Source organism: Allobosea sp. 05T438 (assembly GCF_056396025.1).
Map to the genome: position 1 here is coordinate 57,539 of NZ_JBFTKQ010000010.1, position 57,671 is coordinate 115,209.

50 protein-coding genes and 1 pseudogene (2 of these 51 running past the window's edge) are annotated in these 57,671 nt (G+C 64.4%); 40 read left to right on the plus strand and 11 right to left on the minus strand.

What is annotated here, in order from left to right; translation table 11 throughout:
* The 4 genes from AC1DIN_RS19305 to AC1DIN_RS19320 form a co-directional block, all read left to right on the plus strand.
* Positions 1 to 661, plus strand: partial view of a LysR family transcriptional regulator gene (locus AC1DIN_RS19305; RefSeq protein ID WP_441471852.1) — the 3' portion only. It extends 293 nt beyond the left edge of the window; 661 of the gene's 954 nt are visible here — the last part of the coding sequence; the start codon falls outside the window, past its left edge; its stop codon occupies positions 659 to 661.
* A 104-nt stretch (positions 662 to 765) separates the two neighbouring features.
* Positions 766 to 1,620 carry a hypothetical protein gene (locus tag AC1DIN_RS19310; protein WP_476810963.1) on the plus strand — a complete coding sequence of 285 codons (855 nt, stop codon included), beginning with the start codon at positions 766 to 768 and terminating at the stop codon, positions 1,618 to 1,620.
* 75 nt (positions 1,621 to 1,695) lie between these two features.
* On the plus strand, positions 1,696 to 3,369 hold the full coding sequence (locus tag AC1DIN_RS19315) for a thiamine pyrophosphate-binding protein (RefSeq protein ID WP_476810964.1): 1,674 nt from the start codon (positions 1,696 to 1,698) through the stop codon (positions 3,367 to 3,369).
* A 183-nt stretch (positions 3,370 to 3,552) separates the two neighbouring features.
* A complete protein-coding gene (locus AC1DIN_RS19320) occupies positions 3,553 to 4,902 on the plus strand; it encodes an amidase (protein ID WP_441471855.1) in 1,350 nt (449 codons plus the stop codon).
* A gap of 398 nt (positions 4,903 to 5,300) precedes the next feature.
* On the opposite strand, the gene AC1DIN_RS19325 is transcribed toward AC1DIN_RS19320, so the two are convergent.
* Positions 5,301 to 6,089: an IclR family transcriptional regulator gene (locus AC1DIN_RS19325; protein ID WP_441471856.1), complete on the minus strand. Its 789-nt coding sequence runs from the start codon at positions 6,087 to 6,089 to the stop codon at positions 5,301 to 5,303.
* 95 nt (positions 6,090 to 6,184) lie between these two features.
* Here AC1DIN_RS19325 and AC1DIN_RS19330 point away from each other — a divergent pair, with 95 nt between their 5' ends.
* The 12 genes from AC1DIN_RS19330 to AC1DIN_RS19385 all read left to right on the plus strand — a co-directional run bounded on the left by AC1DIN_RS19330 (position 6,185) and on the right by AC1DIN_RS19385 (position 20,829).
* Positions 6,185 to 6,946: an SDR family NAD(P)-dependent oxidoreductase gene (locus AC1DIN_RS19330; RefSeq protein ID WP_476810965.1), complete on the plus strand. Its 762-nt coding sequence runs from the start codon at positions 6,185 to 6,187 to the stop codon at positions 6,944 to 6,946.
* A 9-nt stretch (positions 6,947 to 6,955) separates the two neighbouring features.
* Positions 6,956 to 7,900: a polysaccharide deacetylase family protein gene (locus tag AC1DIN_RS19335; RefSeq protein ID WP_476810966.1), complete on the plus strand. Its 945-nt coding sequence runs from the start codon at positions 6,956 to 6,958 to the stop codon at positions 7,898 to 7,900.
* A 3-nt stretch (positions 7,901 to 7,903) separates the two neighbouring features.
* Complete coding sequence (locus AC1DIN_RS19340) at positions 7,904 to 9,949, plus strand: hydantoinase/oxoprolinase family protein (RefSeq protein ID WP_476810967.1); 2,046 nt, start codon at positions 7,904 to 7,906, stop codon at positions 9,947 to 9,949.
* A complete protein-coding gene (locus AC1DIN_RS19345; RefSeq protein ID WP_476810968.1) occupies positions 9,949 to 11,937 on the plus strand; it encodes a hydantoinase B/oxoprolinase family protein in 1,989 nt (662 codons plus the stop codon). Before AC1DIN_RS19340 ends, AC1DIN_RS19345 begins: the two co-directional genes overlap by 1 nt.
* Positions 11,934 to 12,677 (plus strand): SDR family NAD(P)-dependent oxidoreductase, encoded by a 744-nt coding sequence (locus tag AC1DIN_RS19350; RefSeq protein WP_476810969.1) that lies wholly within the window; start codon positions 11,934 to 11,936, stop codon positions 12,675 to 12,677. Before AC1DIN_RS19345 ends, AC1DIN_RS19350 begins: the two co-directional genes overlap by 4 nt.
* Before the next feature lie 23 nt (positions 12,678 to 12,700).
* Positions 12,701 to 14,269, plus strand: a complete 1,569-nt coding sequence (locus tag AC1DIN_RS19355; protein WP_476810970.1) for an ABC transporter substrate-binding protein — start codon at positions 12,701 to 12,703, stop codon at positions 14,267 to 14,269.
* A 34-nt stretch (positions 14,270 to 14,303) separates the two neighbouring features.
* The gene (locus AC1DIN_RS19360) at positions 14,304 to 15,308 is read left to right on the plus strand and encodes an ABC transporter permease (RefSeq protein WP_476810971.1); all 1,005 of its coding nucleotides are present in this window, start codon (positions 14,304 to 14,306) and stop codon (positions 15,306 to 15,308) included.
* Positions 15,308 to 16,147, plus strand: a complete 840-nt coding sequence (locus tag AC1DIN_RS19365) for an ABC transporter permease (RefSeq protein WP_441471864.1) — start codon at positions 15,308 to 15,310, stop codon at positions 16,145 to 16,147. Before AC1DIN_RS19360 ends, AC1DIN_RS19365 begins: the two co-directional genes overlap by 1 nt.
* Before the next feature lie 2 nt (positions 16,148 to 16,149).
* Entirely contained in the window at positions 16,150 to 17,154 is a 1,005-nt protein-coding gene (locus AC1DIN_RS19370) for an ABC transporter ATP-binding protein (protein ID WP_441471865.1), read from the plus strand.
* The gene (locus tag AC1DIN_RS19375) at positions 17,147 to 18,133 is read left to right on the plus strand and encodes an ABC transporter ATP-binding protein (RefSeq protein ID WP_476810972.1); all 987 of its coding nucleotides are present in this window, start codon (positions 17,147 to 17,149) and stop codon (positions 18,131 to 18,133) included. The genes AC1DIN_RS19370 and AC1DIN_RS19375 overlap by 8 nt, the downstream gene beginning before the upstream one ends.
* A gap of 71 nt (positions 18,134 to 18,204) precedes the next feature.
* Positions 18,205 to 19,347, plus strand: coding sequence for an MFS transporter (locus AC1DIN_RS19380; protein WP_476810973.1), 1,143 nt, complete (start codon positions 18,205 to 18,207; stop codon positions 19,345 to 19,347).
* 267 nt (positions 19,348 to 19,614) lie between these two features.
* Positions 19,615 to 20,829: a GGDEF domain-containing protein gene (locus tag AC1DIN_RS19385; protein WP_476810974.1), complete on the plus strand. Its 1,215-nt coding sequence runs from the start codon at positions 19,615 to 19,617 to the stop codon at positions 20,827 to 20,829.
* Positions 20,830 to 20,903: 74 nt separating this feature from the next.
* Here AC1DIN_RS19385 and AC1DIN_RS19390 read toward each other — a convergent pair whose 3' ends face one another.
* Positions 20,904 to 21,137, minus strand: a complete 234-nt coding sequence (locus AC1DIN_RS19390) for a glycine betaine ABC transporter substrate-binding protein (RefSeq protein ID WP_441471869.1) — start codon at positions 21,135 to 21,137, stop codon at positions 20,904 to 20,906.
* Positions 21,138 to 21,328: 191 nt separating this feature from the next.
* Between AC1DIN_RS19390 and AC1DIN_RS19395 the strand changes: the two genes are divergently transcribed.
* From AC1DIN_RS19395 to AC1DIN_RS19410, 4 genes are all read left to right on the plus strand, one after another.
* Positions 21,329 to 22,597, plus strand: a complete 1,269-nt coding sequence (locus AC1DIN_RS19395; protein WP_476810975.1) for a metallophosphoesterase family protein — start codon at positions 21,329 to 21,331, stop codon at positions 22,595 to 22,597.
* A gap of 2 nt (positions 22,598 to 22,599) precedes the next feature.
* Positions 22,600 to 26,100: an ATP-binding protein gene (locus AC1DIN_RS19400; protein ID WP_476810976.1), complete on the plus strand. Its 3,501-nt coding sequence runs from the start codon at positions 22,600 to 22,602 to the stop codon at positions 26,098 to 26,100.
* Positions 26,101 to 26,677: 577 nt separating this feature from the next.
* Positions 26,678 to 27,571: a hypothetical protein gene (locus tag AC1DIN_RS19405; RefSeq protein ID WP_476810977.1), complete on the plus strand. Its 894-nt coding sequence runs from the start codon at positions 26,678 to 26,680 to the stop codon at positions 27,569 to 27,571.
* A 43-nt stretch (positions 27,572 to 27,614) separates the two neighbouring features.
* Positions 27,615 to 29,333 carry a DUF4236 domain-containing protein gene (locus tag AC1DIN_RS19410; protein WP_476810978.1) on the plus strand — a complete coding sequence of 573 codons (1,719 nt, stop codon included), beginning with the start codon at positions 27,615 to 27,617 and terminating at the stop codon, positions 29,331 to 29,333.
* A gap of 101 nt (positions 29,334 to 29,434) precedes the next feature.
* On the opposite strand, the pseudogene AC1DIN_RS19415 reads toward AC1DIN_RS19410, so the two are convergent.
* Positions 29,435 to 29,569 (minus strand): annotated as a pseudogene (locus tag AC1DIN_RS19415) (IS3 family transposase); the annotation flags it as partial.
* Between the two features lie 113 nt (positions 29,570 to 29,682).
* Here AC1DIN_RS19415 and AC1DIN_RS19420 point away from each other — a divergent pair.
* A complete protein-coding gene (locus AC1DIN_RS19420) occupies positions 29,683 to 29,916 on the plus strand; it encodes a type II toxin-antitoxin system Phd/YefM family antitoxin (RefSeq protein ID WP_476810979.1) in 234 nt (77 codons plus the stop codon).
* Positions 29,913 to 30,299 (plus strand): type II toxin-antitoxin system VapC family toxin, encoded by a 387-nt coding sequence (locus tag AC1DIN_RS19425; RefSeq protein ID WP_476810980.1) that lies wholly within the window; start codon positions 29,913 to 29,915, stop codon positions 30,297 to 30,299. Before AC1DIN_RS19420 ends, AC1DIN_RS19425 begins: the two co-directional genes overlap by 4 nt.
* A gap of 513 nt (positions 30,300 to 30,812) precedes the next feature.
* Here the strand turns inward: AC1DIN_RS19425 and AC1DIN_RS19430 are convergent.
* Positions 30,813 to 31,667: a LysR family transcriptional regulator gene (locus tag AC1DIN_RS19430; protein ID WP_476810981.1), complete on the minus strand. Its 855-nt coding sequence runs from the start codon at positions 31,665 to 31,667 to the stop codon at positions 30,813 to 30,815.
* 164 nt (positions 31,668 to 31,831) lie between these two features.
* Here AC1DIN_RS19430 and AC1DIN_RS19435 point away from each other — a divergent pair, with 164 nt between their 5' ends.
* Positions 31,832 to 33,361 carry an MFS transporter gene (locus AC1DIN_RS19435; protein WP_476810982.1) on the plus strand — a complete coding sequence of 510 codons (1,530 nt, stop codon included), beginning with the start codon at positions 31,832 to 31,834 and terminating at the stop codon, positions 33,359 to 33,361.
* Positions 33,362 to 33,526: 165 nt separating this feature from the next.
* Here AC1DIN_RS19435 and AC1DIN_RS19440 read toward each other — a convergent pair whose 3' ends face one another.
* Positions 33,527 to 33,817 (minus strand): ArsR/SmtB family transcription factor, encoded by a 291-nt coding sequence (locus AC1DIN_RS19440; protein ID WP_441471874.1) that lies wholly within the window; start codon positions 33,815 to 33,817, stop codon positions 33,527 to 33,529.
* A gap of 111 nt (positions 33,818 to 33,928) precedes the next feature.
* Between AC1DIN_RS19440 and AC1DIN_RS19445 the strand changes: the two genes are divergently transcribed.
* From AC1DIN_RS19445 to AC1DIN_RS19460, 4 genes are all read left to right on the plus strand, one after another.
* The gene (locus tag AC1DIN_RS19445) at positions 33,929 to 34,285 is read left to right on the plus strand and encodes a putative quinol monooxygenase (RefSeq protein WP_441471875.1); all 357 of its coding nucleotides are present in this window, start codon (positions 33,929 to 33,931) and stop codon (positions 34,283 to 34,285) included.
* 282 nt (positions 34,286 to 34,567) lie between these two features.
* The gene (locus AC1DIN_RS19450) at positions 34,568 to 34,888 is read left to right on the plus strand and encodes a hypothetical protein (RefSeq protein WP_441471876.1); all 321 of its coding nucleotides are present in this window, start codon (positions 34,568 to 34,570) and stop codon (positions 34,886 to 34,888) included.
* Between the two features lie 60 nt (positions 34,889 to 34,948).
* The gene (locus AC1DIN_RS19455; RefSeq protein WP_476810983.1) at positions 34,949 to 35,665 is read left to right on the plus strand and encodes a response regulator; all 717 of its coding nucleotides are present in this window, start codon (positions 34,949 to 34,951) and stop codon (positions 35,663 to 35,665) included.
* Positions 35,662 to 37,005, plus strand: a complete 1,344-nt coding sequence (locus AC1DIN_RS19460) for an ATP-binding protein (protein ID WP_476810984.1) — start codon at positions 35,662 to 35,664, stop codon at positions 37,003 to 37,005. Before AC1DIN_RS19455 ends, AC1DIN_RS19460 begins: the two co-directional genes overlap by 4 nt.
* A 124-nt stretch (positions 37,006 to 37,129) precedes the next feature.
* On the opposite strand, the gene AC1DIN_RS19465 is transcribed toward AC1DIN_RS19460, so the two are convergent.
* Positions 37,130 to 37,420, minus strand: a complete 291-nt coding sequence (locus AC1DIN_RS19465; RefSeq protein WP_441471879.1) for a hypothetical protein — start codon at positions 37,418 to 37,420, stop codon at positions 37,130 to 37,132.
* 378 nt (positions 37,421 to 37,798) lie between these two features.
* Here AC1DIN_RS19465 and AC1DIN_RS19470 point away from each other — a divergent pair, with 378 nt between their 5' ends.
* Complete coding sequence (locus AC1DIN_RS19470; RefSeq protein ID WP_441471880.1) at positions 37,799 to 38,431, plus strand: SGNH/GDSL hydrolase family protein; 633 nt, start codon at positions 37,799 to 37,801, stop codon at positions 38,429 to 38,431.
* Between the two features lie 161 nt (positions 38,432 to 38,592).
* Here AC1DIN_RS19470 and AC1DIN_RS19475 read toward each other — a convergent pair whose 3' ends face one another.
* Positions 38,593 to 39,462: a helix-turn-helix domain-containing protein gene (locus tag AC1DIN_RS19475; RefSeq protein ID WP_476810985.1), complete on the minus strand. Its 870-nt coding sequence runs from the start codon at positions 39,460 to 39,462 to the stop codon at positions 38,593 to 38,595.
* Between the two features lie 181 nt (positions 39,463 to 39,643).
* Here AC1DIN_RS19475 and AC1DIN_RS19480 point away from each other — a divergent pair, with 181 nt between their 5' ends.
* Genes AC1DIN_RS19480 through AC1DIN_RS19490 form a run of 3 tightly spaced genes read left to right on the plus strand, consistent with a single transcriptional unit; the run spans position 39,644 to position 42,972 of the window.
* Positions 39,644 to 41,350, plus strand: a complete 1,707-nt coding sequence (locus AC1DIN_RS19480) for an FAD-dependent oxidoreductase (protein ID WP_476810986.1) — start codon at positions 39,644 to 39,646, stop codon at positions 41,348 to 41,350.
* Complete coding sequence (locus AC1DIN_RS19485; RefSeq protein ID WP_476810987.1) at positions 41,347 to 42,192, plus strand: SDR family NAD(P)-dependent oxidoreductase; 846 nt, start codon at positions 41,347 to 41,349, stop codon at positions 42,190 to 42,192. Before AC1DIN_RS19480 ends, AC1DIN_RS19485 begins: the two co-directional genes overlap by 4 nt.
* Positions 42,193 to 42,204: 12 nt before the next feature.
* A complete protein-coding gene (locus tag AC1DIN_RS19490) occupies positions 42,205 to 42,972 on the plus strand; it encodes an SDR family oxidoreductase (protein ID WP_476810988.1) in 768 nt (255 codons plus the stop codon).
* Positions 42,973 to 42,986: 14 nt separating this feature from the next.
* On the opposite strand, the gene AC1DIN_RS19495 is transcribed toward AC1DIN_RS19490, so the two are convergent.
* From AC1DIN_RS19495 to AC1DIN_RS19510, 4 genes are all read right to left on the minus strand, one after another.
* Complete coding sequence (locus AC1DIN_RS19495) at positions 42,987 to 43,817, minus strand: sugar phosphate isomerase/epimerase family protein (RefSeq protein WP_476810989.1); 831 nt, start codon at positions 43,815 to 43,817, stop codon at positions 42,987 to 42,989.
* 3 nt (positions 43,818 to 43,820) lie between these two features.
* Positions 43,821 to 44,720: an NAD-dependent epimerase/dehydratase family protein gene (locus AC1DIN_RS19500; protein WP_476810990.1), complete on the minus strand. Its 900-nt coding sequence runs from the start codon at positions 44,718 to 44,720 to the stop codon at positions 43,821 to 43,823.
* Between the two features lie 62 nt (positions 44,721 to 44,782).
* Positions 44,783 to 45,640, minus strand: a complete 858-nt coding sequence (locus AC1DIN_RS19505) for an IclR family transcriptional regulator (protein ID WP_199087761.1) — start codon at positions 45,638 to 45,640, stop codon at positions 44,783 to 44,785.
* 4 nt (positions 45,641 to 45,644) lie between these two features.
* Positions 45,645 to 46,691, minus strand: a complete 1,047-nt coding sequence (locus AC1DIN_RS19510) for a Gfo/Idh/MocA family protein (protein ID WP_476810991.1) — start codon at positions 46,689 to 46,691, stop codon at positions 45,645 to 45,647.
* A gap of 195 nt (positions 46,692 to 46,886) precedes the next feature.
* Here AC1DIN_RS19510 and AC1DIN_RS19515 point away from each other — a divergent pair, with 195 nt between their 5' ends.
* The 9 genes from AC1DIN_RS19515 to AC1DIN_RS19555 form a co-directional block, all read left to right on the plus strand.
* Positions 46,887 to 48,158, plus strand: coding sequence for an ABC transporter substrate-binding protein (locus AC1DIN_RS19515; protein WP_441471888.1), 1,272 nt, complete (start codon positions 46,887 to 46,889; stop codon positions 48,156 to 48,158).
* A 93-nt stretch (positions 48,159 to 48,251) separates the two neighbouring features.
* Positions 48,252 to 49,121 carry a branched-chain amino acid ABC transporter permease gene (locus tag AC1DIN_RS19520; protein WP_441471889.1) on the plus strand — a complete coding sequence of 290 codons (870 nt, stop codon included), beginning with the start codon at positions 48,252 to 48,254 and terminating at the stop codon, positions 49,119 to 49,121.
* Complete coding sequence (locus AC1DIN_RS19525) at positions 49,118 to 51,640, plus strand: branched-chain amino acid ABC transporter ATP-binding protein/permease (protein WP_476810992.1); 2,523 nt, start codon at positions 49,118 to 49,120, stop codon at positions 51,638 to 51,640. The genes AC1DIN_RS19520 and AC1DIN_RS19525 overlap by 4 nt, the downstream gene beginning before the upstream one ends.
* A 23-nt stretch (positions 51,641 to 51,663) precedes the next feature.
* Entirely contained in the window at positions 51,664 to 52,470 is an 807-nt protein-coding gene (locus AC1DIN_RS19530) for a shikimate dehydrogenase family protein (RefSeq protein WP_476810993.1), read from the plus strand.
* Positions 52,471 to 52,477: 7 nt separating this feature from the next.
* Positions 52,478 to 54,229, plus strand: a complete 1,752-nt coding sequence (locus AC1DIN_RS19535) for an FAD-dependent oxidoreductase (RefSeq protein WP_476810994.1) — start codon at positions 52,478 to 52,480, stop codon at positions 54,227 to 54,229.
* On the plus strand, positions 54,229 to 55,947 hold the full coding sequence (locus tag AC1DIN_RS19540; protein ID WP_476810995.1) for an FAD-dependent oxidoreductase: 1,719 nt from the start codon (positions 54,229 to 54,231) through the stop codon (positions 55,945 to 55,947). Before AC1DIN_RS19535 ends, AC1DIN_RS19540 begins: the two co-directional genes overlap by 1 nt.
* A gap of 14 nt (positions 55,948 to 55,961) precedes the next feature.
* Entirely contained in the window at positions 55,962 to 56,576 is a 615-nt protein-coding gene (locus tag AC1DIN_RS19545) for an NIPSNAP family protein (RefSeq protein WP_441471894.1), read from the plus strand.
* Positions 56,577 to 56,591: 15 nt separating this feature from the next.
* A complete protein-coding gene (locus AC1DIN_RS19550) occupies positions 56,592 to 57,446 on the plus strand; it encodes a sugar phosphate isomerase/epimerase family protein (RefSeq protein ID WP_476810996.1) in 855 nt (284 codons plus the stop codon).
* Positions 57,443 to 57,671: the 5' end (the start) of an SDR family oxidoreductase gene (locus AC1DIN_RS19555; RefSeq protein WP_476810997.1), read on the plus strand. Its footprint extends 479 nt past the window's final position; the window shows 229 of its 708 coding nt (coding positions 1-229); its start codon is at positions 57,443 to 57,445; its stop codon lies off the right edge, out of view. The genes AC1DIN_RS19550 and AC1DIN_RS19555 overlap by 4 nt, the downstream gene beginning before the upstream one ends.

A 57,671-nucleotide genomic window follows, 5' to 3' on the forward strand; every position in this document is an offset into this window, starting at 1 on the left:
AATCGGGCATCTGCGACTTGGGGCAATCGCGTTTCTATCGCCCGCGCTGATACCGCGTACTCTGAAGCGGTTCACGAGCGAGAAGGTCTCCTTGACCCTCGACATCCACGAAGGAACGACACAGGCGCTCGTCAACCAGCTTCTGCAGCGCGAGCTGGACTGCGTGATCGGGCGATATGTCTCCGAGCATGAACACGCTCTGGACCAGCAGATCCTCTACTATCAGCGCTTCGCGGCGGTGGTGAACGGGAAGCATCCCACGCTGGGCCGCCGCGATCAGGTCGCGCTCTCGGAGACAGCGGGCTTCGGCTGGATCGTGCCTCCATCTCGGACAGCTGCAAGGCAGGCGCTGAGCGCCCTGTTTATGCAATCAGGGCTGACGCCGCCTCGGGTTCAGGTCGAGAGTTCATCCCTGGAAATCATCAAGGCCTTTCTCCTGGACAGCGACCTGATTGGCATTCTGCCGACGGAAATCGCCCGCCATTTCACTGCCGAGGCAGAGCTTCGCGTGTTGCCATTTCCGATCGAATATCAGCCAGCGCCCGTGACTCTGATCCGTCGGCGCGGCGAACAGAGCGCGCCGTCGATAGAACGTTTCAGCCGCACGGTGACTGACGTCGCGGCTCAGCTGGCCAGCGAAACGGAAGATCAGGCGATTTGAAATCGATCCCATTTTGTTATCGATAGATGAGAAAACATCATCGTTGAATTATCATAATCACTGACTCATCCTCGCGGCCGTTGGCACTGGCCGGAGGGAAGCAGTTGTCGAACGTCGCATCAGACGACGCCGCCAGGGAAGAAATCGAGACTGCGCCTTGGCTCTGTCGAGTTGATTCAATCAATTATCTAACAGAGGCGGCCAGGGGCCTCGTTGTTCTGTCCGGGTCTCATGGCGGCCTCTACTCTGCGTTCAAGGGACTGAGTGTTCAGCCTCGAGGCCTGGTGTTGAACGACGCTGGCCGAGGTCTCAACGACGCTGGCATCGCCGCCCTCGCCGAGGGCGATCGGTCCGGGGTCGGAGTCGCGACGGTCAGCCATTCGAGCGCCCGCATCGGCGACGCCAGCGATATGGCGAGAAGGGGCATTATCAGCCATGCCAACCGCATTGCCCGGCGAGCCGGGGTGGTTCCCGATATGGTCAGTATGGAGGCACTGAAGCGACTGGCTCAACTCGGCCAGGGCCAGAGGCCGGTCGACGTCGTCAATGAGCATCGCAGCGAGGTCGTTCTTGCCTCAGGTCTGGAAAGCATCGTCTGTATCGACTCCGCGTCCTTGATTGAGGCGAGGGATCAGGGACGTGTCGTTATCACCGGATCGCATGGTGGTCTGATAGGTGGCGACCGTTCGAAAGCGATCAATGTTGCAGCCCGCTTTGTCGCGTTCAATGACGCGGGCAACGGATGCGACGATGCTGGGACCGGCCGTCTTGATCCCCTCGGCAGCCGAGGCATTGCTGCCGTCACGGTCGACCACGAGAGCGCAGAGATCGGGAATGCCGCGTCCACGCTGACAGCCGGCATCATCTCTCGTGCGAACACTGCTGCGCTCGATCTCGGCTCAGCCATCGGAATGCCGCTCCGGATATTCCTGGAGCGATGGCTCGGTGCATCCCCGTAGCCGACGGGCCGTGTCGGCAACCGGGCCTGATTTTCCAATCCGGCGATCAACTCCTCACACTTCGCGAGCTCTACGATGACCCAGACCGTTGCGACCGATATTGCGCGCACTCTGAAAGAGTGCGGTGTCGAGCACTTCTTCATGCTGACGGGCGGCGATCAGCCGCTCTGGATCGCCCTGCGCGATGCCGGGATCAAGATGATCGTGGCCCGCAGCGAACCTGGCGCAGTCTATATGGCGGATGGGTTCGCGCGCGCGACTGACAAGGTCTCCGTGACGTACGGACAAGCGGGGCCAGGGGCCGCCAATGTCGCGGCGGCACTGGCCGACTCCTTTTGGGCTCAGTCTCCGGTTTTTGCGCTGACGGGCGCCACCGCGACCGGCGCTGTACATGTGAACGAGTATCAGGCGATCGATCAGAACACGATGTTCGGCCCGGTCACGAAGTGGAACGGTGCCGCCGAAGAGCCGGGGCAGGTCGCCTCATTGATGAGGCAGGCGCTGACCGCTGCCGTCTCCCCGACGCGGGGGCCGACGCACCTCGATGTTCCCAAGAACTATTTCGGAATGCCCGGGGCGAGCGAGGGCGTCGAAGGCAAGGGACCCCTGCCGACATTCAACAGGCTGCAGGCCGCCAGCGAGGAAACGGCCAGCGCCCTTGAGGCTCTCAGATCGGCGAAGCGGCCGATGATCCTCGTCGGCGAAGGAGTTCGCCTCGGCGACGCGGGACAAGCCGTCGCGCGCCTCGCGGAAGCGCTAGCCATCCCCGTGGTCGCAACGATGGGGGGCAAGCCCGCCGTCCTGTCCTCATGCAAGCAGTTCTGCGGAATCGTCGGTCGCTACTCGTCGGTCACGGCGAACCGCCTTATGGCGCAGGCCGATTGCGTGCTGGCGCTTGGGACGCGGCTAGGGGGGCTGTCGACCAACGGCTACAGCCTGCCTTCGCGAAAGGCGAATGTGCTCCAGGTCGATCAGGATCTCACGGCGTTTGCCAACCCTTATGCGCCGGCGTTCTGCATTCGCTCTGATATCCGGGCGTTCGTCGACGGACTGCTGAGCGAAGCCCTGAAGAATGCGCCCACCGATGCGAGCGATTGGCTCGCCGATTGCCAGAAGGAGAGCGCGGCCTGGCTGGAGCGATTTACGCGTCACACCGCCCGTGTCGCTTCGCATGAGGTACTCTCGCCAGTGTCTGTCCTCGAGGAACTGTCTCGCTACGGATCCGAGATCACCGTCGTGGCCGATACGGGCTATATGGCCGCCTGGACCGGCGTTCTGTTTCCGACGCTACGCTACAACGCGTTCTTCCGGGCTGTGGGGTCTCTCGGCTGGGCGCTGCCCGCTGCCTTGGGCGTGCAGATGGCACGCAAGGAGAAGGTCGTCTGCATCACTGGAGACGGTGGAGCCGGCTACCATCTCGCGGATATCGAAACGGCCGTCCGCTACAAGATCCCCGCTCTCATCCTGGTGTTCAACAACAACGGTCTGGCGTTCGAATATCACGAGCAAAAATACCGCTGGAACGGGAATGTCGTGGCCGAAGCGAACGACTTCACTGCCTCCGATTTCGCTTTGGCTGCCAAGGCGCTCGGCGCCACAGGGCTGCGGGCGACGAACAGGGACGAACTCAACCGAGCACTTGCTCGCGGCATTGCTGCCGACCATCCTTGCGTGATCGACATTGTCGTTGATCGCGAGGCCTTTCCGCCAGTGACCAATTTCGATGCCGTCCTTGAGAGGGAATTATGAGCGAACGGGCTGGTCGGCCGCGGGACGTCCTCGCGTTGCACTACGGAATTGTTCTTCCCGAGGAGGATGCGGGCCGGCTTGATGAGGCGGTGACCCGCATTGCTCAAAAGCTGCCAGTCCTGTTGCTGCAAAGCGCGCCCAGACAGCCCGGCTTTGATGAGTCGCATGTGAGAGCGCCCAAGAATGGCTGATCTTCTTGACGTCGATCTGTGCACCGCCTCGGAGCTTGTTTCTTCCGGACAGATCCTGCCATCGGAGCTCGTATCGGCGTCGATCGAGAGGATCGAATCCAGTCCGGCCGCTCGGGCTTGCTTCATACGGTTTGACAAGGAAGGGGCAATATCGCGGTCGCGCCTTCTGGACGGCACGCGCGATCGGAAGGGAAGCCTCTACGGAGTGCCATTGGCGCATAAGGATCTCTTCTCGATCCGGTCAGAAAAGGCGTCATTCGCCACCCATTCCCATTTCCATCTGGAGGGTTCGAGCACGGCCGCCGCTCTGGCCGCTCTGGATTCGGCTGGTTCCGTGAATATGGGCTGCCTCCACCTGTCGGAATTTGCCATGGGCCCCGCCGGCTGGAGCGAGCACTACGGTTTCCTGGAGAACCCGCGAGACCCGGACCGGGTGACCGGTGGTTCTTCGAGCGGAAGCGCTGCGGCTGTTGCTCGCGGGTTGGTGTATGGCGCGCTGGGAACGGACACAGGAGGGTCGATTCGGATCCCGGCCGCATTTTGCGGCATCGTCGGGATGAAGCCGTCGGTGGGTCTGGTCCCGTCCCATGGCTGCTTTCCAGTCTCGGGCAGCCTCGACACCATCGGTCCTCTAGCTCGCACCGTGCGCGACTGTGCCCGCATTCTCGATGCAATTGTTCCGGAACGATCGCAGCTGAGCTTCGAGAGGCGGATCGGGGAGGAGAGGGCTATCCGCTTTGGCGTCCTCGATTCGAAATCGTTGACCGTGTCGCCGGACGGGGAAGTCGCGGACGCCTTTGAAAGCGTGATGGCCGCCGCGGGTCGGGTGGGCCTAGACCTTAGGTCGGTGCAGATCGAGGACCTCGCCGACCTCTCTGCTCTCTCCGCCGTCGTCTTCCTTACGGAGGCGGGGGCCGAGCATGCCGCCCGGTTGCACTCCGACCGAGAGAAGATTGGTCCGCAGGTTCGGGATCGATTGCTCCAGGGGCTCACATATCCCGGGAGCCTTTATCTCCTGGCCCGGAAAGCGCGCGAAGAACATCTGGCGAAGTTGAGGCAGGCGGTCTTTTCCGAGGTGGATGTCATTCTTATGCCGACATCGCCATCTCTTCCGCCTCGACGCGACGAGTATGAGAGGTTGTCGGGCACAGGCGCGATCCTCGATTTCAATGCGAGGCTCGGAGCCTATACCCCAGCGTTCAGCTATCTGGGGGTTCCGGCACTCTCGCTGCCGCTTCCCATCGGAGGCCCCGGGTTCGGCCTCCAGATGGTCGCGGATTTCAATCACGACGACATGTTGTTGAAAGCAGCTTCCGCGCTGGAAGCGGTGCTGGCTAGATAAGGCAAATCTCCTTGAGTAACCGTCCGACTAGCGCTTCAGCTCTGACAAGGAGCGCGCTGACGCCTGTGGCGCGTAAGGGCTATTGATAAGCATTTTTCTGATTTTAATTTCTCTTCCTGTTGTGGATCTGATCGTATTAAGAGAAAATCATCTTTGTATTCCGAATTCGAACGCGATGATTTAGATGTATACGCGGCCGAAGTTCGAAGAATCGGCGATTACTGTCCGGCGGTCGATAAATGCTGATCTTATAGGCACTATTGTTTTACAAACGGTTTGGCGCTTTAAGTCTTAAATTATCCTATTAGCTCAACGAGTTAATTGGGTCGCGACTAGAGTGATTTAAAGCGCCTGGGCGGCGATGATCAAGGGCCATTGTCGAAGGCTGATAGATGCGTTCATACCGGGGATGAAACTTCATGATCTGGGGATGCTCTATGGCCCAAACGTCCGCTGATCCGACGCGCGGCATCCTTAAGCAGATCAGCAAGCTCTCGCGCGCGAGCGTGGTATCTTAGTGCTACGACGCCAAGGTTGAGCGCGGCTATGACCTTGCCCTCTCTCCCCCAGATCGGCGCGGCAAGCCCCGTCGATCCCGTTACGTGCTCTTCGTCGCTGACGGCTAAGCCTTCGGCGCGGATCGTGTCGAACATTCCCCTTATCGCGTCGGGATCTGTGACGGTCTTAGGAGTCCTCTGTACGAGATGCGCCCTCGCAAAGTAACCGTCGGTAAGAACGGGATCCCAGTGAGCGAGTAGGAGACGGCCGGTGGCTGAGCAGTAAGAGTCGGAAAGGCCATCCAGTTCGATATCGTAGCGGACGGCCTGCCGGCTCACGCATTTGGCAATGCGTCGGCAATCGCCTCGCTGAGTTAGAACCGCCAGCATGACTGTCTCGCCGCTCTCGTCCCGAAGCTGTTCCATGATCGGGTGCGCCGCAGAAAGGAGGCGGGCTTCGAGCGCGCGAGAAGCCGATTGATGGCGACTAGCATGGACAAGCACATATCGCTCAGTCGCGTCCTGAATTGCGTAACCGCGTGAAACCAGGGTCTGAGCCAGCGCATGAGCGCTGCTCTTCGGAAATCCCAGAGCCGCGACGATTTCCTTCAGCTTCACGGGCTCAGAGCAGCCTGCAAGATACTCCAGCAGGTCCAACACGCGCGCCGCAGACTTGACCTCGGTGTTCATGGACGTGAACCGAATCTCTCTTGGCGAACCATTTTGCCGGCGATAGGCTCTCCCTTAATCAAGAGGAAATCAACCCTCTTGAAAGAGGGTGAGTCATGAATTCGAGCAACGCTGCGCCCGTGGCGATTGTCACGGGCGGCGCGCGAGGTATAGGCCGCGCTTGCGCGCTGTCTCTTGCGAAGTCTGGACTGGACGTTGCGCTCGTCGATCTGTTGCCGGATGAGCTCAAGCGCACGGCTGACGAAATAATATCGCTAGGCCGGCGCGTGTTGACTTTCCAGTCGGACGTCATCTTCAAAGAAGAGGCGAGCCGTATTGTTGCGGAAGTCGTCGCGCAGTGGGGCCGCGTAGACGTCCTCGTGAACAATGCTGGCAAAGGGATGCCGAAGGGTATCTTCGAGATCACTGAAGCCGAGTTCGACCACACTATCGCTCTCAATCTGAAGAGCTGCTTCAACTACATCCAGGCTGCCGCACCGATAATGCAGCGCCAGGGTCGTGGGCGCATCGTCTCGATGTCGTCGCTGAATGCGCATTCTGGCGGTGTGACTGCTGCCGTCAGCCGGTTCGCCTATGCGGCTGCCAAGGCCGGAATCATCGGGATGACCCGCGCTCTCGCCAAAGAGCTCGGCCCGGAGATCCTCATAAACGCCGTCTGCCCCGGCATCATCGAGACCGAAGTCGGCAACACACTGACCCGAGCCCGCGGCCCCGCGATTGCCGATGCCGGCATCGCGCTGAAGCGAATGGGCAAGCCCGATGACGTGGCAGAGCTCGTCACGTTCCTAGCAACCTCGAACCCCTGCTTCATCACGGGCCAAGACATCGTGGTGGATGGGTTCCAGTTCAATCGCTGAGTGCTTCCGATGAACGTCACACTGCCCCCCGACACCAAGCCCTGGACGTGGAGTGAGGAGACCTGGCGGCAGGTGGTGAACCACGTCCGGGCAGGGCGGTCGCTCAAGCCTGGAGTTTGGAAGAATGGCGCCAAGTTCGCCGTCGCCCTATCCTTCGACTCCGATCACGAGACGAACGAGCTCCGGGAGGGTGGGCGCTCTTACTCCAAGCTGAGCCAGGGGCAATACGGCAATCGCTCCGGCATTCCGCGTATCCTTGCAACTCTTGCCCGCCACTCGGTTCCGGCCAGCTTCTTCATGCCAGCCGTTGCCGCGCTTTTGCATGACCAGGAAGCCCGTTCAGTTGCAGATGCCGGGCATGAGGTGGCGATCCATAGCTGGATCCACGAGCTCAACTCGGTGCTCGACTACAACACGGAACGTGATCTGGCGCTCCGTGCCCGCGACACGTTGACGAAGCTGACCGGCCGGGAGCCGAAGGGCATGCGGACCGCGTCATGGGATTTCAGTCCATGGACGCTGAAGATCGTTCGCGAAATGGGGTTGCTCTACGATTCCTCATTGATGGCAGACGACGAGCCCTACGAGCTTCTCGACGAGGGGCAGCCGACCGGAATCGTGGAGTTGCCGGTGGAGTGGATCCGGGACGATGCCGTCTATTTCGGCATGGATCGCTTCAAGGGGCTGCGGCCTCACAGCGGGCCGCCCATGGTGCTCGATCTCTTCCTGCGAGAACTCGACGTCGCTGCGGAGGAGGGCGGGTTATTCCAGCTAACGATGCACCCGCACATCATCGGTCACCGCTCACGGATTTTCATTCTCGACGAAGTGATCAGGGCGGCGAAAGCAAAAGGCTCCGTCTGGTTCGCGACGCACGAAGAGATTTGCCGCTATTGCGCAGATGAAGCCGGTCTTAGCGCTCCTGTTCCGTCAGCCACCAACGGCCGGAGCTGACAGATGGCCTATCGCATTGGAGTCGACATCGGCGGCACCTTCACCGATTTCAGCGTGCTCGACGAAGCGACGCTGAATCTGCGGACGCTCAAGGTTCTGTCGCGCCCGGACGCTCCTGGAGCTGAGGTCCTTCAGGGGCTGGATGAGATCGAAAAGCGCTTCGGCATCGCGCCTTCGCAGGTCAGCTACTTCACCCATGGCTCTACAGTCGGCGTGAACAGCATCATTCAGGGCAAGGGCGCGAAGCTTGGACTGATCGTCACCGAAGGTTTTCGCGACGTCCTGGAGCTCGCGCGCCTGAAGATCCCGGATCCTTATGATCTGTTCTCGCGCCGGCCGGTTCCTTTGGTGCCGAGAGAACGCGTGTTGCCGTTGCCGGAGCGCATCAATGCGGATGGCGTTGCAGAGGTCATTCCGGATCCGGCTGCGATCGCCGCCGTTCTAGGTCGACTGGAGGCAAGCGGGGCCGAGGCGATCGTGATCGCCTTGCTGCACAGCTACAAGAACCCTGCACATGAAAGGCTGGTCAAAGCCGAAATCAAACGCCTGCGACCTGACTTGCCGGTTTTCTGCTCCGCCGACATCTGGCCAATTGTCCGAGAGTACGAGCGCACCATCACGGCCTGCATCCATGGCTCGGTGCAGCCTCGGGTGTCCCATTACATCGGCCGCCTCGAGGATGCTCTGATCGAGAGGGGGGTCGGTCCCGCCCCGATGATTACCAAGTCGAACGGCGGCGTCATGACCGCCGCGGCTGGCAAGGTGCGCAGCATCGAGATGCTGCTGTCCGGCACGGCTGCCGGTGTGATCGGTGCAGGCTTCACGGCCAAGCTGGCTGGCTTCTCCAGAGTCATGAGTCTCGACATCGGCGGCACAAGCGCCGATGTCGCGCTGCTCAAGGACGGGATGCCTGACTTCCGCTCCGGCGAACTCGTCGGGGAGTATCCGATCTATCTTCCGACAGTGTCGGTGTCCTCGATTGGAGCCGGGGGAGGCTCGATTGCCTCCGTGGACACGTTGGGTGTTTTGCGCGTCGGGCCTGAAAGCGCGGGATCGACACCTGGACCGGCCTGCTACGGCCGTGGTGGCGAGCGCGCAACGATCACCGATGCCTTCGCGACCATCGGCGTTCTGGGCGCCGGCGAGCTCGGATATGGCGCCGTCAACGTTGACCGATCCCGAGCGCTTGCGGCGCTTGAACCAATTGCCAGAGGCCTCGACCGCTCGTCGGAACGCGCGGCTGAAGCCATCATCCAGCTCGCTGTCGCCAACATGTACCGGGAAACCAGCCGGCTGTTCTCGCAGGTTGGCGAAGAGCCGAGCGGCTATGCGCTTCTGGCATTCGGTGGCGCTGGTCCCATGCTCGGCTGCCTACTGGCCGATGCCATGGGCATGCGGTCCGTCATCATCCCTCAAACACCAGGTGTGCTGGCTGCCCTTGGAGGCCTGCTTGCAGATCTGCGTTCGGATTTCGTGCGTGTGGTCTTCCTCGATGTCGGACCGCGCTCGTTCGACAGCTTGCGCCAGGCGATGGATGAGCTCGCCAGTGAAGCCCGCGCCTGGCTCTTCGAAGGGCAGGGCTATGCCGGCGAGGCCGCGCTGTCGATCACGGCCGACATGCGTTACCGCGGCCAATCCTATGAGATCGAGACGCCCTTGGAGGAGGCCTGGGTCGTCGACGGCGACCATGCCGCGATTGCTGCGGCGTTCCATAAGCGTCACGCCGAAATCTATGATCACTCGGACGATGCGGCAGATGTTCAGATCGTTGCGCTCCGTGTGGTCATTGCAGGGGGCACACCAAAGCCCGAGTTCGCAGAACAGGGGCTGAAGCTGCAGCAGGTGCAGCCCAGGAAGCGGGTTCCGATCGTCCATCAAGGATCGACGATCGAGGCCGGTCTCTTTGATCGAAACGACCTGTCCCCGGGCGCGTCCTTCGCCGGCCCGGCCGTGATTTTGCAAGACGACACGACGACTTGGGCCCCGCCCGGTTTCGAGGGCCATGTCGATGGCTTCGGCAATCTGATCTTGAAGCGGAGTGCGATCTGATGGCGGCGCTAGATCCTGTCACGCTGCAGGTCCTGAAGAGCCATTTCGAGGCTGCGGCCGAAAGCATGGCATTCACGCTTCTGCGGACGGCGCATTCCGCCTTCGTCAAGGAGACGGAAGATTTTACCAGCGGACTGACGACGCCTTGTGGGCAAACCTTCGCCAGCCCGAAAGACCTCGGCGCGACCTGGTTCATCGGCCTCGACTACAAGGGCGCGATCGACGCTATCACGGATTACAAGCCTGGTGACATCTGCATCACCAACGACCCGTATTCCGGCTATGTCTGCACCCACGCTCCCGATATCCATCTCTGGATGCCGGTATTCCATGAAGATCGGATCGTCTGCTTCGCAGTGGGCCATATCCACAATACCGATATGGGCGGTGCGGTGCCGGCTTCGCTATCTCGCGCGCTGACGGAGGTGCAGCAGGAGGGAATTCGGATCCCGCCCATGAAGCTAGTCGAAGCTGGGGCGATGAACGAGAGCGTGCTGCGCATTATGCTGCGCAATGTCCGCATGCCCGATCAGAACTGGGGCGACCTCAAGGCCCAGATCGCCTCGCTGAAGACCGGCGAGCGCAAGATCCGCGATGCGATCGCCCGTTTTGGCGTCGAGACCGTCTGTGCCGCGACTTATGGCGTGCTCGATCTGGCCGAGAGGCAGGCGCGTCAACTCTTTGCCTCGATGCAGGATGGGGATTACGAGTTTACCGATTACATCGACGAGGATAGCCCCGGGGGCGTTCCATGCCGGCTGAAGCTGTCGGTCAAGGTTCGGGGCGACGAAGCGACCTTCGACTTCACAGGCAGCGACCCGCAGCTTCAGTCGGCGCTGAATATGCCGACCGGCGGCCTGCCGCGCCATATCCTGCCGCTCGTCGGCTACAACTATGTTGTCTACTCGCTCGATCGAACGGTCGCGCTCAACATGGGGCTTCTGCGTCCGGTTCAGTGCATTCTGCCGGAGGGCTCGGTCGTCAATCCGGTCTACCCGGCGGCCACGGGCATGCGCAGCCTGACGTGCGCACGCATTCAAGGCATGGTCATCGGTGCCTTCTCGCGTGCGATGCCCGATCGCCTGCCCGCTGGCCCGTCGGGCGGCGGCGGTATCCTGAACGTACGCACCACTGACAGTCGCACAGGTCGGCTGGCCATGGCCTCGATCAACCCCATCACCGGCGGCGGTGGGGGAAGCTCGTTCGAGGATGGGCAGGATGGTTCGAACTCGTTCCTGAAGAATACGCCTGTCGAGATCACCGAGGCGGAGGTGCCGATACGCGTCAGAAGCTACGAGCTGGTGCCCGATTCAGGCGGCCCAGGTCGCTATCGTGGCGGCCTCGCGGCTCAGATGACCTTTCAGATGTTCACGCCGAACTCGGTCGTGACAGCTCGAAACCGCGACCGCGTTCGCTTCTCCTGCTGGGGCCTCGAAGGCGGATTGCCAGGCTCGACCTGCAGCTTCCATCGCGCCAACGGCAACATGAAGCCGGAACACCTGGGGAACACTGACGTGGTTCGCTGCGGTCCGGGTGACGTGCTGACGATTTCAGCTGCAGGCGCAGGTGGCTGGGGCGACCCGTTCGAACGTCCGGATCACGAGGTCTTGCAGGACGTCCTTGGGGGCAAGGTCACCGAAAGCGGCGCCAGGGCCTATGGCGTGGTCGTCAAGGATGGTGTTGTCGATGAGGCCGCCACCAAGGCTCTGCGATCGGCGCCACGGGAACGCATGGGAGGCATGACCTTCGATCCCGAGAGGCTGAGCTTCGAGCGCATTTGGTCGGATTCCGTTTGGGACCGCCTGTCGGAGCACTTGTTTGCCCTTCCCGTGGAGTGGCGCTTCTTCGTCAAGCATGAGCTCTTCGCTGCGGTAAATGCCGATGCGGCCGCCAAGGATGATCCGGTTGCGGCACTGGAGCGGGCCTATGCCCGTGTTCTGGAACAGTACCCGCAGATCGTGCCTCGTCATCTGGAGGACGCGGCATGAATATCGAGTTCGTCAACCAGACTGTGCTGGTGGCTGGAGCGGCCCGTGGCATCGGCCGAGGCATCGTCGAGGAATTTGCGGCGAGGGGCGCCAATGTTTTCGCGGCAGACCGGCTCAAAGAGGAGATGGCCGGCCTGCCGGCGCATGCGACGCAGCTCGATCTGCTCGACAAGGCGGCCGTCAACCGGTGGGTTGTGGAGGTCGAGAGGATCGGCGGGCGAGCGCCTGACGTCCTGGTCTATGTGGCGGGCGGGGTGCTGGGGCAGAGCGCGAAGCCGCTGGAGGATGTCGAGGAGGCCGACTGGCGCGCTGTGCTCGACGTCAATTTGACGGGCGCCTTCTTGTCGTCCCAGGCGGTTTGCACCGGCATGAAGGCGCGCGGCAAGGGGCGGATCGTTCTGATCGCCAGCGGTGCCGGGCTGCGCACCTCGCTGACAGGGATTCAGGCTTATGCCTCCGCTAAGGCCGGCGAGATCGGGCTGGCGCGCCAGCTCGGGCAGGAACTTGGGCCATTCGGGATCACGGTCAACGCGGTTGCCCCCGGCTTCCAGCGAACGAGCCCGGACTATGAGCGGCAGTGGCAATCATATTCGGCCGAGCGGCAGGAAAACATGATTGCCAACACGGCGCGGCGTCGGCCGGGGACGCCGCAGGACATCGCCTACACGGTCATGTTCCTCGCCTCCGACTATGCGGACTTCATCACAGGCCAGGTCATTTCGGTGACCGGCAACCCTTGAAACGATAACAATGGAGGGACGGCATGACGACGACACGGAGAGACGCACTTAAAGCGGTTGCGGGATCGGTCGCCCTGGCATCGCTCTCGATCGAGGGAGTTTTGGCTCAGGCTGGCGGCAAGTTCGTCTACGCGAACAACAGCCCGTACGATAACCTCGATCCGCATACCATTTTTGATACAGCCCGTGCCGCGTCGCGTTTCAATCTCTACGACGGGCTCTACCGCTGGGTCGACAATCCCCCCAAGATGATCCCATGGCTGGCGGAGAGCCATACGGTCTCGGATGACGGCAAGGTCTACACGTTCAAGCTGCGGCAGAACGCCAAGTTCCACGATGGCAAGCCGCTGACATCTGCCGATGTCGTCTACTCGATCGAGCGCATCCTCGCCCTCAAAAAGGGGCCGGCCAGCCTGTACCTCGACAGCATCAAACCAGGATCGACACAGGCGCCCGATGCTCATACCGTCGTCTTCAACCTGAATGGCCCATCCGCGATTTTCCTGACCACCGTGCCCGACATCCTCGTGGTCAACAGCGCGCTGGTGAAGGCCAATGAGAAGGATGGGGACTGGGGCGAGGCCTGGCTCACGCGCAACGAGGCGGGCTCGGGATCCTATGCTCTTCGTCGGCATGACCCGGCCGTGGGCTTTACCGCACGCCGCTTCACCGACCATTTTGCGGGGTGGACCGGCCAGCCCTTCGACGACCTTGAATTCCGTACGGTCCTTGAGACGAACACCCGCGTGCTCGGCTTGATCCGCGGCGATTTCCAGGGCGCCGACGGCTATCTTCCCTATGATCAGATCCAGCGGCTCCGGCAGTCGAGCAACGTTCAGATCATCGAGCAGGAATCGATGAGGGTGTTCATCCTGGCGTTGAACTGCACCAAACCGCCGATGAACAATCCGAATTTCCGCCGCGCGCTGGCCTACGCCTTCGACTACGACGGTTTCATCAAGAGCATCATGAAGGACTCGGTCTCGCGGAATCCGGGACCCAACCCCAACAACATATGGGGCACGCCGGCCGGCCTGAAGGGCTACAGTTACAATCTCGAAAAGGCCCGCGAGGAGCTGAAGAAGGTGACGGAGCCGCTGCGCCCGATCACCATCAACGCCCTTGCCGGCTTCAGCGAATCCGAACAGGCGGCGACGCTGTTTCAGAGCACATTGCGCCAGATTGGGGTCGAGGTCGTGGTCGAGGTTTCGCCCTGGTCGCTCGTCTCCACCCGTATGCGCAAGGCCGACACCCAGGCCGATATCGTGCCGCTATGGAAGAGCACCTACTACGTCGATCCGAATAACTGGGTCGGGGAGCTGTATGGCACGCGCTATCACGGCACGCGCACCTTCTCGTACTACAGCAATCCCGAATTCGATAAGCGGCTCGACCGTGCCCTTGTCTCAAGTAGCCAGGAAGAACGCCGCAAGCTCTACGAGGAAATGACCCAGATGGTGAACGACGATGCCGCCGGCATCTTCGTTTACAACACGCGTTGGTACGGACCCTATTCGAGCAGGGTCGAGGGCATCCGCTTCTCCCCGGTCAGCAACGGCCAGGACATTCGCTGGGCATCTCTCAAGCGCTGAGCGGTCCTGACTTCTTCCAACCGGAGGCGTTGCCATGAACTGGCTGTCAATGGTGGCGAACCGATTGCTCTGGTTCGTGCCGACGCTCGTGGGGCTACTCGCGATCGTATTCGTGCTGTCGCGCGTCATTCCCGTCGACCCCGCGGTTTTGGCCGCGGGAGAGAACGCTTCCGTTGCGCAGGTCCAGCAGGTTCGGGAGCGCTTCGGGTTTGACAAGCCATTGCCGGTTCAGTTCGCGAACTACCTGCGCGACATCGCGCAGGGCAATCTCGGCACCAGTCTCTTTACCCAGCAGCCCATCGTCGACGACCTCGCTTCTCGTCTTCCCGCGACGCTGGAGCTGACGATCTTTGCCGTCCTGATCGCAGGCCTCATCGGCATCCCCTTGGGCGTGCTCTGCGGCCTGCACCGGAATTCATGGATAGACCACGTGCTTCGGGTCGTGACGGTTTCAGGCCTTGCTGTGGCATCCTTCTGGTTGGCGATGCAATTTCAGTTCCTCTTCTCGATGAAACTCGGATGGCTGCCGCTTTCCGGGCGCATTGAGGGATTTCCGCCCGAGCCGGTAACGGGTCTCATGCTGGTTGACGCTATGATCGAAGGCGATCGCGAGATGATCGGCTCCGCACTCAGGCACATTGTCTTGCCGACACTCACCCTGGCTTTGCCCGCTGCGGCCACCGTCGTCCGCTTTACTAGAAACGGCGTTATCGGCGTGATCAACTCGCCGTCTGTGGCCTACCAGACCGCGATGGGGCTGCCTCGTCGCCTGATTGTCTGGAAATACGTGCTTCGCATGGCATTGACCGCAACCGTCACGCAGCTCGGACTGATTTTTGGTATCCTCCTCGCCGGCGCGGTTGTCGTCGAGACCGTCTTTGATTGGCCCGGCTTGGGCGCCTATGCCGTGCGCTCGATCCTGCAGTCCGACTACAACGCTGTGATGGGCTTTACCCTCTGCACGGGCGCACTCTTCGTCCTGATCAATCTGCTGGTCGACATGCTGCAGGCTGCGATCGACCCGCGAGGTGCGGCCTGATGGATCTCCTGAAACGCTTTGCCAAAGATAAAGCCGCATTCATCGGATTGAGCCTGCTGGGCCTTCTCGTGCTGACTGCGGTGTTTGCGCCGCTGCTGGCCCCATTTCCGAACGATGTCTTCGATTTCCACATCGGGAACCGGCTTCAACCGCCATCGGCCACCGCGCTTTTCGGCACAGACCGGATGGGCAGCGACATCTTCAGCCGAATGCTGTTCGGCGCCCGGATCACGCTGATGCTGGCGGGGATTGCCGTCGGCTCGGCGCTCGTCATCGGCGTACCGATCGGTCTTATCGCCGGCTATTACCAGAACTGGGTCAGCGATGCGCTGATGCGGATCGCCGAGATCTTCCTTGCGGTGCCCCAGATCGTTCTGGCCATCGCGATCGCGCAGACGCTCGGACCATCGATCGAGAACGTCATTCTGGCGCTATCTTTGACATATTGGCCGTTCTGGGCGCGGCTGGTCTATGCCGAGACGCGATCCATGCGGAATGAGGTCTTCGTGGAGTCTGCGGTCGCGCTCGGTGCATCGCCTTGGCGCGTCATCGTCCTACACATCCTGCCGAACATCGCTTCGCCCATCATCGTCCGGACGTCGATTGGCATGGGCGCGACGATTCTGACCGCGGCAACGCTTGGCTTCCTGGGGCTTGGCGCGCCGCCGCCCACCCCCGAATGGGGGCGGATGATTGCGGAAAGTCGTGAGTTTCTCCCCGAAGCCTGGTGGTACGCTCTCGCTCCGGGCATCGCGATCTTCCTGACGGTGCTGGGCTTCAATCTCTTTGGCGACGGCCTGCGCGACATTCTGGACCCGCGTACGCGGCGCAGTGTCTGATCATGAGCAATCTCCTCGACATTCAGGCCCTGTCCCTGGGCTTTCGAACGGAAAAAGGTCTCGCCAAGGTCCTCGATCGGATCGATCTCAGCGTGAAGCCTGGTGAAATCGTCGGACTGGTCGGCGAATCCGGCTGTGGCAAGTCAACGCTTGCCCGTGCGATCCTGGGAACGCTTCCCGAAGGCCAGACGGAGATCAACAGCGGGCACATCCGGCTGGACGGTGTCGATATGCTCTCGGGAGGAAAGGCGGCCGAGCATCTGCGGGGCCGTGTCGTTACCTTTGTCCCGCAGGACCCCTTTGCGAGCTTCAATCCTCTGTTTCGGATCGGCACCCAGATCCACGACCTGATGCGCTTCAAAGCCCCTCGGGACGAAAAGGGGAGCTTCGGCCGTTCGCGCAAGGCAGATGAAGCAAGCGCCATCGCCATGCTCGATGCGGTGCAGTTGCCGCAGCCGAAGGCGATTCTGGACAAGTATCCTCACCAGCTATCGGGCGGCCAGCGGCAGCGGGTGATGATTGCCATGGCGCTTCTTCCTCAACCTCGGATGATCATCGCCGACGAGCCTACAACTGCTTTGGATGTGACGGTCCAGGCGCAGATCCTGGGGTTGCTGCGGCGGCTGGCGGTCGAACGAGGCGTTTCAGTCCTGTTCACGACCCATGATCTCGGCGCGGCCTGGGAAATCTGCGACCGCGTGGTGGTAATGTATGCTGGGCAGACTGCGGAAATAGCGCCGCGCGAGCAATTCTTCGGCGATCCCCGCCATCCTTATACGCGCATGTTGCTCGATAGTTTGCCCGCGCCCGGGCGTGATCCTGTCGGAATTCCCGGCGGTGTTCCCAGTCCGCTCAACGCCCCAAACGGTTGCCGCTTCAATCCACGCTGCCCCCGCGCAACGGACGTTTGTCACGATAGCAGGCCGACGCTGATTGCCGAGCCCAATGGCCACGCCGTTGCGTGTCATCATCCCTGGTCGGCCGAGGCGGAGGCTGCGCATGTCTGACGCCAACAATCCCCCCATCCTCGAAGTCGACAACCTGGCCCGGCACTTCCCTGTCCGAGGGTTCCTGAACCGGAAGGTTGGCAGCCTGCGCGCGCTGGACGATGTTTCCTTCGCCGTCGAGCCTGGCGAAATTCTGGGAATTGTCGGCGAATCCGGCTGCGGCAAGTCCACGCTCGGCAAGACGCTCATGGGCATCCACGAGCCAAGTGAGGGCGAAGTCCGGATGCTGGGCGAGAGAATTGCCTCGCCGGGCCAGAAGCGTGCTTCCAAAATCCGTGCGCGTCTTCAGTATGTCTATCAGGATCCGGGCGCTTCCCTCGACCCACGCTGGACACTGCGCCGCTCGCTCCACGAGCCACTGATTATTCACACCGACTGGTCGAGGGAAAAGCGGGAGGAAAAGGTCAGGGAGATCGTCAAGGCGGTTGGACTGCCCGTTGAGCACCTGGATCTCTATCCGCATGAAATCAGCGGCGGCCAACAGCGGCGGGTTGGTCTGGCTCGGATCCTGGTTCTCGGGCCGGAACTGGTCATCTTCGACGAGCCCACGTCGGGACTGGACGTTTCGGTGCAGGCGACCGTGCTGCGGCTGTTCCGCGACCTCAAGTCAGAATTCGATCTGACCTACCTCTTCATCAGCCATGACCTAGCTGTCGTGGAGTCGATCTGCGACCGCGTCATCGTCATGTATCTCGGGAGAATCGTTGAGATCGGGCGGACCGCCGAGGTTTTTGCCGCACCGCGCCATCCCTACACACAGGCGCTACTGTCGGCTGCACCTCGGATCGGCGGGCCTCGCATTACTGAGAATTTCTCGCTGCAAGGTGAGCCGCCTGATCCGTCCAATGTTCCGAGTGGGTGTCGCTTCCGTACGCGTTGCCAGTACGCGACATCGGAGTGTGCCGACACTCAACCGGAACTTGATGACAAAGATGGTCACGGCGTTGCATGCTTGCGCTGGCGCGAGTTGAACGTGTGAGGCCCGGTCTCTTCAAAGCTGTAGCCGCTCCTTCATGGCAGCTTGCTCTCGCGACCATGGTTGCGGTTCAAATGGCCACCGCGTTCCTCAGCCGGATTCCCCCGACCATTGCACCCATTCTCGCCGAGGAGCGAGGCTGGTCGGCTTCGGTGGTGGGGTATCTTGCCAGCCTCAACACGCTCGGTTCGATCCTCTTTCTTGCCTTGGGTGCGCCCTATCTGAGAGCTCTCGGTTCAGTGCGAGCCCTCCAAGTCGGGCTGATGATCGGAATCCTGGGTCTGGCGCTCTTTCTGCCGAGCTGGACGGTGACGGCCTGCATTGCCGCGCTGCTCATCGGTGTGGGGTACGGACCATCGTCGCCCGCGGGCAACGATGTCCTGCATCGCACAGCACCTCATGGCCGTCGCAGCATGATTTTCTCGATCAAGCAGGCTGGAGTGCCGCTCGGAGGAGTCATTGCGGGGCTCGCACTACCTCCTCTCGCAGCAACCTATGGTTGGCGCATCGCCCTCCTTGCTTCTGCGGTCTTCGTGCTTGCCATCATCGCCAGTGTCCAGCCGATGCGAGAGGCGCTTGATCGAGATCGGGAGAGGGGACTGAAGTTTGGATTGGGGGTGATCCTCTCCGTCTCCAATCTGGTGACACCGATCAGAACGCTGACAGCTTCGTCGACCTTGTTTCGTCTGGCGGCAGCGGGCGCTTGCCTGGCGATCGGGCAGGGGATCTGGTTCGCCTATCTCATGACGTATGCGGTCTCGCAGCTCGGCTACAGCCTCGAGACCGCCGGAGCGCTGTACGCATTGATGCAAGCAACCAGCATCGCCGGTCGTGTTTTTCTCGGTTGGCTCTCCGATCGGCTTGGAGTTCCACGATTGCTGTTGCGCTTGATCGGGTTGGCGTCAGGTGTGACCTCCCTGACATTGGCCCTGGCGACGCCCGAATGGCCTTTCCCGGTCTATTGCATCATCGCTGCGGTCGCGGGCATCACTGTATCTAGCTGGAACGGTGTCCAGTTGTCCGAAATCGCCCGGGCTTGTCCTCCTACACTCGTTCGGGAGGCTTCTTCCGCTGCCACCCTCGTCATTTTCCTCGGTTACGTCGTCGCGCCATCAGCATTTGCGATGACACTAAGCTTTACGTCCCGTTTCGACCTTGGCTTCTTCGCCTGTGCGCTTTCCGGAGTGGCGTGCTTGATCCTCGTGCCTGAGGAATGAAGCTCGCGCTTCAGAGGCTGCCTGTGGTGTGTCTGCTTTCAGCGAGGTTCCCTGGGAGATATCGATCTCGCCATTTCCGCCGGACCCGGGCAACGTTGGTCCATCATGGGGCAACCGAAGGTCTGGCACCTTGCTAGCGGAATCGAGCGGCGAGAGGGGGCGATAAAGGACCTCTGGAAACCGCACATGTGCACGCGCCATTTTAACGCTTCCTAATCGCCGGCTCTCGCAGACTGACGTCCCAAGCTCTCGGACCGCGGACGCGCTGTGCTTCTCGATCAAGGTTCACTTTTCACGGCATTTTCGCTGTCGGCGCTCGGCCTCGCGGCGGCATTCTTCGTGAACTGGCTGGTCACTCGCAGTGAGCGTTTCCTCATCGTCTGGACGATCGGCGTCTCGCTCATGGCGTTGGGCGTATTTGGCTACAGCTCGTACACTCGCTCGCTTTCACCCGTTGTGKGCACAATGGGCTACACCGCCCTGCTGGTCGGTCTGGCATGTGTCTATGGGGCTGGACGAGAGTTTCGCTCGAAGCGCCTGCCTTGGAAGGTGATGAGCCTCATGGCTATCGGCTCCTCGACTGCGATGGCCGTTCCCATGCTATCCGGCTACAACGGCGCATCGATCATCATCTTGAATCTGGCTGCGGCAACAATCCTTCTGATCACCGCTCGGGATTACTGGCGTGGACGCGCCGAGGATCGCTTCGCGATAACGGCGCTGAGCGGCCTTTACCTCCTGACTGCCACCTCCTTCGTGCCCTGCGCGGCGCTTCTGCTTCTCGGCGGGCACTGGATCTTGGCGTCCGCGCCCGACAACTGGGCCGAGGATCTGAACATCGTCATTTGCCTGACGACACTCGCGGGCATCGGCGCGTTGTCTCTTGCTCTCAATCAGTCGCGGCTCGCCCGAGGGCACAAGCAGGATGCGGAAACGGATGCGCTGACGGGGCTGCTGAATCGGCGGGCGCTCCTCCGGCGCATGGCTGGCGAGATCAAAGGGCCCGCGACAATCGTCTTATTCGACGTCGATCGGTTCAAGGGCATTAACGACAGCCATGGCCATGCGGCTGGAGATGAAGTCCTGCGCTTTTTCGGGAGCACCCTCGCGACCAATACACCAAGAAGTGGCCTCTCCGCCCGTATGGGGGGTGAGGAGTTTGCATTGCTGCTGCCTGATACGTCGCTCGTCATGGCTGCGATGTTGGCCGACGAAATCCGCCTGGGCCTTGGGAGCAAAATCTTTCACACAAGCCGCGGGGCCTTTGGGTGCACTGTGAGCGCGGGTGTCGCATATTCAGAGGGCATCGAAGCCTTCGAAGCGCTTTTGCATTCTGCCGATGAGGCCCTCTATGCAGCCAAGGGCAATGGCCGCAATCAGGTTGCGATCAGCTCCGGGGATGGGATTTTCCGGGCGCAGATGCATGGGCAAGCGGCCGGCCATCGCGGGCCAGTCGACCTTATCAAGTTGAAGGCGAGTTAGCCAAAATGATGAGCCGGGATCCTGTCCGCCGACGCAGCCCTTGACGCCTGGCACCAGGGCACTCGCTGAAACCTTCATGTTCGGGGGCACCGCGAGTCGAAGGGCGCCGGCAGCCAGACGACGTCCTTGCCGGGCACCAGCTTGCCCATCACCCAGGACGGGCCCCAGTCGTAGTAGAGCGTCGGCTCGCCGCGCATCACCCGCGCGATCACCTCGGCCATCAGCGCCTCGTATGCGCCGCGCGCTGACTTGACGGTGCCCTTCAGGCCGAATTTGTCGAGCTGGTGTTCGACGACGTAAAGGCTCACGCTTTCCCAGATCAGGAGACCGCTCCACCCGATCAAGCAACTTTCGCTTCCAAGTGCAGCGGAAGCGTCCAGGTTCTGGCGCCTCGTGGGTAAGGCCATTCCAATCGAGACGTACCGGCTGCTTTGCATTGAAGAGCAAGCACCGGCCGAGATAATGAGAGTTGGCTAGAGCGCTGCAACATGGAGATCCGGTGACTTTTCGTTTCGTCCACGCCGCCGATATCCACCTCGATTCCCCGCTGCGTTCACTTGCGCTCAGGGATCCAGATTTGGCGGAGCTGGTCGGCAATGCGACGCGACATGCCTTCGTGCGGATCATCGATCTCTGCCTCGCAGAGCAGGTCGACGCGCTGTTGATCGCTGGCGACCTTTATGATGGCGATCAGAGCTCGATGAAGACGGCGCGCTTTCTGGCCGAGCAACTCCGGCGGCTCGATCAAGCCGGCATCGACACCTTCATCATCCGCGGCAACCATGACGCGATGTCGCGGATCACGAAGGAGTTGGTGCTTCCGGACTCGGTCAAGGTCTTCGGCGGTCGCGCCGAGGCGCTGGAGCTTCCCGGCCCGGCGGGGCGGGTTCCGATTGTGGTCCATGGGCTGAGCTTTGCGCAGCCGCATGCTCCGGACAGCCTGCTCGGCAAGTACCGGCCGCCGGTGGAGGGCGCGGTCAATATCGGCATGTTGCACACCAGCCTGGCCGGCACCCCGGGCCACGACCTCTATGCGCCCTGCAGCCTGGCCGACCTCCGGGCGACGGGCTTTCGCTACTGGGCGCTCGGCCATATCCACAAGCGCGCCATTGTCGACGATGCCTGCATGATCGCGGTGCCGGGCATGCCGCAGGGGCGCGATATCAACGAGGCCGGATCGAAATCCGTCTCGCTGGTCGCGGTCGGCGACGACCGTTCCATCAGCATCGAGGAACGCGTGACCAGCGTCGCGCAGTTCGAGCGGGTCACGGTCGACGCGACCGGGATGGAGGATTGGCGGGAGCTGGTGTCGGGCGTCGCGCTAGCTCTGGAGGCGACACGCAGCGCGATCGATTCCGCGCACCTGGTCGCGCGACTGCAGGTCGTGGGAGCGACGCCGCTGGCCTGGCGCATCCGCCGCGACATGGACCTGTTGAAGACCGAGGCCGACGACCGGGCTGCCGCCATCGGCTCATGCTGGGTGGAGAAGCTGGAGATCTCCTGCCAGCCGCCCGCGCTGCCGGGTGAGACGCGGGGCGACCCGCTCACCGATCTCCATCGCCTGATCGAGGAGCAGATCCTCGGCTCCGATGCCTTCACAGCCACGCTGGCCGGCATGGCCGAGGAAATCCGGGGCCAGCTTCCACAGGAATGCCGCGACGTGCTGGGCGCCGACGAGGACGCCTTCCGGGAGCGTGTCGCACGCCTCGCCCGCGACGGCGCGGAAACGGTGGTCGCGCGGCTGCAGGCGGCGGGCGAGGGGGGCTGAGCATGCGCCTTTGCCGCCTCGACCTGACGCGCTACGGCAAGTTCACCGATCACAGCATCGATTTCGGCGCGCGACGCGACGGCGAGCCGGATCTGCATGTGATCTACGGGCCGAACGAGGCCGGCAAGTCGACGACCTTCTTGGCTTTTCTCGATCTCCTGTTCGGCATGGGACCGCAAAGCGCCTTCGACTTCCTGCATCCCTATTCCACGATGCGGATCGGCGCGGCGCTGGAGTTCGATGGTGAGACGCGGGAATTCGCGCGCATCAAGCGACCGCAGAACAGCCTGCTCGATGCCGAGGATCGTCCGCTGCCCGAAAGCGCCATCCGCGCGGAGATTGGCGGGATCGAGCGCGACGCTTATCGCACCATGTTCTCGCTCGATGACGAGACCCTAGAGAAGGGCGGCGAGAGCATCCTGGCGAGCAAGGGCGATCTCGGGCAATTGCTGTTCTCGGCCAGCGCCGGCCTCGCCCATCTCAGCCACAAGCTTTTCGATCTGCGGGCCGAGACGGAGAGGTTCTACAAGTTCCGGGCTCGCAGCGGCTTGCTCGCGGAGCTCAAGGCACGGCTCGCGGGGCTGAAGGCCGAGCGCGAGCAGTTCGACACGCTGGCGTCGGACTATGCGCGCCTGATCGAGACGCGGGACCGTGCCACCGGCCAATATGACGAAGCGGTCGGAGAGCGCGCGCGCCTCCAGGCCCGCATGGACGAGATTCAGCGTCATCTTGCGGCATTGCCCCGGCTCGTCGCGCTGCGGGCCGATCGCGAGCGCCTCGCGCCCCTCGCCGGTTTGCCGGAAGCCCCGCCCGGCTGGGCGGCCGAACTGCCGGCGCTGCAGAAGGAAGAGATCGCGCTCGGCGTCCAGAGCCAAGCTAGCCGCGAAGAGATCGAGCGGTTGCGCCACGAGATCCGGGCGATCGTCATCGACGAGGCCGCTCTTCGGCAAGCGGAGGGGCTGGAGCGATTGACCGAGCTGCGGGCACGCTACATCACGGCGGAGAGGGACCTCCCCGAACGCAGATTGCAATTGCGCCAGCTCGATCTGCAGGTTTCCGGCATCCTGCAGCGGATCGAACGCGACGGGGAGGCCGAGCCGCAGCGTCTCGTCTTGACCGCCGCGACGACCGGCCGGCTGCGCGAGCTGATCGAAGCGAGGTCGGGCCTCGATGCCGCCCTGCGCAATGCCGGCGAAGAACTCGCCGAGACCCGACGACGTCTCGCGGAGACCGCGGCCAAGCTGCCGAAGGCGGATCGGGCCGAGCCCGCTTCCCAGGATCGAGCGCGCGCGATCGCGGCGCTGGCGGCCACGGTCGAGGCCTTGCGGTCGGCCGATCATCAGGTGCGCTCGCGCCTCGCCGAGCGGGCGCGGGCGGCGGCGCAGGAGATCCTCGACGAGCGCGTGCCGGCGCTGCGCCCCTGGCAGGGCACGGTCGATCAGCTCGCCGGCATGACGATCCCCAGACCGGACATGCTGCGGCGCTGGAAAGCGTCCCGGGGCGAGAGCGAAACCCTGCTGACCCAGCACCGGCGGGAGATCGAGCGGCTGACGACCCAGATGCGGCATGTCGAGGCTGAGCGGGCGGGCCTTGCCGCGACGACCGGCATCGTGACCGACCGGGAGGCGGCCGAGATCCGCGCCCGGCGCGAACAGGCCTGGGCGGTGCATCGGCGCGAGCTCGATACAACCTCGGCAGACATCTTCGAGGCGGCCCTGCGCCATGACGACCTCGTCGGCGGCGGGCGTCTCTCGCATATGTCCGAGCTGGCGAGGCTGCATCAGAGCGGGCAGGCCTTGGCCGTCGCGCAGGCCGATCTCGCCCGCGCGGAGGAGCTGGCCGCGAACGCCGCGGCCGCTCTCGACGGCATCGACGCTGAGGTCGCGCAAGCTGTGCGTGTCATGGCGCCGTCCTGGTCCCCGGTGCCGCCCTTGCCGGAACTTGAGGATTGGCTGTCGCGTCGAGACCGGGCCCTGGAGGCGCGGGAGGCAGTGCGGGCCGCCGAACGGGATCTGGATGCAGCGCAGGCGGACATCCGCGAGGCGCGGGCTCAACTTTCGGCCGCGCTGGCGCGAGCAGGGCTCTCCGCTGTGGAGGACGCCGATGTCGGCACCCTGCTCGCGGAAGCCCAGGCCGGCCTGGAGAACGAGGCGCAGTTGCGGCGGCTCTACGCAGAGCTGGCGGACCGGCAGCGCGATGTGGCGATGCGCGAGCGCACGGCGGAACAGGCGGTGACGAAGGAGCGGGAGTGGGTCGAGGCCTGGTCCGCGACCTGTCGCAGTTGCTGGCTGGCGGAGGCGGGTTCGGTCCCCGCCCTCGGCGTCGTGCGCGAGATCCTGACCGCGATGGCCGATCTCGCGCCGACGCTGGAGAAGCGCGCGGGCCTCGTCGACCGCATCGACAAGATGGAGAAGGACCAGGCGGCGTTTCGAGAAGAGGTCGCGGTTCTCGCGCAGGCTCTGGGCATTCCGCGCGAGATGCCGGTGCTCGACAGCATCCGGGAGATCGTCGACAGGGTCCGGCAGGCCGGCGCCAGCGAGGACCGTCGCACGCAACTATCCGCCCAACTGGGGACCGCGGCGGATCGGCAGCGCAAGCTGGTCGAGAAGCATAGGATCCATGCCGGCCAAACGGAGCGGATGATCGCCTTTTTCGACGCGAGCTCGCTGGCCAATGTCGCCGAAGCGCTAGATCGGATCGCGCAGCGCCGGGCGCTGCTGGAGCGGGCGGGCGAAGCCGAGCGCGACATCTGCGAGGCGCTGCGCAGCGACGACCTCGCCAGTGCCGAGGCGGCGCTCGACAGCGTGGTCCGGCCGGCGCTGGAGGCCGAATGGAACGAGCTGAAGGTGCGGTTCGAGGATCAGGACCAGCGCTGCCACGAGCTCTTCGCAGCCCGCGCGACGGCGATCGATCAGGTCGAGGCCATTGGCGGCGATGCCAGGGTCGCCGAGATCGAAGAACGTCGCCGCACGACCTTGCTGGAGATCGAGGACGGAGCGCTGCGCTATCTGCAATTGCGCGCCGGCATCGCCGCGGCGGAACAGGCGCTTTCGATCTATCGGGAGCGCCATCGCAGCTCGATGATGGAGCAGGCCTCGGCCGCGTTCAGGACAATCAGTCGGGGCGCCTATTCCGGCCTTGCGGCGCAGCCCGGGAAGGATGGCGAGACGCTGATCGCCCTTGCTGCTGGCGGCGGCTCGAAAGCCGCGGACGAGCTGTCGAAGGGCACGCGCTTCCAGCTCTATCTCGCGCTGCGCGTCGCCGGATACCATGAATTCGCAAAGGCGCGCCGCACCGTGCCGTTCGTGGCCGACGACATCATGGAGACGTTCGACGATTTTCGCGCCGAGGAAGCGTTCCGGCTGTTCGCGGATATGGCGCGGAATGGTCAGGTCATCTACCTGACACACCATCAGCACCTTTGCGAGATTGCTCAGCGGGTCTGCCCAACAGTCCGTTTGCACAGGCTGGACGCGCCAGAAGCACCGCGTTTGATAGCCTGACGCCCCTCGACAACGTCTGCTTTCAGGCAAAACGTCAAGGTCGGCTTCTGGCGCATCGAGGGCGAGTCGCGCCCCGCCGCTTAGACCCTACCTAAGCCCCAGATCGCTCGTTCGATCGAGGGCCGACTAGGCGCCTCGAAAATCGGCTCCTTCTACGGAGAAGCGAGCAGATCGTCACCCTCCAGATTTTAGCGATTGACCATCGCTTCGCCTGGGTCCGTGATCGTCGCGGATTCTAATGGCTTAGGTCTGTGTATGAAGCACAACCGCGAGACCGCTTTTCCGGCTTTGGAAGATATGAAAACCAAAGCGGAGAAGATCCACGCGCTCGCGCTGGCAGGCTATTTCAGGACCGAGATCGCCGAGATGCCCGGTATTTTCCTTTGTTCCATAATGTAAATTATCGGAATCGCTGGTGTCGCCAGGTGGGTTCAAGTTTTGAGGAAGTCACTTATATCCCAAGAGGCACTCTCCCGCTCCGCAATCACGGCACAATCTGCATCTTAACCGAGGCCGAAGGTCTGACTCGACCAGGAGTTAAGGATTGGTAAAACACACACGTTTTGGGGGAAGGGCTATGCGTACGTTTCTCGTGCTAGGTGTATTGGCGGCATCGGCTTTGCCGACCCTGGGACAGTCGCCGGCGCAGTCAGAAGCACAAAAGCGAAAGCAGCACGTCCCTTATGTTCGTGCGGCCACTGATTGCATAGCCGCGGTTGTCCGCCGCGACGACGGATTTGACGGCGCGGTCGCATACGATAGCTTTCAGCCCCTTATCAATCGCGCGTTGTCGACTTGCTCGCAGTCGATTTCAGTGATGATTTCGACCCACGACGCCATCTACGGCTTTGGCGGCCAAGGGTTCTACACCGGCCCCTATCTCACCGACCTGGAGCGAGCCGTGCGCGTGCGCTTGGCCAGCCAGATCGCAACCTCCCGAGCGGACGCTGAGCGCAGGACAGCTGAGCGGCAGGCCAATGAGGAGCGGGAACGCGCCGAGCGGCAGGCCAGGCTGGAGAAAGAGAAGGCCGAGCGCGAGGCAGCCGCAGCACATGCAGAGGCTCAGCGGATCGAAGCTGAAACCCGGGCGAAGGCAGCTCGGGCCGAAAGGACGGAACTCCTGGAGAGGACCCGAGACCTTATCCGGGCAAAGACGCTTGCCTGCATCGGCAAGGAAGGCGCGACTATGCTCCTGACCGATGAGAAGGCGGAGGTCGTCGCGAAGGCGGCCATGATCTTCTGCCAAAACGACGTCGATGCGCTGGTGAAGGTCACTACCGAGCTGGTGGAGAACGAGGCAGGTGGGCCGTCCGATCGCTCGCTGGTCCGAAAGATCGCGGAGGACCGCGTCCGTGACGTCGTCACGGCTTACGTCATCCGGTCGCGCGGCGACCTCATTGGTAAGAACCTGAAGGAGCAGCAGGCGCCTTCGAAGCCCGCCGAGAGTTCCAGAAACTCCCCAACCCTCTAGCTCGGTTGCCGCGGGCAGATCGGGACGGCGGAAAGGGCGCCTCATGGGATTCAGGTTTCGGCGTTCCGTTCGTCTCTTCCCGGGCGTCAGGCTGAACTTTAGCCTCAGCGGCGTGAGCGTGAGCGCCGGCGTGCCGGGAGCTATGATCAACATCGGCCCGCGTGGCAGTCGCTTGACCATGGGCCTGCCCGGCACCGGCATTTCCTACACTCACAATCTAAGTTCGCCTCGCCCCGCCAAACGCTCGGCGCGCCCCGCTGAAATCTACCTGGAGCCACCGGCGCCACCCGAGCCGATGCATCCAGGCTCTGAGTCGCAGCCAGGGCCGTTGGTCGGGGAGATCAAAAGCGCCGAGGTGGCAAGCCTGACCAGTCCCGACCTCGAGGGCCTCAAGAAGCTGATCAACGATGCTGCGCATCAGAAGGCCTTGCTCCAGGGGGATCTCACCGAGGCGGTTGCAGATCGACGTCGCGCCTGGCGGAAACTGCGACGCCGCGAACAGTTGCCGCTTCGCGTTGTGATGAAGTCCTCGATCCCGGCGGCACGCGCTGCTTTCGAGGAAGCGGAAGAGGAAGCCTTGAAGGTCGCCGCGGCGATTATGGCGACAGAGATCAAGGTCGAGATCGATCTCGACGACCAGACCTGGTCGGCATGGGCGGAGGTGAGGAAGACGTTCGATCGGCTCTCGCAGACCGCGAAACTCTGGGACGTCACATCGTCCGTTGCCGTCGATCGCTTCAGCACCCGATCAGCCGCTCACGAATCCATCACGCGCACGCCTGTCGGCTTGAGGACAGTTGTCGACGGCATCGTCGCAACATCTGGTGGCGGGCACCGTTTTGAAAACGCCAACGGTGGCGATCTCGACATCTTCCCGGGCTTCATGCTCATCAGGGACAAGGCGAGCAGCGACTACGCCCTCATCGACCTTCGTGACCTCACCGTCGAGACTTATGGCTGCCGGTTCATCGAGCGCGAAACGGTCCCTCCCGACGCCGAGATTGTCGGGCACGCCTGGCACAGGTCGAACAAGGACGGATCGCCCGACCGCCGGTTTTCAGAGAACTTTCAGATCCCGATCGCCCTCTATGGAGAGATCAGGTTCAGGACCAGGAACGGGGTCGAAGAAGCTTACCACGCCAGCCACTGTGGCTCCGCACTCGCATTCGGAAATGCGATCGCCAGCTTCCAGGATGCCCTTCGGCGGCAGGCAAAGAACTCGAAATCGGTCGTTGGTCCAGCGAGTGCAAGTGAGGGGCTCCAGAAGGATCCCAGCGCATTGCTGCCGGCCTTGCCAAAGGTGCTCGGCGCCTACGAGGTGATTGCGATCCCGGCGCTGCTTGCCGGACTGATTGCCTACGGCCCGATCTCCAACCTTGCGCGGCCGAAGCTGACTTCTGCTCCCATGGCCGCGATCTCGTCGACTCCGGCTATATCGATAGTGAGCGCCGAACGGCCAAGCACCAGTTCGACGCCCGTATCCGCGCCGCCCCAGGTCGCTCCAATTCCGTCGGCCGTGCTACCAGCGCCGATATCAGTTTCGGCACCCGCTCTTGCTTCAGCAGCACCGAGCGTGATCGAGAAGATGGTGGTTAAGCAGACCGCGAACGTCCGAGCCGGCCCCGATCGAGCCGCCGCATCGGTCAAGGTCGTACCGATCGGGACTACGGTCACAGTCTTCGAAAAGCGCGGCAGTTGGATCAAGATTGGCGACACTGCCGCCTGGGGTTGGACACACGTCAGCTTGCTGCAGCAACGGTAGTGGTTCATTGCGGGACCGTCGCTCGTTGGAGATGGTGCTTCACGCTACTTAAGAACCCCGGACGAAGAGTGAGAAATCGGTGCGGATCAATTCGGCTCTTTGAGTCCGTTGATCGTCTCGGCGCGAGCGTTGTCATAAGAGTCACCGACGCTGCCGACGGAGGGTTCGATACCGGCCTCGGCAAGGCGCTCGCTGTATCGAATGCTGACGTATTGAGATCCCGTGTCCGAATGGTTCAGGCTATCCGGATTATCGTGTGGGGGGCGTGTGCAGCCGCTAGTGGTGGCAACAGCACGGTTCTTGCTTGGCGCGGGGCCCTTAGCTATATCCTTAGCTAAGGAGAGTGCTCATGGCCCAGTTTTCGGTTCACGATGCGAAGACCAATCTATCCAAACTGATCGCAGACGCACTTGAGGGCGGAGACGTCGTCATCGCTCGTGGTAACGTGCCAGTAGTACGCTTGGTGCCGGTCGCGTCACGCGGCAAGCGGCGCTTTGGGGCACTCAAAGGAAAGATTGCCGTCGATGCGCGCTTTGACGAGCCGTTGCCAGAGGACGAACTCGTGGGATGGAATCTCACTTGAGGCTGCTACTCGATACCCATGCTCTGATTTGGTGGCTTGCGGGTGACGAGGCGCTGAGCAGTCGGGCTCGCGAGGCCATCGAGGACGAGGGCAACAGCATCGCCGTCAGTGCCGCCTCAGCCATGGAGATTGCCACCAAATTCCGAATAGGGAAACTTCCTGACGCCGCGCCGCTAGCGCAGGACTTTGAGGCGATCATCGCCGATCAAGGCTTTGTCGAGCTGGCGATCACCGTCCTCCATGCCCTGCGAGCCGGTGAGATGAACATTGCACACAAGGACCCGTTCGACCGCTTCCTGATTGCCCAGGCTCAATCCGAGGACATGGTGCTGATTTCGAACKAAGCGCTATTCGATGGCTTCGCCCTCAAACGCCTGTGGTAGCGAGTCCTCCACACGGTAATCCGAATGGCCATGATTCACGAGGCCACTGCGATGGACCGGCCGTAGCCATATACAAGGCTCGTATTGCCGAGCTCCATCAAGCTGCCTGAGATTCCGCCCGAGCCACAGGTTCGACTGTGGTAGTGATCTTTCGCAGCTGGGTGAGGTTCAGGTTGTGAGCTCGGGATTGCGTAAATTCTTGAGTGTAGCCCGAGCCGAATGCCGACTCGGATATAGCGTCGGATTCGGAAGGCAGACTCGGAAATAGCTGATTTAGACTCGGATATGAATGTAAGTCAGTTGAACGATTGCAATGAGTTAGCTGGGTAGTTGACTCGGGAACAAGTGATTTCTTCAGTTTGAAGCACGACTTGCGAATGACCCCAATGGGTTACCAGTCGCAGGAACGCAGCGATGCAACCTCCGGCAGTTCTCGTCCCCTGGTCGAAAATTCCACCAGCTAGCATGCCTGGTATCGTGGAAGAGGACGAAGGTCCTCTTTGGCTTCCTCTCTCACGCGCCCGGACGGTGCTCCCGGAACCCGGCAGCCAGCGCACGGAGGGCCTCACGGGATTTCGCATCGGTGAGCGTGGAGAACATCACGATCTCGGTAGAGGGAAGTGGAGGCAGGCCAAAGCGCTGGCTGACCTCGATCGTACCGGGCGGGACGAGACGACAGGAAAAGGCCGCGATGGCAAGGCCGGCGGAGACGGCTGCCGTCACCATGGATGACGTGCCGCCAAGGAAGACCTCCGTCCAGGGTATGGAAGCGGTGTCCAGCGCACGGGCGGCGATGTCGCGCACACCGCAGGCGGGCGAGAGCGCGGCCAGCCGCAAAGGCTCGCCCTGACGATGCTCGAATCCCGGGGCCGCGAACCAGCCGAAATGCTCCAGCCCCAGCACCTCGCCGTCGCGCCGGTCGTCCTCGCGCCGAATGATGGCGGCGTCCAGTTCGCCGCGATCGAAAGCGTCCAGCAGCACGCGCGAATTGTCCATCCGCACTTCAATGGTCAGGCCGGGATCATGGGCGTTGAGCCGGGCCAGAAGGGTCGGAACCTCCGGCCCGGCCACATGGGCGGCGATGCCGAGACCGAAGCGGCGGCGCCCCGCAACAAGACCCGCCATGGCACGGTCGTGAGCCGCGAGGAAGTCGCGCGCGCCCACGAGGAACACTGCCCCTTGCGCGGACAGGCGTACCGAGCGGGGCGTGCGTTCGATGAGGCGTTGGCCGAGCCGGTCTTCCAGTCGCTTGAGCTTCACGCTGATGGCCCCCTGCGTCGTCCCGAGCGCCTCGGCGGCCCGGGTGAAGCTATGGAGATCGGCGATGGTGACGAACGCCTGGACGGCGTCCACGTCGAGCGCGGCCATTTAATGATCCGGATATGTTGTCTCTGAAATATACAACCATCCAGTTTTGGCATGGTCAAGGTTTCGCTAGCTTGCCTCGACTCCGCAACGCGCGAACCGAAGCACATGCGCCTTATGTCATGACCGGCTTCGCCGTTGCGCCCCCGACATCGAAAGACTGAACCATGACTGTCGCCGTATCCGCACCAACCGGTAGCCGAAGTGCTGTCGCGCTCGCCGCCGTTTGCCTGTCTGCCCTGATGTTCGGACTGGAGATCTCCAGCGTCCCGGCGATCCTGCCGACGCTGGAGCAGGTGCTCCACGCGGATTTCCGGCAGCTTCAGTGGATCATGAACGCCTATACGATCGGCGTGACGATGGTGCTGATGGCTGCGGGCGCGCTCGCCGACCGCTTCGGGCGCAAACGCGTGTTCATCGCCAGCATCGTCGCCTTTGGCATGGCATCGCTCGCCTGCGGGGTCACGACGAGCGTCGCGGTGCTGATCGGCGCCCGTTTCCTTCAGGGCTTGAGCGGCGGGGCGATGCTGGTGTGCCAGATCGCCATCCTGTCGCACCAGTTCCGCACGCCCACCGAGCGTGGCATGGCCTTCGGCTGGTGGGGCATCGTCTCCGGTGTGGGGCTGGGGTTCGGTCCGATCATCGGCGGCGTCATCGTCGCGCTCTGGAGCTGGGAATGGGTGTTCCTCGTCCATGCAGTCCTCTGCATCATGACGGTTTTGCTGGCAGCCAGCGGCGTACGAGAATCACGCGACCCGGACGCGATCCGTCTCGACTTCGTCGGCATCGTCACATTGTCGGCCGCCGTATTTTGCCTCGCATTTTTCATCACCCAGGGACCGGTACTCGGCTTTGCCAGCCTGACAGCGMTTTCAATTCTCGGCGTGTCCTTCGCGAGCTCCATCGCCTTCGTCATCGCGGAAAAGCTTAGCCCGAGGCCGATGGTTGACTTCTCGGTGTTCCGCATCCGGCCGTTTTCCGGTGCGATCGTCGGCTCGGCCGCGATGAACATGAGCTTCTGGCCGTTCATGATCTATTTGCCGATTTGGTTCCAGGCGGGCCTTGGCTATGACAGCGTCGCCGCCGGTCTCGGGCTGCTCGCCTATACGCTGCCGGCCCTGGTCGTGCCGCCGCTGGCCGAGCGCTTGTCGCTACGCTACCAGCCCCGCCTCGTGATTCCCGCCGGCCTGTTCACCATCGGGCTCGGCTTCATTCTGATGAAGTTCGGCAGCGCGGCCGCGAGCGCGAACTGGTTGACGATGCTGCCGGGCTGCATCCTGGCAGGTGCCGGCCTTGGCCTGACCAATACGCCGGTCACCAACACGACAACGGGATCGGTTCCCCCTGCCCGCTCCGGCATGGCCTCCGGCATCGACATGAGCGCACGGATGATCTCGCTCGCCATCAACATTCCCATCATGGGCTTTATTCTGGTCGAAGGTGTGCTGTCTTCGCTCAGAACGAACCTGCCGCTCGACGCGGACCCGTCTGCTCTGCGCTCGCTCGCCGAAAGAATTGCTGCCGGGACCGCAGGCTCGTCGGGACAGGGCATATCCGACACCATCGTCCGCCAGGCCCTAACCGACGGCTTCGGACGGGTCATGCTCTATGGCGGCTTGTGCGCGTGGCTGCTCGCAGCAGTGAGCTTGATGGTGTTTGCCCAAGCCAGAAAGCTCTCCCGAGATTGTACGGCCTGACATCCGGAAATTCTGGCAGACGCTCGTGGACGATGCGGCATACCGCTGGACAGCGTTATGCCGTGCTGTTGGGCGCGCTCAAGCCGCGTCCGCACCGAGGGCCCGGCGAAGAGAATCGAGCCCGCGAAGGCCACGAGGCGGGCCGCGATAAAGAGCCGCGCGATTTCATGAGGCCTGCTCGGCCGCGACCAGATCGAGAAGATGAGGGAAAAGCCTGTCCAGTTCGGCCCGGCGCAATGTGGCCGCGCGGCTATTGCCCCGATTTACCTGCCGGATCAGGCCCGCTTCACGCAAGACGCGAAAATGGTGTGTCAGTGAAGCCTTGCTGACCGCAAAGCCGAACGACGCGCAGGTTCTCTGCGTGCCTTCGGGAGCGCGCGCGAGCTCCGCCACCACGCGACGGCGCAGCGGATCGGCGAGTGCCGCCAGGACCGGACCAAATGAGATCTCGGCCACTTCCGGATGTCCTTCTCCGTCCGGCAATCTTGCCCTCCATCCCCAGGTAAGGCTTGAGCCTTACCATAAATTCGATAAGGTACGATCAAAGACTTACCATAAGGAGAGGCGATGTCTCAATCCGCTGTTGATCTACCGCTGCCCGATGCGGATGAAACCGGACCTTACGCCCTGATGGGGACTGCGAGGGCGAAGCCCGGAGAAGCGGATGCCCTCGAAACGCATCTGCTGTCGCTGGTTGCGCCAACCCGCCTTGAGACGGGAGCGCTGGCCTATCATGTGCACCGCGATCGTAACGACCCCGACCTTTTTGCCTTCTACGAGGTCTGGAGCAGCCGCGAAGCGCTGGCGGCCCATCTGAAGCAGCCCTACATCGCCGCCTTCCTGGCCGATCGCACGCGCTATCTCGAGGGAGACTTGCAGATTCGCTGGCTTCGTATGGCGAGTCGTTATCCGACGCGTCTGTAGTCTCGCGTCCCGGCGAGGGCAACGAAACCGAATTGCGACAGGAAGGCGAGTATCGTCACATAGGTGCAGGGCGCACCGGGCTGCGGGGTGCGCGGTCCGGCGCGATGAACCCGAGGTCGCGCGGCTAGCCAATCGTGACCGGCTGATTTCCTTTCCGAAAGCCGCACCAGGTTCAGCCCGGGTGAACGCGGGAAATACCCGACACACCGCAGCTCACCGGAGTGTCGGGTTCCAAGATGCATTTGGATACAAGCGGAAACGTCCCAGCAACATCTGTCCGGCATGGCCGAAACAAAGACGGTCTATCCGACGATCATAGATATCGTCGGAACATCCATGTCGGGTACCAATTCATCATCAAAGCCGGGCTCTGCTGTGATGCGCGCCCAGCGGATCGCCGCGTCGGCGATCGGTGCTGTATGGATTATCGCCCTGCTGCTGCGCGTCCTCGATCCAGGCATCGTCGACAGCGCTTCGGCCTGCCGTCGCATGGTCTATCGCGACCCGGTGACGGGGCGAGAGCGAGGCATCGGAGCAGTTCGGATCACCGCGAACGGCACGATCAGATGTCGTGACGTCACCTATCAGCCCGGAACACGATGACGGCTGCGCGGGAACCGCGGGTCCGATATCCTCGCGCCGGTTGAAGCATGGGATGATGAAGTGAGCGTATCGGCGCATATCCTGATCGTCGAAGACGACCGCGAGATCAGCGCCCTCGTGGCACGCTACCTGTCGCAGAACAGCATGCGGACTTCAGCGGCGCGCGACGGGCGAGAAATGGACCGGATCTTGCGGGAGGGCAGGTTCGACCTGATTGTGCTCGATCTCAATCTGCCCGGCGAAGACGGACTGTCGATCTGCCGACGGCTGCGCCTGACGACGCAGATTCCGATCATCATGCTGACCGCCCGCAGCGAGGATGTGGACAGGATCATCGGTCTCGAAATGGGGGCAGACGACTACCTCGGCAAGCCCTTTAACCCGCGGGAGTTGCTGGCGCGCATCAGGGCGGTGATGCGACGACAAGGCGGCGGACAGGCCGATCCGAACGAGCCTCCCGGCGCCTTTGCCTTTGTGGGTTGGACGCTGAATGCGAACAACCGCGAGCTGACGAACCCGGACAATGTCCGGGTCGCCGTGACCGGCGCTGAGTTCGATTTGCTGCGGGCATTCTGCGAGCGACCCGGGCGCGTGCTCTCGCGCGATGTCCTGCTCGATCTGACGCAGGGCCGGACGGCTGCCCCGTTCGAGCGCAGCATCGATATCCTGATCAGCCGCCTTCGTCAGAAGATCGAACGTGAGCCGCGCGAGCCCGAACTGATCAAGACGATCCGCTCGGGCGGATATCTCTTCACTCCGTCCGTCGAGCGGCAATGACCCACCCGTTCCGCCTGCCTGCCCGGATCGGAAGCCAGATCGCGCTGCTTGTCGTTGGCGTGATCGGCTTGATCTATCTCATTCTCGCGGGCGTGCTGGTGTGGCAGGCACCGCGCGACAGACCGGGCCCGCCTGCATTCGAGGGTATTGCGGCCATCGCGAAACTCGTGGCGGCGGCGCCGCCGCAACAACGGCAGCTGATCGTGGAGGCGGCGAACAGGGCCGACGAGCGCTTCCGTTTTGCGTTGTCCGACAAAGGATTTGATCCGTCGCGATCGGCACCGCGCCCTATGGACGCCGACGGAATGGCGCCGCGCCTGGGAAGCGGCTTCACGGCATGGCTGAACCCGGCGACGGAAGGAGACAGGCCACCGCGAGGCTTTTCGATCCAGCTTCCCGACCGCACAGGGCTCGATGTCGAGATCATCGCCGGTGCCATGGGAGCGCCGCCACCGCGCCCCTTCTCCATGCTGGTACTCGTCACGATCATCCTTGTCGGGCTCAATATCGGCGCACTGACCCTCTGGGCCTCCCGGGGCATCACTGCGCCGCTCGCGCGATTTGCCTCGGCTGCGGAAGAATTCTCGATCGACCGTGATCCGTCGCCGCTGCGTGAGGAGGGGCCGATCGAGGTTCGCACGGCCGCTCGCGCCCTCAACAGATTGAGAGATCGTATCCATGCGTTGTTCGCGGACCGCACGCGCATGCTGGCGGCGATCAGCCACGATCTGAGGACGCCGATCACACGCATGCGTTTGCGCGTGGAGTTCATCGAGGATGATGTCCTGCGCGGCCAGTTCACGCGCGATCTGGAGCACATGGACACCATGGTGCAGGGCGCGCTTTCCTATCTGCGCGGTGCCAGCCGCCGCGAAAAGCGTGGCGCTTTCGACCTTTCAAGCTTGCTCCAGACCGTCGCGGACGAGTTCAGCGATATGGGCAAGGCAACACGCTATGAGGGGCCGCGGCGGGCGGTCACAATCGGAGACGCACAGCAACTGGAGCGCGCCGTCACCAATCTCGTCGAAAACGCGGTGCGCTATGGCAACGACGTGATCGTCCGCCTCCGCGAGGAAGCCGGGCTCCTCCTGATCGAGGTGGCCGACGACGGCCCGGGTATTCCGGAAGTCGATCGATCGCGGCTTCTGGAGCCCTTCATGCGCGGCGACGAAGCGCGGGGGCGGATCGATTCGGAGGGGTTCGGCCTCGGCCTCGCCATCGCCCAGTCGATCGCGGCCGGGCATGACGGCAAGCTGACCTTACACGACAATCACCCGCGTGGCCTGCTGGTGCGCATCAGCTTGCCGAGGCAGTCGCCCCCTGCTTCCGCGAACGCCTGAGCGCTTACAACTTTCAACGCCCGCGAAACATTCGGCAACATTGGCGCCGGCATTTCGCCCGAACGCCCCGCGATAGTCCCGAGGAACCGAACGGGACACATATGGTCGCACTTGCCAGCTATCCTCACAGACTGACCGCGCTGATATTGTCAGCCGTCGCTTTAACATCCCTGATCGGCTTCGCCGCCTCCTTTGGCCCCGAAGCGCCGGCATCGCCGCAGCCCAGTCCTGCAACCCTGCAATTGAGCCCGTCCGGAAAGATCATCGACAGGCTTCCGAACAGCGCGCCAGCGACCGTCCATTTCGCCGATCCCCTCGCTTGTCCTGAGCGAGCGGAGCTGGCTGCGCTCGACATGCATGCCGGGCTGGTTTCGTCGATCGCAGGCGAGTTCATCATCCCGAAGGCACCGGCCATCGACGACCACCCTCTCATCGCCAAAGCGAAGGCCCACGAAGCCCGCGCGCAGAAGCCGCCCCGCGCAGCCGCTCGCCCTCGCAGACCGCCTGTCGCCTTCGCCGCTTTGCCGCCGACGAGGCCCGCTTCCCTGCACGAGCCTCAGAACGTTGGCGAAGGCGCGACCGTCAGAGAGAGGCACGTTTCCGTTGCGGGACGGATGATCGCTTTCGTTGGCTCGCTCGCCTCCCTGGCACGCGTCCTATGAGCGCCATCGTTGCCTTTGTTCTCCGGCCGCGATCGACCGGCCGCGCGATAAGCCGGCAGGCGCTGATCGGGACCGCCGTTCCCGCGCTTCTGCTTGCGCTCGCCGCTGGCTGGATTGGCCATGGCTGGCTTGTGGACATCCGCGCCCCACGCGCCTTCGAAGGCTTCCAGCAGGTCCGCCTGAAGACCATTCAGACCCAGCTCGACCAGGTCGAGGGGCCCTATATTATGGTGCTGGGCGACTCCCATGCCGAAAGACTCTATCTGCCGAGCCTTTGCGGTTTTCCGGTAGTGAATGCCGGTGTTTCCGGCGCGACCGTGAGCGATGTCCTCGATCTGGCGCGCAAGATTACGCCACCGCGCAAAGCACAGGCCGTGCTGCTTTCCGTCGGTACGAACGATATCTGGGCGAAGCGGAATCCGCAGTCCGCTGAAGCGGAAAGCGGCTTCCGAACAACGCTCGTCGCCCTCAAACAGAGACTGGCAAGCTGGAGCGGCCGCCATGCCCTGATCGCGATCCCCCCGGTCGCGAGCAAGGAGGAAGCGTTGTTCCCGCGGGCGGCAGCGACCCGCTATTCCGCCATGCTGGCTCAGTCCTGCGAACCGAAAGGTTGCCTGTATCTCGACTTGTTTGCCGGGGTGGCGCAGATCCCGGAGCCGCGCTCGGCATTCAGCGACGGCGTCCATCTGCGAAACTATGCACGTTTCGTGCGGGACCGGGAGGCGGAGATATGCCGCGGCCTCGGTATTCCGGCTCTTCCCTGAGCTTGGCCCGCAGCGCCTTCTGGCACCGCGGGGATGCAGTCGCCGGTCCTCGCCGTCCAAGTGATCGGGGCCCTGGCCGAGCAACGCGCATGGAGGGTCCGACGATCAGTGCTGGTGGATGCGGATGAGGCGCCTTGACCTGACGCGCTCTGGGCGCTTGCTCAATCGCCGCGTAGCCCGCGCGGGCTGATACCCAATCGCTTTGTGAAAAACCGCGAGAAATAGCCGGCGTCTCGAAAGCCGAGCGCCTCGGCGATTTGTCCGACTGGCGTCGAGCTGTACAGCAACCAGCGCTGGGCTTCGACCATGATGCGCCGATGGATGATCTGAAGTGGTGGAGCATCGAAGCGCTTTCGACAGACCATCAGCAGACGGTCTTCGGAGACCCCCAGCTTGCGCGCGTAAGCGGCGACAGGGAGATGGTCGGCAAAGTGCGCTTCCACGAGCGCGCGAAAGCGGCTCAGCAAGCTGGATTCTGCGTCGGACAGCGACGCGGCCGCCACGTCGGTCGCCAGGGCTGCACGGGTGAACGAGACCAGCAGCCTGAGAATCTCCCCTTCGATCGCAAGGTTGCGCGCGGCCCCGCCCCAGGTGAGCTCGTTGGATAGCGATTGGAAGCACCGGCCTATCTCCCGAGTGGCCTCGCCATCGATGGGGCCGACGCAGCGCGACTGATCCAAGAGCGTCGAGATCAAGCGATCGGAGCTCGCGGATGCGGGAAGAGCCGTCAGCGCGATCGAGATAACCCAGCCATCCGTGCCGGGAGCAAAATCGAAGCCATGCACGGTCTCGGCCGGAATAACGAGGACTGCCGGCATCTTAACCGCGAAGCACTGGCCTTCGCTTATCATCGTGCCCCCACCCGCGGAGACGAGCAGGAGTTGATGCAGCTCGCGATGAGCGTGGGGCGCAATCTTCCATTGATGGTAGCCGCTGCGCTCGCGGATGGGCTCCACATGGATGAAGCGCGGCTCGACGTGCCTGACCGGCTCGCCATACAGCCTGTAGCGCTCGATCAGTTCGGCGGTCACAGCGTCTCGCGGCTCGGGATCAGTCGCGGGAAAAGTACAAATAGTTTCGTTCTGCGTCCATTGCTCTTCCTCGCCGACGATCTAGCCTTTCGCAGCAAGCTCCCGCAGCTCGTCGGGAGGAGGAAGCGCTAGCTGACCGGACCAAAAGCCCCAATTGGCTGCTTGTCCGCGCCGAAAGGAGATGGGCATGACTGCTCAAGACGCGGAATGCGACGTGCTGGTGATTGGAGCCGGCGCGGGCGGATTATCAACCGCGGTGACCGCCCGCATTCACGGCCTGGACGTCATCGTCGCGGAAAAAGATCGGTACTTCGGCGGCACGATGGCCTATTCCGGCGGCGTGCTCTGGATCCCCGGCAACGCTCACGCGGCGAAGGCGGGCCTGTCCGACTCCCGCGAGGCGGCCCGCACCTATCTGCGGCAGGAGGCCGGGAACTCTTACGCCGAGGACGTCGTCGAGGCCTTCCTCGACACGGGTCCGCGCATGATCGACTTCTTCGAGCGCGAGACCGAGGTCCGCTTCCTGCTGTCGAACTACCCGGACTATCACCCGGATGCGCCGGGCGGCGTGCCGAAGGGACGGTCGCTGACGGCCATGCCCTATGATGCACGCGGCCTCGGCAAGGAGCTTGGGCGGCTGCGCCCGCCGCTTGAGACGATCACGTTCATCGGCATGATGTTCAACTCCTCCAACGAGGATTTGAAGCACTTCTTCCGGGCGACGCGCTCTCTGACCTCGGCCCTCTATGTCGCGCGCCGCCTCGCCTCCCATATCAAGGATCTCGCGCAGTACCGGCGCGGCGTGCAGGTGACCAGCGGCAACGCGCTGGCGGCGCGCCTGGCCAGAACGGCCTTCGATCTCGGTATTCCGATCCTGACCGAGATGCCGGCGGAAGGGCTCATCGTCGAGGGCGGACGCGTCGTCGGCGCTCGCTTTTCTTCGGGAGGGGAGAGGAAGCGCATCCGCGCGCGCCGTGCGGTGGTGCTCGCCTGCGGCGGCTTTCCGCACGATGCGGCGCGGCTGGCCGTGGCCTATCCCCATGTCGCCCGCGGCGGCCGCCATGTCTCGCCCACCCCGGCCGGCAACACCGGGGACGGTATCCGGTTGGCGGAAACCGCGGGCGGGCGTTGCGAGATCCGCTATCCCAACGCTGCCGCCTGGATGCCCGTTTCGGAAGTACCGCTGGCCAAGGGGCGCATCGGCGTCTTTCCGCACCTCGTGGATCGCTACAAGCCGGGCGTGATCGCGGTGAACCGCGCCGGGCGGCGCTTCACCAACGAGTCGGAGTCCTATCATGACGTCGGCGCCGCCATGATCGCCGACAATGCGCAGGGTGGGGCGACGGAGGCCTGGCTGATCTGCGATCATGTCGCGATCCGCAAATACGGCCTCGGCTTCGCCAAGCCCGTGCCGGTCCCGACTGGCCGCTATGTTCGCAGCGGCTATCTCAAGCGCGGCGGTACGCTGGCGGAACTCGCAAAGGCTGCCGGCATCGACGCGGTGGGGCTAGAGGCGACCGTCGAGCGCTTCAACCGCCATGCCGAACTCGGCGAGGACCCCGCTTTCGGTCGCGGGCGCAGCGCGTTCAACCGTTTCCTCGGCGACCCCGAGCACAAGCCGAATCCGACGGTCGCGCCGATCCGGAAAGCTCCATTCTACGCGTTGAAGCTGGTGATGGGCGACCTCGGCACTTTCGACGGGCTCTCGACCGATGTCGTCGGGCGCGTGCTCACGGCCGGCGGCGAGCCTATCGAGGGCCTTTACGCCGTCGGCAATGACAGGGCGAGCATGATGGGCGGCAGCTATCCCGGCGCGGGGATCACGCTGGGCCCGATCATGACCTTCGGCTATCTGGCCGGCTGTCACCTTGCCGGCCGCGAACCATGAGCGGGGTGAAGACGATGGGCAACGACGCCATGGCCATGCCGGGCTTGAAGGATTCCGTCTGCGTCGTCACCGGCGCCGGCGGCGGGCTCGGCCGTGCGATCGCCCTCGCCCTCGCCGGGGCGGGCGCGCGGATCGCGATGCTGGATCGTTCACCGGCTGCGGCCGAAGCGACGCTTGCCGCCATCCGGCAGATCGGAGCGGGAGGCGCCGTCTTCGCCTGCGACGTCTCGGACCTTGCTAGCATCGAGTCCGCGGCCGAGGCCTGCCGGACGCAATTCGGCCCTTGCCGGGTGCTGGTCAACAATGCCGCATTGCTGCGGCCCGGCGCATTGGAAACCCTGAGCCTGGCGGAATGGAATGCTGTGCTCGCGGTCAACCTGACCGGCTACTTTCTCTGCGCCCAGGCCTTCGCACGCCAGATGCGTCTGAACGGTGGCGGCTCCGTGGTCCACATCGCCTCGGTCGCGGGGACGCATGCGCAAGGCTTTAGCGGCGCCTACAGCGTCAGCAAGGCCGGCATCGTCATGCTGTCGCGGCAGATCGCGCTCGAATGGGGGCCTCAGGGCATCCGCAGCAACGTCGTCAGCCCGGGCCTCGTGCTGACGCCGATGAGCCAGAACTTCTACGCCGACCCGGCCTTGAAGCGCCGACGTGAGGCGGCCGTGCCGCAGGGACGGATCGGGCAGCCCGAGGACATCGCCGATGCCGTGCTGTTCCTGGCGAGCGACCAGGCAGCTTACGTCAATGGCGAGGAGATCACGGTCGATGGCGGCTTCACGCGCGGATTGATGAGCCTGATCCCGCGGCCGGGCCATACGCCCGGCGGCGCGACGGCAGGCTGACGGAGACCGATCATGGCCAAGGAACCCGCCGCGATCATCACCGGCGCAGCCGACGGCATCGGCTGGGCGCTGGCCCGCCGCTTCGCCTCTGCCGGCTGCCGCGTCGCGCTCGTCGATATCGCGGGCGAGCGAGCCGCGGCCCGCGCGGCGGAGCTCGAAGCCGGGCACATCACGCTTGCCTGCGACGTCTCCGACGAGGCTTCCGTCCGCGCCACTGTGACGGCAGCAGCCTCCGCGCTGGGCGGCATCGACATTCTCGTCAACAACGCCGGCATCGGGGACACGCATCTGCCGACGCTCGAACAGGATATCGGCCATTTCGAGCGGGTGCTAAGAGTCCATCTCAACGGCACCTTCCTGATGTCGCGGGAAGTCGCGCGCGTGATGGCGGATCGCGGCGGCGCGATCCTGAACATCAGCTCGATCGCCGGGCTCGGCGGCCTGCCGCGCCGCAATGCCTACGGCGCCGCCAAGGCAGGCATTGCCCAGATCACGAAGAACCTCGCCTGCGAATGGGCCGGCCTTGGCATCCGGGTCAACGCGCTCGCGCCCGGTTATGTCGGAACGGCGCTGGTCAGGACGCTGGAGGCCGCCGGCCGCATCGACCGGGCAAAGCTGGAGCGCCGCATCCCGATGGGCCGCCTCGCAGAGCCCGAGGAGATCGCCGAGGCCGGCTGGTTCCTGTGCTCGCCGGCGGCCTCCTATGTCACCGGCGCGATCCTCAGCGTCGATGGCGGCTGGCAGGCCTTTTCCGATGCCGGCGACGCATCGTCCGGCTGAGCCGCTTTGGGTTTTCACAACCGGGGCAGCGGCTCTTCGAAACGCCATCCATCCGCAACGAGCTTGCGCGCGCCGTCGAGGAGGCCCTTCAGCGGCTTCTCCGAGAGGATTTCCAGCGCAACCGCCCCCTTATAGCTGTGCCGTCGCAGCTCCCGCCCGATCGCGCCGAAATCGATGATCCCGCTGCCGATCGGGTCGTGCCGCCACTGCCCGGCCTCGCTGTCGGAAAGATGCACGATGCTGAGATGGGGAGCGAGCGTCGCCAGCCCTTCGATCGGGTCCTCGCCGATCGCGACAGCATTTGCGACATCGTAGATCGCCGTGACGTCCCCATAGCCCTCCTCCTCGATGAACCGGCGGATGGTGCCTGCACCGGCGAGCAGACCCTGCGGATGGTTTTCGAGCCCGACGGACAAACCATGGCGCCGGGCCTCGGCGACGATCTCGCGGAAGGCCGGGCGGAAGCTTTCCATCACCCGGTCGTTCGCCTTGGCAAGCAGGGCATGCCGTCGCCCGGAGCCGACGCAGACCGCAGCAGCCCCAAGCTCGGCGCAGCGCGCGATCAGCCGCTTATAGGCATCGACCGAGAAACTCACTACGTCCGTGGAAGCGCTCGCCAGATTGATGTCGCTGCTCGCGAGATCGCCGGCCAGCAGCTCGAGACCGTATCGCGCGATCAATTCCCGCAAGCGCGCCGTGCGTGCGGCATCGTCGCGCCAGGGATCGAAATGCGGCGGCGCGGCCATGAGCTGGACATGACGGAAGCCGGCCGAGGCGATGGCCTCCAGCGCGGCCTCGGCGCTCTCCTGCCAGACGAAGCCGAAGGTATGGGCAGCAAGCCGCATCTGCTACAGGCTCCCGTCGCGATAGAAGGCGAAGGTTCGGGCGATGCCTTCCCGAAGCGATGTGAAGGGCACGTCGGCGAGGACCTCCCGCAACGGACCTTCCGCGATCTCCGGCGCCGAGGGCATCGGCGCGCCGCCACGGCGGATGTCGCAATCCGGGGCCAGCTTGAGCAGTTCGGCGATCACGTCTTCCGGCGCGGCCTGTTCGCCGATCATGTTGAAGACATGCGCTCCCGCGACCTGGTGGCGCAGCGCGCTGTCATAGGCCGCAGCGACATCGCCGGCATAGACGAGTCCCGCCATTCCTTCATAGGGAAAGACATAGGGTTCGCCACGCGCCGCGGCCCGGCAGGCAAGGGAAGGCCCGGCGCTGAGGCCGCTGTCCCTGCCCGGCCCGTAGACGACATAGGGCCTGAAGCCGATGCTGGAGAGGCCGTGGTCCGCGAAATAGGCCCGCGCACTGCCCTCGCAGGCGAGCTTGAACGCCCCGTAATGCGAGGTGGGTACCGGAAGCTCGCCGCTCTGCGGCCCATAGGCACCGGCGCTGCTGGTGTAGACGACCTTGCCGATGCCGTGGCGGAGCGCTGCCTCGAAGACGTTGAGCGTTCCGATCAGGTTGATCTCAGCGCCACGAACCGGATTCTCCTTGCAGGCCAGCGTCAGCACGCCGGCAAGGTGGATGATCGCGTCGCAGCCGCGCGCAGCAGCCGCAACAGCCTCGCCGTCGACGATATCGCCCGTTACCCATTCGCAGGCCGCGGCGGCCTCGCTACCTGCGATAGCCGCGATGGTCGCCCGGTTCTCGGCCCTGTCGAAGATTCGGATGGCGTCGCCGCGACACGACAGGCGCCGGCAGATCCAGGCGCCGAGGAAGCCGGCGCCGCCGGTGATGAGAACCTTCAATCGAACCTCCCGTCGTGTCGCCGGCCTGCCGGTCGGTTCCTCCTCGACGGAGCGAAGCCGGCTCAGCCGAAGAACGGCCCTCGCGATTGCCGGGAGGCGAGGCTGGGGCTCGCTCCCATCGCCAGCGACAATTCCCGCGCCGCGCTGAGCAGCATCGGCGACAGCGCCAGCATCTTCTCTTCCGTCAATCGGATATGCGGCCCCGCGATCACCACGGCGCCGACCACGTCCTTCGTCTGCGGATTGCGGATCGGAGCGGCGGTCGCGTTCATCCAGGGCGAATAGGTCTGGACAACGATGCTGAAGCCGCGCTTGCGCGCCTGGCGCAGATATTTCAGCACCGCCGCTTGCGTCTGCGGCGCGCGCGGGCCGAACTCCTCGCGCGAGCCATAGCCCTGCCGCTCGATGAGCGCGATCGCCTCCTCCTCCGGCAGACAGGACAGCCAGGCATGTCCGCTGGCCGAGCAGGACAGCCGGCCCGCCTGCCCCATATCGGGATCGTAGCGCAGCCCGAAGGGCGAGCCCTGCGATTTCGCCACCCAGACGAGCTCACGTCCGTCGATCAGGGCGAGGCGCACCAGCTCCGCCGATTCCCGCGCGAGATGATCGAGGATCGGCTGGGCGAGATCGGTGATGCCCGTCCCCGCCAGGAAGCTGAAGGCGAGCGATGCGATCTTGGCGGTCAGCTCATAGGTGCCGTGATGGCGCTCCTGCCTGACATAGCCATGATCGGCGAGGCTGGAGAGCACACGATGGGTGGCGCTGCGCGGAATCTTCAGCCGCTCGGCGATCTCGAAGAGCGGCAGCCCCCGCGCATTCTGCGCGAGCAGCTCGAGAACGCCGAGGGTGCGCTCGAGCAGGCCGCTCGGGGCCTGCTCGGTATCGTCCAGCCCTGCCTCGTCCTCGATCCGCTTTGCCATCGCCCTATCCAAACTGCATCTCCAGACGCTGTCTCTGGCGCGCCGCGTCCTGGACGGCAAGGGTCACTTTCAGCGTACGCGTCGCATCGGCGGCATCGATCAGCGGCCGGACACCGTGGCGCACGACGTCGAAGAGGTGACGGAGCTGGCGTATGTAGGGGCTTTCGCGCTCGATCGGGATCGCCTCCTGCGTGATCGGGGCGAACCAGCTCTTTTCGCCGTCATAGCGCCAATGGTCGAGGCTGGGCAGCGCCAGCGAACCTTCCGTGCCCGAGATGAAGTGCGAGTTCACCGGCTTCTCCTGCCGGGGATAGTTCGGCAATTCGCCCGAAACCAGATCCCAGCTCCAGGGCGTGACCGCGGTGTCGGACAGGCTGACCGTGACGAGCGCGCCGTTCTCGAGTTCCAGCAGCACCGCCGCCGTATCCTCGACCGGCAGGCCCCGGACGCGGCCCGACGTCACCGCCTGCACGGCCGCAACCTCGCCGCAGACGAAGCGGATCAGGTCAATCTCGTGGATCAGGTTGATGAGGATCGGCCCGCCGCCAGGCTCCCGCCGCCAGGCCAGATCGAAATAGGCGTCGTGCTTGAAGAACGTGTAGAGCACCGTCGCGTTCGTCAGCCGCCCGAGCGCGCCCTGCCCCACCAGTTCGCGCGCCTTGGCGATGATCGGATTGTGCCGGCGGTGATGCCCGACGAGGATCGGCACGCCGGCCTTGGCCGATGCCGCCGACAGCTCCTCCCCTTCCGCCACAGTGACCGCGACCGGCTTTTCGATCAGCGCGGGGACGCCATGGGCGATCGCCGCCAGACCGATCTCCAGATGGCTCTGGTTAGGCGTGGCGACGATGAGCGCCTCGACGCCGCCCGCTTCGAGCAGCGCGTGGTGGCTTGAGCACCAGGGCAGCCCGCGCTCCAGGCAGTAGAGGCGGCCGGCCTCGGTCGGATCGGCGACGGCAACGATCTCCGCGAAGCCGCTGCCTGCAATCACATCGGCATGCATGCGGCCAATGGCACCGGCTCCGACGAGCCCGATTGATAGCGGTTTCATGCGTTTCTCTCCCACCCCCGTTATGTCGGCCGCACCGGGGAGCGTCAACACAAATCAGAATAGAATTCCAATTCTGAAATTAATAGTGGAATTAGATTCCAGTTATGTTACAGCCTTCGCCGCCGCACGCCGCCGAAACGGACGGACCGACAAGAAGATCGACGCGGCAAGGGAACGCCAGACAGGGAGGACGTCGTGACAGACGCTCGCAAACCATCATTCACCAGCGCCATCGGGCGCCGCAGCCTGCTCCTCGGCGCCGGGTCACTAGGCGCCAGCGGCATCGTCTCGGCCAAGCTCGGGATGCCCTATATCGGCAATGCCGCTGCGGCCGAGCCGATCAAGATCGGCATGATCTGGGCCAAGACCGGCACCATCGTCGATCAATCGGAGTATCTCGCCCAGGGCGGCATGCTGGCGCTGGAACAGCGCAACAACATGCTGCTCGGCCGCCCCGCCGAGATCGTCTGGCTCGACGAGCCCAACCCGCAAGGCGCCCAGCAGAATGCCGAGCGTCTCGTCGGCGAGCACAAGGTCGTCGGCATGGTCGGCGGCGCGCTCAGCTCCTTCGCTCTCGCAATCTCCGCGGTCGCCAAAAAGGCCAAGGTGCCCTACATCGCCGCCAACGCCGCGACCGGCGAGCTGACCGGCAAGTCCTGCAACAAATACACCTTCCGCCTGCAGCCGCCGGTCGACGTGCATGTGCGGGTGCTGGCGCCCTACTGCGCCGATGTCGGCAAGAAATGGTATCTGCTGACCGCGGCCTATGCCTTCGGCCAGGACATCAAGCGCTCCTTCGAGGAATACGCGAAGGCCAACGGCATCACCATCGTCGGCGCCGATGAGGTGCCGGTCGGCACGCCCGACTATTCCTCCTTCATCCTCAAGATACGGCAGGCCAAGCCCGACGTCGTCATCGGCGGCATCGCCGCCAGCGACCTCACCACCTTCCTGAAACAGTGGAACGAGCTCGGCATGAAGGGCCGCATACCCTTCGCCGAGATCTCGGTCGGCAACACCGATCTCTGGGGCGTCGGCCCCGACGCAGCCGACGGCCTCTACACCATCACCTGGTACTACAAGAACCCCAACAACCCGCCCGAAGAACAGGCGATGGCCGCCGCCTACGAGAAGAAATACGGGCGCCCCGCCGCCGACAAGGCCTGGATGGGCTGGATGGGCATGAAGACCCTGCTCGACTCGATCGAGGCGGCGAAGTCGACGGATTCGGCTGCAATCGTCGCGGCACTCGAAAAGTGGTCGACCAAGCGCGACGGACTCGACGTGCATTATCGCGACTTCGATCACCAGATGATCAGTCGCCTTCTGGTCGCCGGCATCAAGCCGAAGATCACCGACAAGTGGGACTATTTCGACATCAAGGCCGAACTGCCAAAAACCACGGCCGATATCGAGAAAGCCTTCGGCAGCCAGGCCGACAGCGCCTGCAAGATGGACGCCGTCTGAGGCAGCCATCCCCGACGTCGATGCGGCCGCGCAGTATCGTGCGGCCTGCCCGTCCCGCGCGTCCCTCGCGTCCTTTGCAGGAGCGGCCAATCCATGTTGGACATGATACTGTCCCAGACCGTCAACGGTCTGATCCTCGGTTTTCTCTACGTCCTGATCGCGATCGGGCTGTCGATCATCTTCGGCCTGCTCGGCATCGTGAACTTTGCCCACGGCGCCTTCTTCGCGCTCGGCGCCTATCTCGCGCTGGTCCTCGCCCGTGAATTCGGCTGGTGGGCCGCGCTGCTTGCGCCGCTGTTGACGGGCGGCATCGGAATGGTGGTCGAGGTCGTCCTGATCCGCCATCTCTACGGCAAGGAACCTCTTCTCGGCCTGATCCTGACCTTCGCGCTGGCGCTTCTCATCGAAGCCATTCTGCGGATGATCTTCGGCGGCGCGCCCCTGCCGTTCAGCGCACCGCGCTTCCTCGCGGGCTTCGTCGAATACGGCCCGATCCTGCTGACCAAGTACCGGCTCTTCGTCCTCATGGTGACGATCGCAGCCCTCGTCGCCTTCTGGGCCTTCCTCACCTACACGCCCTTCGGCCGCATCATCCGTGCGGGCTCCCGCGACGCCGAGATGGTAGGCCTCCTCGGCATCAACCTGCCCGTCGTCTTCAGCTTCGTCTTCGGCATCGGCTGCCTGCTCGCCGGCCTCGCCGGCCTGTTGGCGGCACCGCTCTGGACGGTGACGCCCTCGATGGCGGCGAGCGCCATCATGCCGGCCTTCGTCATCGTCACCATCGGCGGGCTCGGCTCCTATGCAGGCGCCATCATCGCCGGGCTGCTCGTCGGCATCACAATCGCGATGACCATCCAGTTCCAGCCGGAATGGTCGGGCGCGGCCATGTACGTACTGATGGCGGCCATCCTGCTCGTGCGCCCTCGCGGCCTCTTCGGCGAAAAATGGGAGCGCTTCGAATGAGCCTTCGCACCCTCTTCACGCATCCCGCCCTCTGGGTCGGCCTCGTCCTCTGCGCCCTGACCGGACTGTGGCTGATGCTCGGCGCCCCCGTGGGGCTGATCACCCAGATCGCCATCTACACGCTCTACGGCATGGGGGTGAACCTGCTGGTCGGCTATACCGGGCTCGTCCCCTTCGGCGCCTCCGTCTTCTTCGGCTGCGCCAGCTATGCGGCCGCCTTCTTCGTGCTCGGCCGGATGTCGAACGACATTGGCGGCATCCTGCTCTCCGTGCTGTTCTCGCTGGCGCTCGGCCTCGTGCTCGGCGCACTGGTCCTGCGCCGCAAGGGCCTCTATTTCTCGCTGCTGACCCTGGCCTGCTCCCAGATCGCCTTCGAGGTCGCCTTCAAATGGACGGCCGTCACCGGCGGCGAGAACGGGCTGCAGGGCGTCGCGCGCCCGACCTTCCAGAACGATCTCGCCTTCCATGGCTTCGTCATCGCCTGCGTCGTGGCGGGGGTCTGGCTGCTCTGGCGCATCGTGCATTCGCCCTTCGGGCGGGCCTTGCAGGCGGTGCGCGACAATGAGCAGCGGGCGCGCAGCCTCGGCTTCAACGTCTATCTTCTGCGGCTCGGCTCCTTCGTGCTGATGGCGGGCTTCGTCGGCTTCGCCGGCTCGCTGCTGACCTTCCTGCTGCAGGGGGTCTACGCGAATAATCTGAGTTGGCAGCATGCGGGCGACGCCCTGCTCATGACGGTACTCGGGGGCGTCCATCACTTCCTCGGCCCGCTCTGGGGCGCGATCAGCTTCATCATCCTGGAGAACCGGCTTTCGGCCGTCACCGAGAACTGGTGGCTGATCTTCGCGCCGATCCTGATCCTGTTCGCGCTGCTCTCGCCCGAAGGCATCACCGGGCTCGTGCAACGCTTCGGCGGGCGCCAGCGCTGGACGCTGACGCGCAACACGATTCCGCCGCGCCCGGCCGTGATCGAGCCCTATGTCAGCGCCGCACAGGCCATGGACCCGGACAAGCCGGTCCTGGAGACACGCAAGCTCTCCAAGCAGTTCGGCAGCCTGGTCACCGCCAGGGAGATCGATCTTCAGGTCAGGCCCTTCGTCCTGCACTCGATCATCGGCCCGAATGGCGCCGGCAAGACGACCTTCTACAACATGCTCACCGGCGTGCTGCCGCCGAGCGCCGGCCAGGTCTTCTTCGAAGGCCGCGACATCACCAGGCTGCCGATGCATGCCCGCGCCCGGCTCGGCATCGCCCGCTCCTTCCAGATCCTCTCGATCTTCCCGAACCTGACCGTGTTCGAGAATGTCCGCATCGCCGTGCAGGCGCAGCGCCTCGGCGCCCGCGGCCTGCTGCGCGACGCCCATGACATCGAGGACATCAATGCGCGCAGCTGGTCGCTGCTCGATGCGGTCGGCCTTGTCGAGCAGGCTGCCGAGACCAGCCAGGACCTGCCGCACGGCGCCAAACGCCTGCTCGAGATCGCGGTGACGCTGGCGATCGAATCCAAGCTGCTGCTGCTAGACGAGCCGCTGGCCGGCCTCGCCGAGGCCGACCGGATCGTCGTCGCGGACCTCATCCGCCGGCTCGCCCAGCGCCATGCCGTCCTGCTGATCGAGCACGATATCGACCGCGTGCTTGCCATCTCCGACCGCATTTCGGTGCTGCATCAGGGCCGCATGATCGCCGACGGCAAGCCGGCCGACGTCGCGCGCAACCCGGAGGTGATCGCCGCCTATCTCGGCGCCGCCAAGGATGGCGAGCGCGCCATGGCGCCGGCCGTGAACCGCAGCAAGGGCGCCGCAAGCCCCGTGCTGCTCGATGCCTCGGACATCGCCGCCGGCTATAGCGGCAGCACGGTCCTCTCGGGCATCGACCTGACGATCCGTGAAGGCGAGGCGGTGGCGCTGCTCGGCCGCAACGGCGTCGGCAAGACGACGCTGCTGCGGGCGCTGACGGGCAGCCTGCCACTCGACCGGGGCAGCATCCGCTTCGCCGGCACGGATCTGCGCAAGCTTCGCCCCTTCGAGATCAACCGGCTCGGCGTCTCGCTGGTGCCGGAGGGCCGGCGCCTGTTCCCGAACCTGACCGTGACCGAGAATCTGCTGCTCGCCCAGCGCCCGGGCGGCATCAGCCTGGAGGAGGCCTTCACCCTGTTCCCGCGCCTCAAGACGCGGCAGGCGGCCAAGGCAGAGAACCTCTCCGGTGGCGAGCGCCAGATGGTGGCGATCGCCCGCGCCCTAATGGTCCCGAGCAAGCTCATCCTGCTCGACGAGCCCTTCGAGGGGCTGGCGCCGGCCGTCGTCAACGAGGTCATGGAGGCCTTGGTGAAGCTGCGCGGGCGCGTCGCGATGGTGATCGTCGAGCATCATGCCGAACTGGTGCTGCCGATCGTCGACCGGGCCTATGTGCTGGTCAACGGGCAGGTCGCCTTCGCGGGCGATGCCGCAGAGCTCGAACATGACGAGGCGATGCAGGCCCGCCTGCTCGGCGTCGTCGAAACCCAGGGACAATGCGCGGCCTGAGGGGCCGCGAGAGGAGAAAGACCGTGGATTTCCAGATCACCGGGGCCACCCGCCTCAACGTCATCGTCGGCGAGCCGATCGCGCAGGTGAAATCGCCGGGCGGCATGACCGCCGCTTTCGCCGAGCGTGGCCATGACGGCATCGTCGCTCCCGTCCGCGTCGCGCCCGAGCATCTCGAAGCCTTCCTCAAAGCCGCCGACCACCTGCCGAATCTCGACGGCATCATCGTCACCGTCCCGCACAAATTCACCTGCCACCGCCACTGCGCCAGCGCGACCGAGCGCGGCGATTTCCTCGGCGCGGTCAACATCATGCGCCGCCGCAAGGACGGCGCCTGGCATGGCGAGATGGTCGACGGGCTCGGCTTCATCGGGGCGGTCAAGGCCAATGGCGGGGAGCCCGCGGGCAAGCGCGCCTTGCTGATCGGCGCGGGCGGCGCCGGCTCGGCCATCGCGCTCGCACTCGTCGATGCCGGCGTCAGTGAGCTCGCGATTCATGACGCCGATACGGCCCGGCGCGACGAACTGATCGCGCGGCTGAACCGCAAGGGCAAGGCCAGGGTCTTTGCCGGCTCGCCGGATCCGACCGGCTTCGGCCTCGTCGCCAACGCCACCCCGGCCGGCATGAAGGCGGGCGACGCACTGCCGGTCGAGGTCGAAAAGCTCTCACCGGACACCTTCGTCGGCTGCGTCATCACCGTTCCCGCCATCTCGCCGCTGATCGAAGCGGCGCGCGCTCGGGGATGCCGGACTTCTACGGGCACGCAGATGTACCAGGCGCTGCAGAGCGCGATGGTGGACTTCCTGCTCGCCGGCGAGCGCATCGGCTGAGGTCGCCATGTTCACGACGCTGAAGGCCCTGCCCGAGCAGGGGGAATACGATCTCATCGTCGTCGGCTCGGGCGCCGCCGGCCTGTCGGCCGCGGTCTTTGCCGCGATCGAGGGCCGCTCCGTCCTCGTGATCGAGCGGACCGAGCATGTCGGCGGTACGAGCGCGCTCTCGGCCGCCACGACCTGGATCCCCAATTCGATGCACGCGGCGAAGGTCGCGACCGGGGACAGCCTCGAAAAGGTCTCCCGCTTCCTCGACGGCGTCGTCGGCAACCGCTCCTCCGCGCGCCTGCGCGACGCCTTCCTGCGCGCCGGGCCCGAGGCCATCGCGACGCTGGAGAGCCGCACCGACGTCCATTTCCGGCCCTATGCGACCCATCCGGACTATGAATCGGATGTCGAGGGCTCGACGCTGCGCGGCCGCGCCCTGGAACCGGTGCCCTTCGACGGGCGTCGCCTCGGCGCTGATATGGACCGCATCCGCCCGCCGATCCCGGAATTCACGCTGTTCGGCGGCATGATGATCGACCGGACCGATATCGGCCACCTGCTCAACCTGCGCAAATCCTGGAAATCGTTCCGGCATGCGGCCGGTATCCTCGGCCGTTACGGGGTGGACCGCCTGCACGGGCATCGCGGCACGCGGCTGGTCATGGGCAACGCCTTGATCGGCAGCCTGCTCCTGACCCTGAAGAAGCACGGCGGCACGGTGCTGACGGACGCCTCGGTGACGGAACTTCTAACGGGGTCGGCCGGCGTCAACGGCGTCGTCGTCGCGCAGGACGGCGCCCACCGTTCCATCGCGACGCGGCTCGGCGTCGTGCTCGCCTCCGGCGGCTATAACCGCCATCCCCAGCGGCGCGGCGAGATGCTCAATGCGCCCACGCCTGCCGTCAGCCCGGCCGCCCCCGGACATACCGGCGCGATGCAGGATCTCGCGCTGAAGCTCGGCGCGCGCTTCGGCGAAGGCAATCTCGACAACGCCTTCTGGGCTCCGGTCTCGACCCGCAAGCGGCCGGACGGGACGACCGCGGTCTTCCCGCATTTCGTGCTCGACCGCAGCAAGCCCGGCACCGTCTGCGTCGACCAGACCGGCCGCCGCTTCGTCAATGAATCGACCTCCTACCATCTGTTCAGCCGGGCGATGTTCGAGGCCAATCGCCACCGCCCGACGATCCCCTGCTGGATCGTCACCGATGCCGAGGGCCTGCGGCGCTACGGCCTCGGCATGGTCCGCATGGGCACGAAGAACCTGCAGCCCTTCCTCGCCGACGGCTATCTGATCGAAGGTGCGACGATCCCCGATCTCGCGGCCAAGCTCGCGATCGACCCGGCAAAGCTGTCGGAAACCGTCGCCCGGATGAACGAATACGCCCGCAGCGGCGTCGACCCCGAATTCGGCCGCGGCACGACCGACTACCACCGCATCAATGGCGATGCCTCGCGCGGCTTCCCGAACCCGACGCTCGGCCCGATCGCGACCGCGCCCTTCTATGCGGTCAAGCTGACGCCCGGCGATATCGGCGCCGCGACCGGGCTCGTCATCGACGAGGATGCGCAGGTGCTGGGCGAAGGCGACCGGCCGATCGGCCATCTCTATGCCTGCGGCAACGAGGCGAATTCGATCATGGGCGGCACCTATCCGGGGCCGGGCATCACGATCGGCCCGGCGATCACCTTCGCCTTCCGCGCCGTCCGCCATGCGCTCGGCCAGGGCGCGGACCGGCAAGCCACTCCGGCGCCGGAACGGGCTGCGTGATGAGCGAGGCGCTGCCGCAATCCTGCGACCTGCTGGTGATCGGCTCGGGCGCCGGCGGCCTCGCCGCCGCCGTCACCGCCGCCGCGCTCGGCCTCGACGTCGTCGTGGTCGAGAAGGATAGCCATTTCGGCGGCACCACGGCCTGGTCCGGCGGATGGATGTGGATTCCGCGCAACCCGCTCGCCCGGGCGGCCGGGATCGACGAGGACGAGGAGATCATCCGCACCTATCTGCGCCATGAGCTCGGTGCGGATTACGACGAGACCTTCGTCACCACCCTGCTGGAGCAGGGGCCGCGCATGGTCTCCTTCTTCCAGCGCGAGACGGCGGTCGATTTCGTCGACGGCAATCTCATCCCGGATTTCCATGGCAAGTCTCCGGGCGCCGGCACCGGCGGGCGTTCGCTCTGCGCCAAGCCCTTCGACGGGCGCGCGCTCGGCGCCCGCCTCAAGGATTTGCGCCCGCCCCTGGAGGAGGTGGCGCCCTTCGGCATGAATATTGGCTCCGGCGCCGATCTGCGCCATTTCCTCAATGCCACGCGCAAGCTCCCCTCCTTCCTGCATGTGCTGCAGCGCCTCGCACGGCATTTCGCCGATCGCGCAGGCCACGGCCGCGGCCTGCATCTGGTCAACGGCAATGCGCTGGCGGCACGGCTCCTGAAATCGGCCGATGATCTCGGCGTGACCCTGCGGACGAACACGGCCGCGATCGAGATGCTGCGCGAAGGCGACCAGATCGCCGGCGCCGTGGTCGAGTCCGGCGGACGGCGGCAGAGCATCCGGGCAGCGCGCGGCGTGGTGCTCGCGACAGGCGGCTTTCCCCACGATACCAAGCGCAAGGCCGAACTGTTTCCGCATGCGCCGACCGGCCGGGAGCATTGGTCGGCAGCGCCCTCCGCCAATACGGGCGACGGCATCAGGCTCGGCGAGGCGGTCGGCGGACATGTGGAGCCCGGCCTGCCCAATGCCGGTGCCTGGGCACCGGTCTCGCTCGTGCCGAAGCCGGACGGTTCCGTCGGCCGCTTTCCGCATCTGATCGAGCGCGCCAAGCCGGGCGCGATCATGATCCGCCGCGACGGCCAGCGCTTCTGCAACGAGGCCGATTCCTATCACGACGTGATGCAGGCGCTGTTCGCTACCACGCCGCCCGGCGAGCCCGCCGAATGCTGGCTGATCTGCGACCACGCCTTCTTGCGGCGCTATGGACTCGGCCGCGCAAGGCCCCGCCCCTTCCCGATCGGCCCTTGGCTCCAGAACGGCTATCTGCGCCGCGGCGACACGATCGAGGCGCTCGCCGCCGCCTGCAGCATTGACGGCGCCGGCCTGTCCGAGACGGTCACACAGTACAATCGCGAGGCAGAACAAGGCCGTGATCCCGCCTTCGGCCGCGGAGACACGCCCTATAACCGCGTGCAGGGCGACCCCGAGCATCGACCCAACCCTTGCGTCGGCCCGATCGGACCCGGCCCCTTCTATGCCGTGAAAATCGTCCCCGGCAGCCTCGGCACCTTCGCCGGGCTGAAGACGGATGCCTCGGCGCGCGTGCTCGACGGCGAGGGCGCGCCGATTCCGGGCCTCTATGCCGTCGGCAACGACATGTCGAGCATGATGGCCGGGCGCTATCCGGCCGGCGGCATCACGCTCGGGCCGGCCATGACCTTCGGCTACGTCGCCGCCCATCATGCCAGCGGCGTGCCGCTCGCCAACAACCGTTTCTGATGCCGGAGAGAGCCATGCGCTACGAAATCGCCACCTTGACCATCCGCCTCGGCAAGGCCGCCGCCGTCACCGCCGCGATCGACGCCGCCTTCAAGGCCGGTGAGGCGAAGGGAGAGCTCCATGGCTGCTGGGCGAGTGAGATCGGCACGCTGAACCAGATCATCCTCCTGCGCGGCTTCACGGACGAGGCGGAGCTGCGCCGGGAGCGCGAGCGCATCCTCGCCAGCGGCAACCCCTTCGGCTGCGGCGAGGATATCGTGACGCTCGCATTCGACAGCTACGCGCCCTTCCCTTTCCTGCCGCCGATCAAGCCCGGCCGTTACGGGAGCGTCTACGAGATCCGCACCTATATGCTGAAGCATGGCGGCGTGCCTCCCACGATCACCGCCTGGGAGGCGGCAGTGCCGGCTCGCGTCGAACTCTCGCCGCTCGTCATCGCGATGTATGCTCTCGATGGCCCGGCACGCTTCACCCATATCTGGCCCTTCGCCAGCCTCGACCAGCGCGCCGCCATCCGCGCCGATGCCGTGGCGAAGGGGCTCTGGCCGCCGAAGGGCGGCCCGCAATGGCTGACCGGCGAGATGTATTCGACGATCGCGCTCCCCACCGCGATCTCCCCGCTCGCCTGATCGGGAGCACAGGCCATGCCAACGATCTCGCTCGCCTATCTCACCAGCGTCCCGCTCAGCCCGCCCGACGCCATTCGTCTCGCCACCGACCTCGGCTACGACGCCGTCGGCCTGCGCGCGCTTCCCGCGGCTCCGGGAGGCGACGCCAGCCCGCTCATCGAAGATGCCCCATTGAGCGCAGAAACGCGCCGGGCGCTCGCCTCGGGCGTGCCGATCTTCGACGTCGAGATCGTCCGGCTGGGCGCGGATTTTTCGGTTGAGACCTTCCGGCCCTTCCTCGATCTCTGCGGCGAGCTCGGTGCGCGTGCGATCCTCGTCGCGGGCGACGACCCCGACGAAGCACGGCTGACCGCATCCTTCTCGGCCTTCTGCGAGGCCGCCGCCCCTTACGGCTTGACCGGCGATCTCGAATTCATGCCCTGGACGAAGGTGCCCGATGCTCGCTCCGCGCTGCGGATCGTCACCGCCGCGGCCCAGCCGAACGGCCGCGTGTTGGTCGATGCCCTCCATGCTGGTCGTTCTCAAACCACCCTCGCCGATATCGCCGCGATTCCCGCAGCGCGGCTGAGTTACGCCCAGATCTGCGACGCGCCGGGCGAGATTCCGGCGACCGACGAGGGGCTGATCCACACCGCTCGCCAGGCGCGGCTCCTGCCCGGCGAGGGCGGCATCGATCTCACCGGCATCTTCAGCCAATTGCCAGCCGAGCTACCGATCAGCGTTGAAATCCCCCACCTCGAACGCTCCGCGCAGCTCGGCGTCCGCGAATGGGCGAAGCAGGCCCTGGCCGCGACACGCATGGCGCTGGCCGCCCGCGACGTTGCGATGGCCAACGGAGCGTCACTGCGCCGGCCGGAGGCTGCGCTGTGAACGCGATCGACCTGCAGGGGCGCATAGCCCTGCTCAGCGGTGGTTGCGGCGGCATCGGCCGCGCTGTGGCCGAACGGTTTTCCGCCTCGGGGGCGACCGTCGTGACCTGGGACCTGGCGGAGGAGGCGGACGATCACGTCGACGTCACCGACGAGGGCGCAGTGTCGCGGGCGACAGCACGCTTGCTCGACCGGCATGGCCGTGTCGATATCCTCGTCAATTGCG

Coding starts and splice junctions, on each gene's coding strand:
- AC1DIN_RS19335 (WP_476810966.1), top strand. CDS start 6,956: ATGAACGTCACACTGCCCCCCGACACCAAGCCCTGGACGTGGAGTGAG.
- AC1DIN_RS19495 (WP_476810989.1), bottom strand. CDS start 43,817: ATGCGGCTTGCTGCCCATACCTTCGGCTTCGTCTGGCAGGAGAGCGCC.
- AC1DIN_RS19400 (WP_476810976.1), top strand. CDS start 22,600: ATGCGCCTTTGCCGCCTCGACCTGACGCGCTACGGCAAGTTCACCGAT.
- AC1DIN_RS19535 (WP_476810994.1), top strand. CDS start 52,478: ATGTTCACGACGCTGAAGGCCCTGCCCGAGCAGGGGGAATACGATCTC.
- AC1DIN_RS19370 (WP_441471865.1), top strand. CDS start 16,150: ATGAGCAATCTCCTCGACATTCAGGCCCTGTCCCTGGGCTTTCGAACG.
- AC1DIN_RS19315 (WP_476810964.1), top strand. CDS start 1,696: ATGACCCAGACCGTTGCGACCGATATTGCGCGCACTCTGAAAGAGTGC.
- AC1DIN_RS19550 (WP_476810996.1), top strand. CDS start 56,592: ATGCCAACGATCTCGCTCGCCTATCTCACCAGCGTCCCGCTCAGCCCG.
- AC1DIN_RS19380 (WP_476810973.1), top strand. CDS start 18,205: ATGGCCACCGCGTTCCTCAGCCGGATTCCCCCGACCATTGCACCCATT.
- AC1DIN_RS19360 (WP_476810971.1), top strand. CDS start 14,304: ATGAACTGGCTGTCAATGGTGGCGAACCGATTGCTCTGGTTCGTGCCG.
- AC1DIN_RS19465 (WP_441471879.1), bottom strand. CDS start 37,420: ATGGCCGGTGCCTTCGGGATGATGAACTCGCCTGCGATCGACGAAACC.
- AC1DIN_RS19430 (WP_476810981.1), bottom strand. CDS start 31,667: ATGGCCGCGCTCGACGTGGACGCCGTCCAGGCGTTCGTCACCATCGCC.
- AC1DIN_RS19460 (WP_476810984.1), top strand. CDS start 35,662: ATGACCCACCCGTTCCGCCTGCCTGCCCGGATCGGAAGCCAGATCGCG.
- AC1DIN_RS19355 (WP_476810970.1), top strand. CDS start 12,701: ATGACGACGACACGGAGAGACGCACTTAAAGCGGTTGCGGGATCGGTC.
- AC1DIN_RS19520 (WP_441471889.1), top strand. CDS start 48,252: ATGTTGGACATGATACTGTCCCAGACCGTCAACGGTCTGATCCTCGGT.
- AC1DIN_RS19330 (WP_476810965.1), top strand. CDS start 6,185: ATGAATTCGAGCAACGCTGCGCCCGTGGCGATTGTCACGGGCGGCGCG.
- AC1DIN_RS19545 (WP_441471894.1), top strand. CDS start 55,962: ATGCGCTACGAAATCGCCACCTTGACCATCCGCCTCGGCAAGGCCGCC.
- AC1DIN_RS19345 (WP_476810968.1), top strand. CDS start 9,949: ATGGCGGCGCTAGATCCTGTCACGCTGCAGGTCCTGAAGAGCCATTTC.
- AC1DIN_RS19320 (WP_441471855.1), top strand. CDS start 3,553: ATGGCTGATCTTCTTGACGTCGATCTGTGCACCGCCTCGGAGCTTGTT.
- AC1DIN_RS19365 (WP_441471864.1), top strand. CDS start 15,308: ATGGATCTCCTGAAACGCTTTGCCAAAGATAAAGCCGCATTCATCGGA.
- AC1DIN_RS19350 (WP_476810969.1), top strand. CDS start 11,934: ATGAATATCGAGTTCGTCAACCAGACTGTGCTGGTGGCTGGAGCGGCC.
- AC1DIN_RS19405 (WP_476810977.1), top strand. CDS start 26,678: ATGCGTACGTTTCTCGTGCTAGGTGTATTGGCGGCATCGGCTTTGCCG.
- AC1DIN_RS19510 (WP_476810991.1), bottom strand. CDS start 46,691: ATGAAACCGCTATCAATCGGGCTCGTCGGAGCCGGTGCCATTGGCCGC.
- AC1DIN_RS19325 (WP_441471856.1), bottom strand. CDS start 6,089: ATGAACACCGAGGTCAAGTCTGCGGCGCGCGTGTTGGACCTGCTGGAG.
- AC1DIN_RS19505 (WP_199087761.1), bottom strand. CDS start 45,640: ATGGCAAAGCGGATCGAGGACGAGGCAGGGCTGGACGATACCGAGCAG.
- AC1DIN_RS19525 (WP_476810992.1), top strand. CDS start 49,118: ATGAGCCTTCGCACCCTCTTCACGCATCCCGCCCTCTGGGTCGGCCTC.
- AC1DIN_RS19340 (WP_476810967.1), top strand. CDS start 7,904: ATGGCCTATCGCATTGGAGTCGACATCGGCGGCACCTTCACCGATTTC.
- AC1DIN_RS19490 (WP_476810988.1), top strand. CDS start 42,205: ATGGCCAAGGAACCCGCCGCGATCATCACCGGCGCAGCCGACGGCATC.
- AC1DIN_RS19375 (WP_476810972.1), top strand. CDS start 17,147: ATGTCTGACGCCAACAATCCCCCCATCCTCGAAGTCGACAACCTGGCC.
- AC1DIN_RS19540 (WP_476810995.1), top strand. CDS start 54,229: ATGAGCGAGGCGCTGCCGCAATCCTGCGACCTGCTGGTGATCGGCTCG.
- AC1DIN_RS19445 (WP_441471875.1), top strand. CDS start 33,929: ATGTCTCAATCCGCTGTTGATCTACCGCTGCCCGATGCGGATGAAACC.
- AC1DIN_RS19485 (WP_476810987.1), top strand. CDS start 41,347: ATGAGCGGGGTGAAGACGATGGGCAACGACGCCATGGCCATGCCGGGC.
- AC1DIN_RS19450 (WP_441471876.1), top strand. CDS start 34,568: ATGGCCGAAACAAAGACGGTCTATCCGACGATCATAGATATCGTCGGA.
- AC1DIN_RS19410 (WP_476810978.1), top strand. CDS start 27,615: ATGGGATTCAGGTTTCGGCGTTCCGTTCGTCTCTTCCCGGGCGTCAGG.
- AC1DIN_RS19420 (WP_476810979.1), top strand. CDS start 29,683: ATGGCCCAGTTTTCGGTTCACGATGCGAAGACCAATCTATCCAAACTG.
- AC1DIN_RS19480 (WP_476810986.1), top strand. CDS start 39,644: ATGGGCATGACTGCTCAAGACGCGGAATGCGACGTGCTGGTGATTGGA.